The sequence below is a fragment of the Stenotrophomonas sp. LARHCG68 genome (assembly GCF_052871705.1).
This window is the reverse complement of record NZ_JBIXJV010000004.1, coordinates 125115-181079: the sequence shown is the minus strand read 5'-3', so window position 1 is coordinate 181079 and position 55965 is coordinate 125115. Positions and strand designations below refer to the sequence as shown.

Genomic DNA, 55965 nt, shown 5'->3' with positions numbered 1-55965 from the left:
TGCGCCGATCAGGCCCACCACCGGTGCCAGGATCGTGGCCGGCATGGCGCTGTAGTTGTGCATCCAGCCACCGGCGGCGGTCAGTTCGGCGGTCTTCAACAGCGGGTTGCTGGCCCCATCGCTGATCACCTGCGAGGTGATTGCATAGCCCGGCAGGCCCAGTGCGACCCAGGCACCGCCGGCGGCGAACAGCACGAAGCTGACGATGGCGGCGATGCTGCCGAAGCGGGCCGAACGATCGGCCACCGGGCCGTCGGTCTTGAGCACCAGCATGGCGGCACCGTGCGAGACCAGCATGGCGACGCTGAGCAGGCCGGCCAGCAGGGCGAACGGGGTCAGCAGGCCGAAGAACGTGCCCGTGTACCAGACGCGCTGGCTGTCATCGAAGTGGTAGGGGACGCCCAGCAGCACGTTGCCCACGGCCACGCCCATGATCAGCGCCGGGACGAAGCCACCGATGAACAGTGCCCAGTCCCAGTTGTTGCGCCAGCGCTGGCTGGGCATCTTGCCGCGGTACTTGAAGCCGACCGGGCGCAGGATCAGGGCGAACAGGATGACGAACATCGCCAGGTAGAAGCCGGAGAAGCTCACCGCGTACAGCGGCGGCCAGGCGGCGAAGATCGCGCCGCCACCGAGCACCAGCCACACCTGGTTGCCTTCCCATACCGGGCCGATGGTGTTGATCACCAGGCGGCGTTCCTCGTCGGTCCTGGCCACGAACGGCAGCAGCGCGCCGACGCCCAGGTCAAAACCATCCATCACCGCGAAGCCGATCAGCAGCACGCCCAGCAGCAGCCACCAGATCACGCGTAGCGTCGTGTAGTCCAGAAGAATGAAATCCATGAGTGTTCTCCTGCCTTATGCCTGGCGCGTGGCCGGCGAGGCGGCGTTGTTGGAAGCAGCCGAGGGCTGCAGCGAGGGCAGGATGTCGTCCGGGCCCTTGCGGATGGCCTTCAGCATCAGCTTGATCTCGATGATCATCAGCACCGTGTACAGCGCGGTGAAGCCGGCCAGGGTCATGACGATCTGGTGCAGGGCCAGGCCCGAGGCGGCGTAGAAGGTCGGCAGCACGCCATCCACTGCCCACGGCTGGCGGCCGTACTCGGCGATGAACCAACCGCATTCGATGGCGATCCACGGGGCCGGCAGCGTCCACAGCGCGATCTTCAGGAAGGTGCGCTTGTCCTGGAAGTTGTGGCGGCAGGAGTAGTAGAAGGCCACCGCGAAGAAGGCGATCAGGTAGAAACCCAGGCCGGCCATGATGCGGAAGGTCCAGAACAGCGGGGCCACCGTCGGCACCGTGTCCATCGCGGCCTGCGAGATCTCCTGCGGCGTGGCGTTGAGGATGTCCTCGCGGTAACGCTTGAGCAGCAGGCCGTGGCCCAGGTCCTGCCAATGGCGGTCGAACATCTCACGGGCTTCGACGTCGTTCTTGTTGGCGCGGATGCGTTCCAGTGCACCGTAGGCCAGCTGGCCGCCGCGGATGCGGTGCTCGGCGCGCTCGACCAGTTCCAGGATGCCCGGGATCGGCTTGTCCAGCGAACGGGTGGCGATCAGGCCCATCAGGTACGGGATCTTGACCGCGTAGTCGTTCTGGTGGGTCTGCTGGTTCGGGATGCCGAAGGCGGTGAAGTCGGCCGGGGCACGCTCGGTCTCCCACATGGCTTCGATCGCGGCCAGCTTCATCTTCTGGTGCTCGTTGGCGGCGTAGCCGCTTTCGTCACCCAGCACCACCACCGACAGCGAGGACAGCAGGCCGAAGGCCGCCGCCACCGCGAACGAGCGGCGGGCGACGTCATGGTGCTTGTTGCGCAGCAGGAAGAAGGCGCTGATCGACATCACGAACACCGCGCCGGTCACGTAGCCGGCCGACACGGTGTGCACGAACTTGGCCTGTGCCACCGGGTTGAAAAGCACGGCCATGAAGTCCACGACTTCCATGCGCATCGTTTCCGGGTTGAACACGGCACCTACCGGGTGCTGCATCCAGCCGTTGGCGATCAGGATCCACAGTGCCGACAGGTTGGTACCCAGCGCCATCAGCCAGGTCACGGTCAGGTGCTGCACCTTGGACAGCCGGCCCCAGCCGAAGAAGAACAGGCCGATGAAGGTGGCTTCCAGGAAGAACGCCATCAGGCCTTCGATGGCCAGCGGCGCGCCGAAGATGTCGCCGACGTAATGGCTGTAGTAGGACCAGTTCATGCCGAACTGGAACTCCATGACGATGCCGGTACCCACGCCCATGGCGAAGTTGATACCGAACAGCACGCCCCAGAACAGGGTCATGCGGCGCCAGACGTCCTTGCCGGTCATGACATAGACGCTCTCCATGATCGCGATCATGAAGGACAGGCCCAGGGTGAGCGGGACGAAAAGGAAGTGGTACATCGCGGTCAGCGCGAACTGCAACCGCGACAGTTCTACGACTGTTGGATCAATCATGGCCTATCTACCTCGTGGGTGGGCGTCATGGGGCTGGAGGGGGTTCTATGGACAGAATGCTCCGGGTTCATGCATTGCCGTGCCTTGATCTGGATCAATGTGACGGTCGTGCGCAACCGCGAAGGTGCGGTTGCCGGCGGACGGGGTGCTGCTTGCTTACAATCAGGCAGATTTCCTTCACCAGAGTTGCCAATCTTGAGCGAAGTTCCACATCCGGGCGAAGCGTTGCGCCAGCAGCGTCGCCAGCATCAGCAATGGCTGGCCTCCCTCGCCGCCGGGGCCCGCCCACGGCAGCGGCTGGCGGCCCTGTCCGTGTGTGCTTCGGGTGCGTTGCTGATCGTGCAGGCCGGGGCCATTGCCTGGTTGATCCAGAGCATAGTAGTGGAGCGCTTGCCCATCGTGCAGGCAGTTCACGTTTTCGGCCTGCTGGCCGCGGTGCTGGTGGCGCGCAGCCTGCTGGGCGGCCTGACCCAGTCCGCCGCCGGAGACGTGGCCGACAGTGCGCGGCTGGCGCTGCGCGAGCAGGTCTACCGGCGGCTGATGGCACGCGGCCCGCTGTGGCAGCGACGCCAGCGCAGCGGCGAGCTGGGCGAGCTGCTGCTGGCCCACGGTGACGCCATCGAGGGCTACTACGCCGGTTTCCAGCCGGTACGGGTGGAAGTGGTGGTGGTGCCGCTGCTGATCGCCGTCGCAGTGGCCTGGGTGGACTGGGTGGTGGCGGTGATCTTCCTGTTCACCGCACCGCTGGTGCCGTTCTTCATGATGCTGGTGGGCTGGGGTGCCGAGGCCGCCGGCCGGGCCCAGCTCGGCGAGCTGGCGCGCATGAGCGGGCATTTCGCCGATCGCATCAAGGGGCTGGGCCTGCTGCGCCTGTACGGGCGCGGGGATGCCGAGTTGCAGGGCATCGCGCAGGCCGCCGACGGGGTGCGCGTGCGGACCATGAAGGTACTGCGGATCGCCTTCCTGTCCTCCACCGTGCTGGAGTTCTTCGCCTCGGTCAGCGTGGCGATGGTGGCCCTGTACCTGGGCCTGAGCTACCTGGGGATGATGTCGCTGCATGCCAGCGTGCCGACCCTGGGTACCGGCATGTTCTGCCTGCTGCTGGCGCCGGAGTTCTACGCACCGTTGCGGCGGCTGGCCGCGCATTACCACGACCGGGCCAACGCGCTGGCGGCGGCGGCGGAAGTGGAGCGGCTGCTGGCCGAGGACACCCGCCTTGCCCCGGGGCCGGCCGACACCGCGTCCACCGGGCAGGAACCGGCCCAGCGGCATGCGCCCTTGTTGCGGGTGCAGGGCGCGACATTGCGCCCGCAGGGCAGTGCGCAGGATGTGCTGCGTGGTTTCTCTCTCTCCCTCACCGATGGCCAGCGCGTGGCGCTGGTCGGGCCCAGCGGCAGCGGCAAAAGCACCGTGCTGGAAGCGCTGGCGGGATGGTTGCCGCCCCGCCAGGGCCGGATCGTGCTGCGCGAGGGGGTCAGGGTCGGTTATGCCGGGCAGCGCCCGTACCTGTTCCACGGTTCGATCGCCGACAACCTGCGGCTGGCCGACCCGTCGGTCAGTGACGCGCGGCTGCAGGCCGTGGCGGAGGTGGCGCAGGTGATGCGGTTTGCCCGGGACCTGCCGCAGGGCCTGGACACGGTGATCGGCGAGCGCGGCTTTGGCCTGTCCGGCGGCGAGGCGCGTCGCATCGGCCTGGCCCGGCTGCTGTTGCGAGAGCCGGACCTGCTCCTGCTCGACGAGCCCACCGCGTTCCTTGATCCGCAGACCGAGGCCGACCTGCTGCAGGCCCTGGCCGCACATACGCGGGGGCGCACGGTGTTGATGGCGACCCACAGCGAGGCGGCGATGCGCTGGGCCGACGCGATCATCGACCTGCAGCAGCCGGAGGTGCGCGCATGAGCGGCGATGACATGCGAAGCGTGTTCGGCCGACAGCGCGGGTGGTTGTTGCTGTCGATCGTGCTGCTGTTCACCACGATGCTGGCCGGGGTGAGCCTGTTGGGGCTGTCCGGCGGCTTCCTGACCGGGGCGGCGCTGGCCGGTGCGCTGGGCATGGGCGCGACCTTCAACTTCTTCTCGCCATCGGCGGGGATCCGCGGGCTGACGATGGCGCGGATCGTGTCGCGCTACTTCGAGAAGCTGGTCGGGCACGAGGCCACCCTGCGCATTGCCCGGGACCTGCGCGTGTGGTTCTTCCGGCGCGCCTTGCCGCTGGCGCCGGCACGCTTGGGCAGCAGCCGTACCGGCGAACTGCTGGCGCGGCTGATGTCCGATATCGGCGAGATGGACGGTTGGGTGGTGCGCGCGCTGGGGCCGCTGCTGGCGCTGGCCGGCATGTGCGTGGCCGCGATCATCGCCGCCGCGTTGATCTACTGGCCGGCGGCATTGTTGTTGCTGGTGCTGGCGGTGCTGGTGGGCGTGGGCGTGCCGCTGCTGGCGGTGCGACGCGGGGATGCCGGCGAGGCGCAACGTGCGCAGAGCCGTGCGACCCTGCGCACGCTCGCCTATGAAGGGTTGGAAGGTGTTGCCGACCTCACCGCGCTGCACGCGCGCGATGCCTGGATCGCACGTGTCGATGCGGCCGCACGCGAAGTGGCCGGTCGTGACCGGCGGCGCCGTCGCCGCCTGATCGGCGGCAACGTCCTGCATGCCGTCTTGTCGGGGCTGGGCCTGCTGGCGATGTTGTGGTTGGCGCTGTCCGCCTTCGAGGCCGGGCGGATAGAAGCACCCTATGCGGCGGCGTTGGTGTTCATGACGGTGGCGTTGCTGGAGGTGGCTGCAGGCAGCGGCATCGCCTGGCAGGCGTGGCAGTCCGCACGCGTGGCCGGAGGACGCCTGCAGCAGATCATCGAGCAGCCACCGTCGGTGCCCGAGGCCGCGACGCCGGCGTCGGTGCCGGCCGGTGATGCATCGGTCGTGTTCGAGCAGGTGGTGTTCACTTGGCCTGGCGAGCGCCGGCGCCTGCTGGACGGCGTGGACCTGCACCTTGCAGCGGGAGACCGCGTGGCGATTCGGGGCGACAGCGGCAGCGGCAAGACCACGTTGTCGGCGCTGCTGCTGCGGCTGTGGGACCCGGGGCAGGGCAGTGTGCGCTACGGCGGCGTGGACCTGCGCCGGTTCGCACAGGACGATTGGCATCGCCAGATCGCGTGGTTGCCGCAGGGCGCGCCGGTGTTCGCCGGCAGCATTGCCGAGAACCTGCGCCTTGGCCGTCCGGATGCCAGCGACGATGCACTGTGGCAGGTGCTGGAACAGGTCCGCCTGGGCGAATGGGCGCGCCAGCAGGGCGGGTTGCTGGCATGGGTCGGCGAGAACGGCGCGACGATGTCGGCCGGGCAGGCGCGACGCCTGGCGCTGGCCCGCGCGTTGTTGCGCGATGCGCCGCTGATGGTGCTCGATGAACCCACCGAAGGCCTGGACGTGGACACCGCGCACGCGCTGTTGACGGACCTGGCCGCGGCCCTGGGTTCGCGCAGCCTGCTGATGATCACGCACGACCGCCTGCCGCCAGGCGTCGTGCACCGGGAGTACCGCCTGCAGCAGGGGCAGCTGCTGCAGTTGGACCCCGCCGCGCCGTAGGAACGGCTTCAGCGGCGAAGCTGGCGCTGTGGCAGATCGTTGGAAGGGCGACCCCTCCCCAACCCTCCCCTTGGCTGCGCCAAAGGGAGGGGGCGGTTGCTGCAGTCGTCCGGATTACGGGTAGGAGCGGCTTCAACCGCGAAGCTGGCGCTGCGGCAGATCGTCGAAAGGGCCGCCCCTCCCCAACCCTCCCCATGGCTGCGCCAACGGAAGGGGGCGGTTGCTGCAGTCGTCCGGATTGCGGGTAGGAGCGGCTTCAGCCGCGAAGCTGGCGGTGCGGCAGGTCCTTGGAAGGGCGACGCCTGCTGGGTTACCGGTTACCGTCCACGTAAGGGCGCGACTGCAGGATCAGGATGTCGTTGCCGACCACCGCCCACTCGATGTCCTGCTCGGCGCCGCCCAGGGCTTGCCGGGTTCTGCGGCCAACGGCGGCAAGCCGCGCGACCAATGCGTCGTTCAGTACCTGGCGCGAAGCGGGCAGGGCGACCTCGCGTACGCCGCCGTTGCGATCGGCGACCAGCTGGGTGTCTTCGGCCGAACGGCTGAGCACCTGCGCCGCCCGCGAGCGGCTGGAATACATCACCTGTTCGGCCTGGCGCTTGCCTTCCACCACGCGGATGCCCAGCCCGCGCTTGGCCGAGATGTAGGTGATGTTGCGACGGCCAGCATCGAACGGATCGCGGGTGATCATCACGCCCGAGCTGTCCGAAGGCACGGCCTGCTGCACCAGTACCGCCATGACCACCGCATCCTGCCCCAGCCCTGCCACGCGCCGGGCTTCGTAGGCTTCGAAGTTGTAGACCGACGCCCACACCGTCTGCACCGCTTTGACCAACGCATCGGCGCGCACGACGTTGGGAACGGTCGTGTACAGGCCGGCACCGCTGAAGCCGGGCAGGTCCTCGGAGTTGGACGAGCTGCGCACGAACACGCCGGCGCTCCGCAACTGGCCTTGCCATTGGCTCTGCACGAGCTGGACCAGCGCAGGGTCCGCAGGCGCATTGGCGATGGCCTGGCGCAGCTCGGTCAACGCCTGGCGACGGCGTGAGGCGTCGCTGGCGAAGCCCGGGCTTTGCTCCAACGCGGCCAGTCGTTCGGGAATGCGCAGGCGCTGCATGAAGGCCTGGTAGCGCGAGAACGGAATGCAGAAGCCGTCCGGCACACGCGCATCGGGCGGCAGCGCGGCGCGGAGCGTGCCGAGATTGGCGGCCTTCACGCCGCAATGGCGGCTGTCGCCCCGGCGCAGTTCGGCCAATGGCTTGAGCGCACTGACCGACAGGTCCGGTCGCGGCAGGCTGGCGGTTGGACGCTGCGCGGTGCTGGCGGGTACGCGTGCCGGACGCGTGGCCGGGCGCACGCTGTAGTTGGTGTTGCTGACCTCAAGCTCCACCCATTGGCCGTCATGGCGGCGCAGCTCGGCCTGTGCGTCGCGGACATACGCATTGGGAATCCGCCACCCCTTGGCCAGCAGGTTGACGTGCGAGAGCAGGGTGGAAGGACGTTGGGTGATCAGCCCGGCTACCGGTGGCAGCGAGATGGGGACCTCATCCAGTACCACGATGTCCTGCGGCGACAGCTCGCCGGCCTGCTCCACCGAACGCACGATGCGCAGGCGGCCCTGCGCGCGACCGGTGTTCAACGGCAGGAAGACCTGCTCACGCAGCAGCGCTTCCTGGGTGATGAACGCGACGCCTGCGGCACGGGCGGCCTGTTCCTGCTGGGTGGAGTTGCTCTTGAACCGGATCGCGTCCTGGAACGTGGCACGGACACGGGCGTCGGCCAGCCGCAGCAGTTCCGGCGTGAGCTGGTCGCCTTCCCAGAATTCATGTACGTAGCCGGGCAGGGCGCGTTGCCAGCTGAGGGTGCCGAACAGGAACCGCCGCTGTGGATCGCGGTACTGCGCCGCCAGCGTTGCCTTGTCCAGCTGGGGCATGAGCTTCTCGCGGCGTACGAAGGTCTCGTGCAGCGGGAAACGCGGCGTGTTGATGTAGTACATGCGATCGCCCTGCTGCCGATCAATCGCGAAGATCAGGTGCGGGATCTCGAGTGGCGTGCCGACGTTGTAGACACGGGCCAGGCGCATGAAGTCCTCGCGGCCATCAATGCGTGACAGGAAGTCCGGTGCCTGCCGTGAGGCGGCGCTGGGAGCCTGCGGGGCATGTTCGTAGGACGACGGCTTGCGTGCCGTCTGCGCGGACGCCGGTGCAATGCACAGCACGGTGAGCGTGGCCAGGCCAAACAGACCGGCACGCAGGCGGGGAAGAAGGGGGCGGAAGGCTCTGTCCATGAGTCCGGTGGAACGCGGCAAACGGCGGCCATGATACGACGGCACCGTGAAGAGGTCCCGTTCCGATGGCATGGCGCCGAGGAGCCGGCTCAGTGGACGCGCGTGAAGCGGCCGGACGCCAGCAGGTAGAGCACCGCGCAATGGATGAGCACGGTCAGCCAGAACGCGACCTGGAAGGACCGCTTGCGGTGCTTGTGGTGGAACAACCCCTGCGCCATCAGCGCACCGGGCCAGCCACCCAGCAGCGACACCAGGTGCAGGGTGTTCTCAGGGGTGCGACGGTTACCCTGCTGCGCGGCGGCCTTGTCCAGCGCGTACAGCAGCAGGGCGACCAGGCTGAGGCTGACGATGACCAGCGCGGACCATGCCGGTATCCATTCCAGCCACCCGCACGCTGCGAGCGACAGCAGGGCCGAAAGACCCAGCGCGATACGTGGCAGGTGGCGTGCGTGGCGGCCGGGCGTGGTGGATCTTCCCCTGGATGCGGGCGTATTGCGGCCGCGGGCGCCCGCCGTGTCGGCCAGGCGCACGGCGGTGGCATTGAGGCGGTTGCGTTCATCCTTGCGCACCGCGTAGCTGATCAGCGCGCCGTTGGAGGGGCGCTGCCCGCGTTGGTCGAACGCCTTGATGTGGACGAAGGCGCGTTCGCCGCCACCGTTGGGGGTGACGAAGCCGAAGCCCTTGTCGTCGTTCCAGTCCTGCAGTCGTCCCTGGTAGCGCATCGTCGGCGTGGTGGTTCGGAGGGGTGTATTGGAGCCCAATCACGCGGCCGGCGATAGTGACCGGTGGGGCAGGGGCGCGTCCAGCCTGGAACCGGCATCGCCTGTTCCAGGCCGGGGTGTCACTGGTTGGCATGCCGTACCCGCAGGAAGCGGGGGAAGCGCGGCAGGCCGTTGGGTGTCAGCCCGTTGTAGCGGTAAGTGACCTGGCTGCCGACCGGTGGCGGCGTGCGGCGCAACGCGTCACTCAATCCGCTGCCCAGGCGGAAGTGCAGCCCCTGCGGCATCTCCATCAACAGTGCGCCAACCATGCCGGTGTACTTGCCCTTGCCGGGAACGTAGCCGATCACGCGTGCTTCGGCATCCTCGAACAACTTGAGCTTGAACAGCCCATTGCTGCGACCATCGCGGTAGGGATTGTCCTCATGGTGGAGCATCAATCCCTCGCCACCGCCTGCCGCCACGCTGCGCAGGTGACGGTGCAGGCTGTCCGTGTCGGCCAGGCGACGTTGCTCGACCAGGGCCAGGTGCGGGTTGCCGCTTTGTTCGACAACATCCTGCAATGCAGCCAGGCGCTGGCTGAACGTGCCTGGCTGCACCGGAAGGTCGAAAGCCATGAAACGCAGTTGTCGCCATGCGTCGTCGCGGGCGGGATTGCTGCGGACGATGGCGCTGGTGGCATCGAAGCGTTCGCGCGCGATCCAGAGTTCGCCGTCCATCACCTGCGCCGGCCAACCGCGGGTGAACCAGACGGGCGCGGGTATCACGCTGCCGGTGCGGGTGCGGAGTTGCCGGCCATCCCAGCGGGCGCGGACACCGTCGAGTTTCTCGCTGACCCAGAAGCGGGTGACGTCGGGACCGTCCTGCCAGGTGCTGGCGGACATCAAGGGGGATGAGGCGGCATGCAGGGGGCCGCAGGTCAACAGCAGGAGGCACAGCAACAGGCGCGACACCATGGTGGCGACTCTCGTTCGGGGAAGAGTCGCCAGCGTGTTCGGGGCAGTGCGATCAGGCCATCGGCCGCGCCCGGGGCGTGGCGTAGGCCCGGGGATCAGGCGGTTGTCGGCAGGGACTGCAGGAAGTCGCGTACCGCAGGGCCGAAGCGGTCGTAGTCGACCAGGAAGGCATCGTGGCCCTGGGGCGAGTCCATGCCGATGAAGCGGGCGTCGGCGCCGCCGGCACGCAGTCCGTCGGCAACCTGCTGCTGCTGTTCGACCGGGAACAGAATGTCGGTGTTGGCACCGATGGCCAGCGCCCGCTCGACGTGGATCTTCGCCAGCCCGGCCAGCACGTCGCCGCCGGCGTACTCGGCCAGGTCGAACCAATCCATCGAGCGGCCCAGGTAGAGGTAGCAGTTGGGGTCGAAGCGGCGTACGAAGCGGCGCGCATGGCCTTCCAGGTAGCTTTCGACCTGGAATTCCATGCCGAACGGGTCCTCGTCGGCCAGCTCCGAATCCAGTCGCACGCGACCAAAGCGGCCATCCCATTCCAAGGCCGAGCGGTAGGTGATCACGCCCAGCTTGCGGGCCATGCGCATGCCCGACTCGGGGTAGTGCTCCTCGTCGTAGTCGCCGTTGTTCCAGGCCGGGTCCAGGCGGATGGCCTCACGCTGCAGCGAGCGAATGGCGATGGAGAACGGCAGGGCCTGCGCGCTGCCGGAAATGTTGATGTGGCTGCGGGCGATGCCCGGGTGCTGGTATAGCAGCGCCAGCGCGGTCATGCCGCCCATGGAGTTGCCGATCAGGCAGGCCAGCTGCGTGATGCCCAGGGCCCTGACCACGTCGGCGGCGGCATTGGCCACATCCTCGATGGACAGCTCCGGGAAGCTCAGCCGGTACGGCTGTCCGGTCGCCGGGTCCGGCGATGCGGGGCCGGTGGAGCCCTTGCAGCTGCCCAGCGAATTGACGCAGACCACGAACCAGCGGTTGGTATCGATCGGCTTGCCGGGGCCAAGCATGGGTTCCCACCAGCCCGGCGCCGGGTTGCCGGCATGGCTGGCGGCATGGGCATCGGGTGACAGCCCGGTGACGATCAGGATGGCATTGCTGGCCTGGGCATCGAGCGTGCCCCAGGTTTCGTAAGCGACGCGGGCACCATGCAACACGCCGCCGCGCTTCATCGGGAAAGGCGAGGCGAGGGCGTGAAAGCGGCTGCCTTCGGGGATGAATTCAGTCATCGGCCAATTTTAACGGGGCAGGGGAAATGGGCGATGCCCATCCAGATAACCGGCGGCTATTTGAATATGTTGCGCTCAGGGTTGGCCGAGCGTGATCTGCACGACCTTGTCGGTGGGCAGATCGAGCGTGATCGGCGCCGATTCCACGTCGCCATCCTGGCGCATGGCGGTGCCGCTGGCCGACAGGCGCGCGAAAACCTCCACCCGCGTGAGTTCGGACAGCTTCTGGGTAGGCATGGGGCTATCCGCGTCACTGAGGGTGACGGTCAACGGGTTGGCCTGGACCGGATGGCGCTGCACGGCGACCGGCATCGGTGGGCCACCGGGCACGCGCGCGATGACGAATACCGTGTCCTGGCCTGCCGCGGCGCGTGCGGCCAGTGCCGGGGCAAGGGTGACGGTGACGCTGAGGCCCGGTGACGGTGAGGTGCTGGCGGTCGGGGTGGCCGGTGCCTGCGCAGGGGTCGGTGTCTTGCCGCGGGCGATGTCGATCTGCTCCTGCAGCGCGGCGGCGGCGGCCGGCTCCAGGCGGCTGAGCAGGCTCTCCCAGGTGGCCGCGGCGGCTTCGTCCTGGCCGCGCTGGCGCTGCACGATGCCGGTCAGCCAGATCGCGCGTTCGTTGTCCGGTGCGACTTGCCGCGCATGCTGCAGCCATTGCACGGCGGTGTCGTCGAACAGGGACTGTGGGTTGGCCCGTGCCCGCGCTTGCGCGGCCTCGACCAGCAAGGGGGCTTCGTCCGGTGCCAGCTGCACCGCGCGTTCGTAGGCGGCCGCGGCCTCGGTGGTGCGACCCAGCTCCAGTTGCGAGCGCGCCAGCAGGAGCCAGCCGTCGGCGCGTGCGGGGTTTTTCTCCAGGGCTGCCTGCAGCTGGGTGATGCCTTCCTCCAGGGTGCGCGGGGCGTCGGCGCTCTGGCCATCGGGCAGCTGCAGGGCGGCCGGCGTGCCGAGCCATTGGTGCAAGCCCAGGGTGGCGACGATGGCGGCGGCGACCAGCGTGCCCCAGATCCGCCGCTTGCCATCCCGCCACAGCGGCCACAGCACGATGCCGGTGGCGATGGCCGCCAGCAGCCCGGCGCCGATCAGGAACGTGGTGCTCACCATTGGCGATCATCCTGGCTGGTGTCACGGCCGGCGTCCGGCGCGAGAGGGACGGCACGCGCGCGACGGCGCACGTACAGCACCAGCACCACCGCCCCGACCAGCAGCAACAGGCCCGGGCCGAACCACAGCAGCAGGGTGCTGCCTTCCAGCTGCGGGCGGTACAGCACGAACGGGCCATAGCGATCGACCAGGAACTGCTTGATCTCCGCGTCGCTGCGGCCCTGTTGCATCAGGGTGAGCACCTCGCGGCGCAGGTCATGGGCGATCTGCGCGTTGGAGTCGGCCAACGACTGGTTCTGGCACTGCACGCAGCGCAGTTCGGCGGTGAGGGCGTGGAAACGGGTTTCCTCGACGCGGTCGCGGTACTGCAGCGGCGTCGGGTCGCCGGCCGGTTGCGCCTGGGCGGCAATGGCCAGGCACAGCCACACCAGCAGGCCGGCCACTGCCTTCATCGGCTGACCCCGAAGTCCGGCGCGACATGGCGGCCGCCGCTTTCGGCCTCGACCTTTTCCAGCGCCGGTATCAGTTGCTGGTCCAGCACGTCCTGGCTGATCGCACCGCTGTACTTCCAGCGCACGATGCCGCTGCCGTCGACCAGGAAGGTTTCCGGTGCGGCGGCGATGCCCCAGTCCAGCGCGGTGCGGCCTTCCTCATCGGCCAGCACGACCATGTAGGGGTTGCCCAGCTGTTCGAGCCAGCGCAGGGCGTCGTCGCGGTTGTCCTTCCAGTTGTAGCCGATCATGCGCACGCGCTTGGTCTCGGCGAAGCGGGTCAGGATCGGGTGCTCGTCGCGGCAGGTCGGGCACCAGCTGCCCCAGACGTTGAGGATGTACGGTGCGCCGCGCAGCTGTTCGTCGGTGACGTGCACGTTGGGGTCGTGCAGGACCGGCAGCGAGAACGCCGGCGCGGGCTTGCCGATCAGCGCCGAAGGCAGGCTGTCGCGGTCCGGTGCACCGGAACGGCTGACGCCGTACAGCATCAGGCCGAGCAGGCCGAGGAAGAACAGCGCGCCCAGCGCGATGGCGACGGGCGGCAGGCGGTGCGGCTTGTTGGATTCGGGGGCGGGGGTGTTCATCGGGATTTCTCCGGGAGCCTGCGGAACCGGCGGTCGACGGCGGTGATGAAACCGCCCAGCGCCATCAGCGCCGCGCCCAACCAGATCCAGCGGACAAAGGGTTTGATCTGCACCCGGACGGCCCAGGCGCCATTACCCAGTGATTCTCCCAGTGCGACGTACACATCGCCACCCAGCGCCGGATGGATGCCGGCTTCGGTCATGGCCTGGCCGCCGCTGGCATACATGCGTTTTTCCGGGTGCAACAGGGCGACCTGGCGGTCATCGCGCAGCACCTTCAGGTGACCGCGGTCGGAGTGGTAGTTGGGGCCGTCGGTGGCATCCACGCCCTCGAACACCAGCTGGTAGCGGCCGGCCTGGACCGATTGCCCGGGGGCCAGGGCGACCTCGTGCTGCACGTTCAGCGCTTCCACCAGCAGCGCGCCGACCAGGAACACGGCGATGCCAAGGTGGGCGACCAGCATGCCCAGCGTCTCCGCATTGAGGCGTCCGCTGTTGCGCAGGCGCGTCCACAGGTAATACAGCGTGCCCAGGCCCACCCAGGCGGCGGCGGCGAGACCGGCGGCGGTCTTGAGCTTGCCCTGCGGTGCCATGTACCAGCCGATCACGCCCAGCAGCAGCGCCAGCCCGGCCCACGGTGCCAGCAGCGCCAGCGGGCGCAGGCCCTGCTCACGTTGCCAGCGGGTCAGCGGCCCGACCGGCACCAGCAGCACCAGCGGCGCCATCAGCAGCAGGAACAGGGTGCCGAAGTAGGGCGGGCCGACCGAAACCTTGCCCAGGTCCAGCGCGTCGGCCAGCAGCGGGTACAGCGTGCCCAGCAGCACCATCGCGCAGGCGCAGGCGAGCAGCAGGTTGTTGGCCAGCAGCAGGCCCTCGCGCGAGTTCAGCGCGAAGGCACGGCTGGGATCGCGGCTGTTGCCGCCGACGGTGGGCGCGCGCAGCGCGTACAACAGCAGCGAGCCGCCGACCACCAGCGCCAGGAACACCAGGATGAACAGGCCGCGTGCCGGGTCGGCGGCAAACGAATGCACGCTGGTCAGCACGCCGGAGCGGACCAGGAACGTGCCCAGCAGCGACAACGCGAAGGCGGCGATGGCCAGCAGCAGGGTCCAGCCGATGAACACGCCGCGCTTCTCGGTGGCGGCCTGGGAATGGATCAACGCCGCGCCGACCAGCCACGGCATGAAGCTGGCGTTCTCGACCGGGTCCCAGAACCACCAGCCGCCCCAGCCCAATTCGTAGTACGCCCACCAGCTGCCCAGCGCGATGCCGATGGTCAGGAAGGCCCAGGCCACGTTGGTCCACGGCCGGGTCCAGCGCAGCCAGCGCACGTCGATGCGGCCGTCGAGCAGGGCGGCGATGGCGAAGGCGAACGGCACCACGAAGCCGACATAGCCCAGGTAGAGCATCGGCGGGTGGATGATCAGGCCCGGGTCCTGCAGCAACGGGTTGAGGTCGTGGCCTTCGGCCGGGGCCGGCAGCAACCGCGCGAACGGGTTGGAGGTGAACAGCAGGAAGGCGATGAAGCCCACGCTGATGATGCCCATCACCGCCAGCACGCGTGCCACCACGTCGGCCGGCAGCTTGCGCGAGAACTCGGCCACGGCCGCCGTCCACAGTGCCAGCACCAGCGCCCACAGCAGCAGCGAGCCTTCGTGCGCGCCCCACACCGCCGAATAGCGGTAGATCATCGGCAGCAGCGAGTTGGAGTTCTCGGCCACGTAGCGCAGCGAGAAGTCCTGGCGCACGAAGGCGATGGTCAGCACCACGAACGCACCCAGCAGCATGGTCAGCTGCAGCATCGCGGCCGGGCGGGCGGTGGCGATCAAGGCCGGCGCCTGGCGCTGCGCGCCGATCAGTGGCAGCACGCTCTGCAGCAATGCAGCCAGCAGGGCGAGGATCAGCAGGACCTGTCCAATCTCGGCAAGCACTCAGGGCGTTCCCGTGGCAGGCGGGGTAGCGGGGACCTGGTGCTTGGTGTGGGCCTGGCCCATCTTGTCGGCCAGTTCCTTGGGCATGTAGGTCTCGTCGTGCTTGGCCAGCACGTCCTCGGCGACGAACACGCCGTTGGCCATGCGCCCGGTGGCGACCACCGCCTGCCCTTCGCGGAACAGGTCCGGCAGGATGCGGTCGTAGGTGACCGGCAGGACCGCATCGCCGTCGGTGACGTCGAAGCGGGCCAGCAACGCGCCGGGTTCGCGCTTGAACGAGCCCTTGGCGACCATGCCGCCGAGCCGGAAGCGGGCATCGGCGGGAACCTGGCCGGACTGCACTTCGGCAGGCGTGTACAGGTAGGCGATGTTGCGCTGCAGTGCGGCGGTGACCAGCGCGACGGCGACGCCGGCAACGGCCAGCACCAGCACCACCAGCAGCAGGCGACGGCGTTGGGTGGGCGTCATCGGCTCAACTCCTCGTCCACCGGTACCTGCGTGGCCTGGCGCGCGCGCGCGACCCGGCTGCGCGCCTGGCGCAGCTGCCGGCGGATCTGCAGCCGCGGCACGATGAAGTCCCATGCCAGCACGATGAAGAACACCGCGTAGGCCATGGCCACGTACTTGAAATAGGTCATGCCGATTTCTCCACGCGCTCGCGCAGCCACGCCTTGCCGGCCTCGCGGCGCAGGTTGTCGGCGCGTGCCCGCGACAGCAGCGAACCGGCGAACCAGAACTTGGTGGCCAGCACCATCAGCCACAGCGGCAGGATCATGCTGCCGTCCATGCTCGATTCGCCGAACACGCGGATGGTCTGGCCCTGGTGCAGCGAGTTCCACCACACCACCGAGTAACGGATCACCGGCAGCAGCACCACCCCGACGATGGACAGCAGGCCGGCGGCGCGTGCGGCGGCGCGGCGGTCATCGATGGCGCCATACAGGCCCATCACGCCCAGGTACAGGAACAACAGGATCAGCTCGGTGGTCAGGCGCGGGTCCCAGTCCCACCAGGTGCCCCACATCGGCTTGCCCCAGATGCTGCCGGTGAGCAGGGTGATCAGGGTGAAGGCGGCGCCGATGGGCGCGCAGGCCATGGCCAGGATCTCGCACAGCTTGATGCGCCAGATCAGCGCGATGGCGCTGTAGAAGGCCATCAGGCCGAACACGAACAGGCTCATCCAGGCCGACGGCACGTGGATGTAGAGGATGCGGAAGCTGTCGCCCTGCTGGTAGTCGGCCGGGACCACCGCCAGCGCCTGCCACAGGCCCCAGGCGAACAACGGCAGCGAAGCGATGTAGCACCACGGCGACCAGCGGGCGGCAAAGGTATCGAAGTACGCCGGGGAACCCAGCTTGTGGAACCAACCGATCAAACCCTTGAACATCCGCGCGCTCGCTGAGGAAGACGATGGCCGGGTCACGCTGCGGCGCCCGGCCGGCTGGGCACCGTAGCGATCACGATGCCGTTGCTGAAGTCATGCCAGCGCAAGATACCCGAATTCGGGCGATCTGGCCGAGGCCCGGCACCTCACCTGAGGGTGACCGTGCCCTTCATCATCGCCGAGTGGCCGGGGAAGCTGCAGAAGAACGACAGCGGCGCACCGGCGGCGACCAGGCGTGCGACCGGGATCGATACCGTAGTGGACTCCCCGCCGCCGACCACCTTGCTGTGGCCGATGATGCGGCTGTCGCCGGCCTTGAGGTAATCGGCGGCCAGGCCGGCGCGCATGCCGTCGGTGTCGATGCCCGCCATGTCCGAGGTTTTGGCCACCACCACGTTGTGGCCCATGATGTTCTTGGCCATCTTGCCGGTGTGGCTGAGGTTGATGGTGAAGTTGGCACAGCTCCTGGGCACGTCGATGTTGGCGAGGTTGTACTTCATCGCATCGTTGCCCTCCAGGTTCACGGAACAGGTGTCGGCGGCATGGGCGGAGAACGCGCCGCCCACGGCCAGCAGGGCAAGGAAAATACGGGACTTCATCTGCAACTCCTCGGACAGGGGTGGAGCGCCGGAACCCGGCGCGTGGGGTGGGTGTTACTCCTTGAGCGATGACAGCCAGGTGGAAACCGCCTTGATGCTGTCGGCATCCAGCTGGCGCCCGATGCCATGCATGACCCGGCTGTTGGTCGAGGCATCGATGGCGTCGTCATGGAACTGCTGCAGGCGGGCCTGCAGGTAGTCGTTCTGCTGTCCGCGCAGGCGCGGGTAGGCCGCATACGGTGCGCGGCCGCTGCGGTCGCGCTGGTCGGCCAACGGATTGCCGCGTGCATCGCTGCCGTGACAGCCCTGGCAGGGTGGGATGCCCTTGGCCGGCTCGCCGTTCATGTAGATGGCCTGTCCGGATGCGGCCAAGGCCGGGTCGATCTCAAGCGGCGGCGCGTCGGCAGGCGGGGGCGGCACGGGCAGGTGCGCGTAGTAGGCCGACAGGTCGCGGATGTCCTGTTCCTCCAGCGATGCCGCCATCGCGGTCATCGGTGACTCGGGCATGCGTCCGCTCTTGTAGGCGTGCAGGCTCCAGTACAGGTAGTCGGCGCGCTGTCCGGCCAGGTTGGGGAACATCGGTGCGATGGCGATGCCTTCGGCGCCATGGCAGGCCGCGCAGACCTCGGCCTTGGCCTTGCCGGCCTGCGCGTCGCCGGCCGGCGCATGGGCGCCGCGCAGGTCGTAGCGGGTCGGCGGCTGCACCGGCGTGCCGGGTTCGGCGACCGGTGCCGGTGGAGGTGTCCCCGCGTCCTGCGGGGCGGCCATGAGCACGGCCTGGGTGCCGGCAACGGCCAGTGCGGTGAGCAGCCAGAGCGCCTTCATAGGGCCACCTCGAACAACATGCCGACCTGGTTGACCTTGTAACTGGAGGGGCCGCCATCGGTATAGACGCGGTGGTCATACACCAGCGTGTCCTCGAAGCCGAAGTAGTGCCAGTCGGAGAGATTGCCGCGCTCCCAGGTATCGAAGAAGCGCAGGCGCATGCGTTCGTTCAACGGGACCGACAGGCCGGCGGTCAGCGAATTGACCCGGTAGACCATCAACGGATAGCCGCCGCTGGCCTGGGCGGCATTGGCCGGCACGGTCAGCGCGTCGGGGGAGGCCATGCGGTAGCGCGTGCGGCCCTTGGAGTAGGTCCAGTTCCAGGCCAGGTCGAGCGTGGCGCGGCCGATGCGGCGGGTGAGGTTCAGCCCGGCGTAGTGGTTGCGCTGGGTGTCGCTCATCCACCAGCGGTTGGCGTCGGGGTAGGTGACGCCGCCCAGGGCCGGATCGGTGCCGGTGGCGTCGTTGACGTTGGCCACGTCCAGCGTGGAGCGGTCGTGCCCGATCCATGCGCTGGTGGTCGTGGCCGGATTGGGCTGCCACTCCCACTGCAGGCTGCTGGCATAGGTGTCCAAGCGCTGGCGGCCGATCTGCGCGTCGTAGTGGTTGCGGTCACCGCGGAACGAGGCATAGACGGTCATGTCGCGTGGCAGGATGAAGGTGGCCATCAGGTCCAGCTTCTGCTGGGTACGCGAGGCGATGTCGTACTTGCGCAAGGCCGAAACGGTGTGCGGGCTCAATGCGTCCTCGCCGGTGAAGCCGGGCAGGGACGAGGAGAAGGTGAACGCGTAGGGGTCGTAGTAGTACCGGCTGCCGCTGCGGTCCAGGTAGGTGTAGTTGGCGCGCAGGGTCAGCCAGTCCAGCGTGCGGTTGTTCCAGCCCAGCTTGATCATGCTGTCGCGGGTGGTGGCGACCTCGCGGTGCGCGCGCTCGATGCGGGTGAAGGTGTAGGTGGCCGAGAGCGTGTTCCTGTTGTCCAGCCGGTAGTCCACGCCGCTGGAGAGCTCGTGGGTTTCCTTGTCCAGGGGCAGGTTGCGGATGCGGGTGAGCACCGAGGAGTTCGCGCCGGCGTCCCAGACCCCCATCTCGCCGGGGACCACGCTGCCCTGCGCGCCGTTCTCGGCGATGTAGCCGTACTGCCCGGTCAGCGGGTTGTAGGCCCAGTAGGTGCCGGCATAGTCCTCGCGCAGGTAGCGGCCGGTGCTGCGCCAGGTCAGCTTGTCGCTGGGCAGCAGCACCAGGCGCGCGTCCAGCTTCTGGTTGTTGATCGCCAGGTCGGCGCGCTTGCGCGACAGCGCGTCGGTGGTGTTCCAGTTGGCGCAGTCAAAGATGAAGGGCGGCGCCAGGTTCTGGCCGAACTGGCCCTGGCAGTCCATGGGCGCCTGCAGCCGGTCGTTCTGGCGCATGGTGGTCAGCGCCATCGCCAGCGAGAAGTCGCCGTTCCATGCCGGCAGCTTGCGGCTGACGGTGACGCCGAGGCGGTGGTAGTCGTTCTCCGGCTCGTAGGCGAAGGAGCCGGAGTACAGCGCCGGGGTGGACGCGCCGGCCACCGAGTACAGGCCGTATGGCACCTGGTAGTCGTAGGCGCCGTGCGCATTGCGGAAGAACGAGCCGGTGTAGTTGAAGTCGCTGCGCCAGACGTTGCCGACGAAGCGGAAGCCGCCCATCACGTTCATCGTGCTGTCGTCGATCGGGCGTGGGATCTCGTAGATGCCGCCATTGGCCGGGAACGGGTAGTTGAAGAAGAACGGGCCGCCGAACGGCCGCGCGCCCTTGCGTTCCTCGTGGGTCAGGCTGGCATAGCCGGTCCAGCGCGGGTTGAGCAGGTAGTTGATGCTCACGCCTTGCTTGTCGCGCACCACGCTGAGGGTGGTGAAGGGCTGTGCCGCCGACAGGGCTGCGACCTGCGCGGGCGTACTGCCGGCGGCGGTCAAGCCGGGTTTCAAGGTCAGGTGGGCACTGCCAACACCGTCCCAGATCGAACGCGCATTGCCACTGAGCACGTTGGGGGTGCTGCGCACGAAGGCCTGCACCTTGTAGCGGCCGGCCTGGCCGAACACCGCGCGGTAGTACTGGTTGTCGCGCTCCAGCCGGCTCAGCCGGACGTCGGCATAGCTGCCGTCGGCCGCGCGCTTGAGGCTGAAGTTGGCCTGCAGGATCAGGCCGTCGTCCGGGTCGCGGAAGCGCCGCCAGTGGGTATTGGCCTCGTCACCGCTGACGTGCAGGTAGCCCAGCCCGACGTTGCCGCTGTAGGTCCAGCCATTGTCGCCGAGCGGTTTTTCGGTGGGCATGTGCGGGGCACAGCCGTACAGGAACCCGGTCGGGGTGCGCTTGGGCTCGGCGCTCAGCCAACTGGCGCCATCCGGATCGCAGCCGTCCCAGCCGATGCGGCCGCTGGGGTCCAGCCAGTTGCCGAACTGCAGGTCGATGCCGGCGCCACTGTCCTGGGCCTGCGCCAGGCCACCGAGCAACGCCAGCGACAGCAAGGACCAGCGGCAGGTGCGCGAACGTTTCCGTGTGCACATGTCCTTCTCCCGTTACTTGTGCAGACGTGGGCCGGAGGGGTGGTTGGAGCCGTGTACCTGGGCGTGGCAGGTGATGCAGCCGCGTCCCATCAGGCGCTCGTCCGGCGTCATCGCGCCGCCGAGCGAGATTTCGGTCTGCAGGTCGTTGGGGTGACGGGTGTGCGAATGGCATTGCTGGCACAGCATCGGGATCGGCGCGACCAGCAGGGCATGCTGGTTGGAGCCGTGGACCTGATGGCAGTTCAGGCAGCTTTCGCGCACCGGCGCGTGTTCGAACAGGAAGGGGCCGCGCTTCTCGGCGTGGCACTGGTAGCAGGTCTCGTTGACGGTGTCGGTCTTGAGCAGGGTGGCGTTGAGCGTGCCGTGCGGGTTGTGGCAGTCCACGCAGCTGATCGCGCCTTCCGGCAGCGGCATGTGCGAGCGGCGGTTGAACTGCTGGCGGATGTCCTTGTGGCAGGTGGCGCAGGTTTCGCTGACCGATTGCTTGGCGGTCAGCCCTTCGGCCGAGAACTTCTGCATCGGGTTGTGGCAATCGCTGCACGACAGGTCGTTGCGCTGGTGGATCGAGCCCAGCCAGGCGTCACGCGGGCCACCGGCATGGCACCCCAGGCAGCTTTCGGTCTGGTTGGCCACCGGTGTGCCGCCCTCGTGGCTGAAGGCGATGATCGCCCCCTTCTGGGTGGGGTTGGCGGCATGCACCGAGCCCGGGCCATGGCAGGCCTCGCAGGTGGCGGTGGCCGGATTGGCGGCCAGGGCGACCTGCATGCCGGCCGCATGCGCGGTGTGGGCGAAGTTGCCGCTCTCCTGGCTGTGGCAGGCAGTGCAGACCTGCTGACCGACCGCCTTGGCATCGGGATGGGCCAGGTTGCGCGCGGGTACCGCGTCGGCAAAACCGGGCGGGGCACTGAAACCGTGGCCGGACTGGGTGGAGGCGAAATGGGTTTCAGGCAGCTTGACCGCCTGCCCGGATGCGTCCGCCTTGACCGGCGCGAGCCATGCAACCGATACCAACACCGCGGTAGCGACGAGCATCAACAATGCCAGATAGACCCGCACGTTCCCCTCCTTGTGTTGCCCCTGCCGACGGGTGGGTGGCAACGCTGGTGAGTGCAGCGTAATTACGGTTACGCCCTAATTTCGTGACGGGGTTCGCTGCGGTCAAGCTGCAACGCAGCAAGCTGGGGTTCAGCTTCGGGGCAGGGCGCCTGCGACGAACAGGCGGACGGCCAGGCGGGCCTGCTGTTTGGCGCGCGGGATGTCGTCCGGGCTCATGCGGCCGTTGGTGGAGCGCAGGATCACCCCACCGATGACCATCATGTAGAACAGGTGCGCCGAACGCTCCGGGTCTTCCAGGTACAAGCGGCCGGCGTCGGTCTCGCGCCGGAAGTAGCGGCTCAAGCGCGCCTCCATGGGCTCGATGCCATGGGCCTGGAACCAGTCGCGCAGTTCCGGCAGGCGCATGCCTTCGGAGATCACCACGCGGTGGCAGGCGATCCGCGAAGGGGTGAGGATCTCCTCGACCATCAGGTACGCGGCTTCTTCCAGTGCCTGCTCGGGCGGCAACGTGGATTGCGCCAACTCGTCCAGGCCACGGCCGAAGTTGTCGATGCTGCGCTCCATCAGCGCATGCACCAGCCCGACCTTGTCGCCGAAGGCGCGGTACAGGGTGGCCATCGAGCCGCCGGCGCGCTTGACGATGTCCGACAACCGCGCGGCCTGGTAGCCCTTCTCGTTGAACACCTCGGTGGCGGCGTCCAGGAATTTCTCCACCCGCAGTTCACCGCGACGCTGCAGCTCGACCGCAGGGCGCGGAGGCAGGCTGGGTTTGGCGGTGGGGGAAGACTCTGGAGACAGCCGGTCGGTCATGTGATCGCTGCTATTCAGTGAGAACGAGCGAAAGGATAGCGCCGTTTGCGGTTACGAGTTCGCGATCCGGATCGCAGCCGCGGCGGTCAGCGGGGCCAGGAACGCGGCGACGACCAGCCCGGCGCCGAGCATCAGCAGCGCGCCGCCCGGGTCCAGTCCCTGGGCCGCGGCCGATACCGCGCCGGCCCCGAATACCAGCACCGGCACGTACAGCGGCAGGACCAGCAGGGCCAGCAGGATGCCGGCCCGGCGCATGCCCACGGTCAGTGCCGCGACCACCGCACCGAGCAGGCTCAGCAGTGGGGTGCCCAGTGCCAGGGAGGTCACGAGCACTGGCAATTGGGCAGCGGGCAAGTGCATCAATTCGGCCAGCAGCGGGCTGACCAGCACCAGCGGGAAGGCAGTGGTCAGCCAGTGCGAGAACACCCGCACGGCCACCAGCCAGGCCAGCGGCACCGGTGCAAGCAGCCATTGCTCCAGCGAGCCGTCCTCGGCGTCGCTGCGGAACAGGGTATCCAGCGACAGCAGGCCGGCCAGCAGGATCGCCAGCCACAGCACCGCGGAGGCCACGCCCTGCAACTGCCTTTCCTCCCCGCCCATGGCCAGCGCGAACAAGGCCACCACCAGCAGGGCGAACAGCACCGGTTGCGCGGCATCGCCGCGGCGCCGCCACAGCAACCGCAGGTCGCGCGCCAGCAAGGCGCGGGCGGCGGTGAACAGGGTGGGCTGGGGGCCGGGCAGGCTCATGCGGCGTCCTCGTTCCCGGGCGCGCGGCCCAGCACCAGGGTGCGGTTGCGCACCGGCGGGGCGGCGTAGGCGCCGTGGGTGGTGACCAGGGCGGCGCCGCCGCTGCGCAGGTGGGCGGAAATCATGCGGTTGACCAGGTTGATGCCATCCAGGTCGAGGTTGGCGTAGGGCTCGTCGAGCAGCCACAGCGGTGCCGGCGACAGCCAGATGCGGGCCAGTGCCAGCCGCTTCTTCTGGCCGGCGGAGAGCTGGCGTACCAGGGTGTCCTCGTAACCGGCCAGGCCGACGATGGCCAGCGCGTTGCCGGGCATCTGGCGGGCGCGGCGGCCCTGCAGCCCGCACAGGAAATGCAGGTTCTCCAGCGTGCCCAGGTCCTGCTTGAGCGCGGTGAGGTGGCTCAGGTAGGCGATGTAGCGCGAGCGGTCCTGGGCCTTGGCCGGGCGGCCATCGATGTCGATCTGGCCGGCGTCCGGGTGCAGCAGGCCCGCCAGCACCCGCAGCAAGGTGGTCTTGCCGGCGCCGTTGCTGCCCTGCACGAGCAGGGCTTCGCCGGCATCCACGTGCAGATCCAGGGGGCCGAACACCGGGTCGTCATTGCGGGTGAAACGCAGGCCACGTGCGGCGAGCAGTGGCGGTGTGTTCGGCGAGTCGGTCATTGGATCGGGCGCTTCCGTCCTTGGGTGGGAGCGCAGGCAGGCTGGCGCATCGGGGCCGGGCATTATAGACCCGGCCCCTCATGCGGTTGGGTCATGGCCGGAACGGCACCGTTGCCATCGGCATTGCGTAAACTCGCGGTTTTCCCCTGGTGTGTACGTACTGATGCAACCGCAGACCAAGCTGCCCAAGGTGGGCACCACCATCTTCACCGTGATGTCGCAGATGGCCGCCGAGCACGGCGCCGTCAACCTGGGCCAGGGCTTTCCCGATTTCCCGGCACCGCAGCGCCTGATCGACGAGACCGCCAAGGCCATGCGCGAGGGGTTCAACCAGTACGCGCCGATGACCGGCATGGCGCCGCTGCGCCAGGCCATCGCGCAGAAGGCACTGGACTGCTATGGCGCGCAGGTCGACCCGGACAGCGAGATCACCGTCACCTCCGGCGGCACCGAGGCCATCTTCAATGCCATCCATGCGGTGGTGCGGGCCGGCGAGGAAGTGATCGTGCTCGACCCGGCCTACGACTGCTACGAGCCGGCCATCGACCTGGCCGGCGCGCGGGCCGTGCACGTCGCGCTGGATCCGCAGACCTTCGCGGTGGACTGGGACAAGGTGCGCGCGGCGATCACGCCCAGGACCCGCATGCTGATGGTCAACACCCCGCACAACCCGTCCGGCGCGATGCTGTCGGCGCAGGACATGCAGGCGTTGATCGAGGTGCTGCGCGGCACCGACATCTACCTGGTCTCCGACGAGGTCTACGAGCACATCATCTATGACGGTGCCCGCCACGAATCGGCGCTGCGCTACCCGGAGCTGCGCGAACGCGCCTTCGTCATTTCCAGCTTCGGCAAGACCTACCACTGCACCGGCTGGAAGATCGGCTATGCGATCGCACCGCCGGCGTTGACCGCCGAGTTCCGCAAGGTGCACCAGTACAACACCTTCACCACCTACAGCCCGGCGCAGTACGGCTTTGCCGCGATGATCCGCGACGAGCCCGAGCACCACCTGGAGCTGGGCGCGTTCTACCAGGCCAAGCGCGACCGCTTCCGCGCGCAGTTGCTGACCACGCGCCTGAAGCCGCTGCCGGTGCCGGGAGGCTACTTCCAGCTGGTCGACTACTCGGCCATCAGCGACCTGCCGGACCATGAGTTCGTGAAGTGGCTGACCATCGAGAAGGGCGTCACCGCGATCCCGCTGTCGCCGTTCTACGAAACCCCGCCGGCCGGGCAGCGCCTGGTGCGGCTGTGCTTCGCCAAGAACGACGCTACCCTGGACGCGGCCATCGCGCGCCTGCAGGCGCTCTGAGGCGGCCGGCGTGGGTGTGGGCCAGTGGCTGTTCTGCGTGCTGTTCGGCGGCTTCCTGGCCGCCGTGGCCCTGCGCGGCTGGCTGTTCTTCTCGGTCGTACAGGACGGGCTGCGCGCGCGCGGGGTGGCGGTGGATGATGGCTGGTTGGCCGTGCGCGGCAGCTTCAGTCGCTACACCCGAACCTACCTGGCGCTGCTTGATGCCCAGGAGCGGCGCCAGCCGCGCAATCGATGGGTCGCCCGGCTGCAGTGGCTGGTGCCGCTGCTGGGCGCCGGCATGGCGCTTGGCGCGATCCTCGCTTCTTCGCTTACAGGACAATGACGATCATGCAGGACCTCCGTATCTCGCTCGTGCAGGGCGACACCCGCTGGCACGACCCGGCCGGCAACCGCGCGCACTACGCCGCGTTGCTGGCGCCGTTGGCCGGCAGCACCGACCTGGTGATCCTGCCGGAAACCTTCACCAGCGGCTTCTCCAACGACGCCATCGACAAGGCCGAGGGCATGGACGGGCCGACGGTGGCGTGGATCGTGGAGCAGGCGCGCGCGCTGGGCGCGGCGGTCACCGGCAGCGTGCAGCTGCGTGAGGGTGGCGCCGTCCATAACCGCCTGCTGTGGGCCACGCCCGATGGCCAGCTGCAGTACTACGACAAGCGCCACCTGTTCCGCTACGCCGGCGAGCACAAGCGCTATGCGGCGGGCAACGAACGCCTGAGTGTCGAATTGAAGGGATGGCGGATCAATCCGCAGATCTGCTACGACCTGCGCTTCCCGGTGTTCTGCCGCAACCGCTACGACGTGGAGCGCGCCGGGCAGATGGACTTCGACCTGCAGATCTTCGTCGCCAACTGGCCCTCGGCACGCGCCTATGCGTGGCAGACGCTGGCGCGCGCGCGGGCGATCGAGAACCTGTGCTACGTGGCCGTGGTCAACCGTGTCGGCGTGGACGGCAATGGCCTGCACTATTCGGGTGACAGCGCGGTGATCGACTTCCTCGGCCAGCCGCAGCTGGAAATCCGCGAGCGCGAGCAGGTGGTGACCACGACGATCTCGGCGCAGGCCCTGGCGGCCCATCGCGAACGCTTCCCGGCGATGCTGGACGCGGACGACTTCACCCTGGCCGGGCCGGTCGTGGCTCGCTGAACGCACGCACGGCCACGATCGCGGCCACCATGCGCACGCCTCGGGCCGGCTGCTAGGCTCGGCCCGGGTTCACGCAACCGAAGGAGCAACCATGAAGAAGATGACCGCTGCGCTGTTGCTGTTGGCTGCCGTCGGGCTGGCCCCGGCCGCGCAGGCCGCCGGCAACATCGATTGCGAGCTGCACTACAACCTCACGGGGTGGTCGGCGTTCTACAAGACCTCGCAGGGCACCGGCACCATCACCTGCGACAACGGTGCCAGCATCCCGGTGAAGATCTCCGCCAAGGGCGGCGGCCTGACCGTGGGACGCACCACCATCACCGACGGGCGCGGCAGGTTCACCGGCGCCTATGCATTGAATGACCTGCTTGGCACCTACGCAGCGGCCGAAGTGCATGCCAGTGCGTCGCGTGCCAGCGATGCGCAGGTGATGACCAAGGGGGACATCTCGCTGGCGCTGGCCGGTACCGGTCGTGGCTGGAGTCTGGGTATCGGTTTCGGCAAGTTCGTGATCGAGCGCCGCTGAGTCCTGGAGCCACGATGCCCGGCCCTGCGGCCGGGCATCGAGATCATTCGTCGACGGCGACCGGGAATGCCTTCAACGCTGCCCATACGATGGGCTTGGCCCATTCGGGTACCTGCGCGAACTCCTCCTGCGTGGCGGGGCAGAGGATCTGGCCGCGTTCCACTTCCAGCACCAGCAACGGCTCGACCTGGCCATCGGCATCGGCGGGACTGCTGTTGTCGTAGACGTGCAGTGCGGCCAGGTGCGGGAGCAGCTCGACCAGGTTCAAGCGTGAGCTGTCGAAGCGCTGGCGGATCTTGCCTTCGGGGATGTCGTGGCCACCATTGGCCACGCGCTCGGCCACGCGCTGCAGGTGCAGCTCGACGTTCTCCAGTCCGCAGAACCAGATGCTGACTTCATGCCGCGCGCTGGCTTCACGCAGCAGGGCAGGGATGGTGTTCGCGCCCAGCGTGGTTTCGAAGGCGTAGTCGACGTCATCGGCCATGGCCGCGCGCAGGCGGCGGGTGCCCTCCTGCCAGGCGGTGGCATTGGCTTCATCCAATGGCCATCCGCGTTCGACCAGTTGCCGGGTGAACGCATCGGGGTTGAACCAGGTGGCGCCGTCCTCGGCCAGCATCATGCCCAGCAGCGAACTCTTGCCGGCGCCATTGACGCCGGCCAGGACAAGGATCCGTGCCATCGGTCAGAGCGACTTGCCCAGCCGGATCCTGCGGCCACGACGGGCCGGTCGCGCCAATGCCCTGGCCAGGCCGCCGTCCTGCAGGGAGGACAGGTGCGCATCGAACTCGGCCTGCAGCGCCTGCAGTGACTGCGCGCGCTGGGCGCCGGCGGAATGGCCGTTGGCCTGGTCCACCAGACGCCGGTACTCCTCGGCCGAGACCACCACCGCCTGCGGATGATTGTGGTTGGTGATCACCACCGCGCCGCTGCGGAGCACCTTGCGCATCAGGTCCGGCCAACCCTTGGCCTTGACGTCGCTGGCGGGCGTCTTTTCCAGATCCAGCAGATTCAGGGAGAGGTCCATGGCGGCATCCAGCAGGGGAGTAAGGGGAAAATATCCCAAAATTACCATTTTGGGTACTTTCCCGACGCCAGTGTTCAGGCGGGCGAGGGGTGGCTGAACGCAGAACGCCCGGCGCGGGGCCGGGCGTTCGGGTCATGCCAGGGGGAGACTCCTTGCGGAATCAGCCGCCACGCGGGCCGCGGCCACCGCCACCGGGACGGCCGCCACCCGGGCGACCGGCGCCGCCGGGGCGATTACCACCCGGACGCGGGCCGCCGGCCGGACGGCCTGCGCCGCCGGGGCGGTTGCCACCCGGGCGCGGACCGCCGGCAGGGCGGTTGCCGGCCGGACGTGCGCCATACGGGTTGAAGCCCGGGTTGGCGTGGTCGGACGGGAAGCTCGGGGCGTTGCCCGGGTGGCCATAGGGGTGCTTGCGCTGGCCCTGGCCGGCACCCTGGCCGGCACCACCGCCCTGCGGGCGGCCCTGGCCACCGGCGGCACCACGGCCGGCGCCACCGGCGCCCGGACGCGGCTTGTTGCCGTACGGCCGTGCCTGGCCATCCGCGCCACCGCGGCCCGGACCCCGGTTGCCACCGGGACCGGCATTGCGGTGGCCGGTCGGGCCGGTGCTCACGCCATCGGGCACGTACCAGGTGCGGAACGCGGCCGGGTTGCCTTCCGGCAGGCCACGGTCGCCCTTGGGGGCCTTGCGCTGCTTGAACGGCTTCTGCGACTGCTTGGCCGCCGCTTCGCCGCTGACGGTCAGGCCGCCCTTGAAGCCGCCGCCCTTGCCACCACGGCCACGGCCGCGGTCTTCGCGCAGGGTGTCGAAGCGGCGCAGTTCGCGGCCTTCGTCGGCGGTGTTGTGGCCGTTGACGTAGGCATTGCCGCGGCCGCCGTCGCGCGCGACGCGCACGGTGGTCTTGGCGGCCTTGCGCTGGCCGATCACCGGCTGCAGCGTCAGCGCCGACGGGGTGCCTTCCTCCAGCTTCAACTGGCTGCGCAGGGCTTCAACCTGCGGGCTGGGCAGTTCCACCGACTGGCCGCGCAGCAGTTCGCGCGGCAGTTCGATCTTGCCGTAGCGGGTGCGCTTGAGGCGGCTGACCTGGCAGCCCTGCGATTCCCACAGGCGGCGCACTTCGCGGTTGCGGCCTTCCTTGACCACCACGCGGAACCAGTCGTGCGAATCGGTGCCGCCGATGCGTTCGATCTCGTCGAACTTGGCCGGGCCGTCTTCCAGCGCCACGCCGCGGGCGAGGCGGTCGACGATGTTGTCGGGCACTTTCTCCTCGCCTTCCGGGGCACGCACGCGCACCACGTACTCGCGCTCGACCTCGAAGGAGGGATGCATCATGGCGTTGGCCAGCTCGCCGTCGGTGGTGAGCAGCAGCAGGCCGGTGGTGTTGATGTCCAGGCGGCCGATGGCGATCCAGCGCGCGCCCTTGAGCGGCGGCAGCGACTCGAACACGGTCGGGCGGCCTTCGGGGTCTTCGCGGGTGGTCACTTCGCCTTCGGGCTTGTTGTAGACCAGTACGCGCGACGGGTCGGTCAGCGCGCTGGCCACGAAGCTGCGGCCGTCCAGGTCGATCTTGTCGCCGCTCTTGACCGACATGCCGGTCTGGGCGGTTTCACCGTTGACCTTGACCAGGCCATCGGCGATGCGCTGTTCCAGCGCACGGCGCGAGCCCAGTCCGGCCTGGGCCAGGACCTTGTGCAGGCGCTCTTCGAGCTTGGGCTGTTCGGTGCTGGCTTCGCGCTTGAGCGAGAGCTTGTTCAACGACAGCTTGCGAGGGGTGTCACTCATCAGTTTTGCTCCGGCCGGCGTTTTCCACGTCGGCCTCTGGGTCGGAATCGGCTACGTCAACAGCCACGGTCGTCGTCGCGACGGCGTTGTCTTCGGTTTGTTCCACTTCCGCCGCGCGCTCTCCCGGCGCGGCGTCGGGTTCGCCCGTGAGGGCGGTGGTGTCTGCCGTGGCGCCGGCATCCGGGGATGCCTGCGCCGCAGCGGTATCAGGGGTGTTGCGTTCGCCGGCCTGGGCGCCATCCGGGGTGGCGGCGCCTGCGGTCAGCGGTGCCGCTGGCTGGCCGTCGCCATCCAGCGGGAGTTGCGGTTCCAGCTCGCCGATGTCACGCAGTTCGGACAGCGGCGGCAGTTCGTCCAGGCGCTTGAGCCCGAAGTAATCCAGGAAGCCCTTGGTGGTGCCGAACAGGGCTGGCTTGCCCGGGACATCACGGTGGCCGACCACGCGGATCCATTCGCGTTCTTCCAGCGCCTGGATGATGTTGCTGCTGACCGCCACGCCACGCACCTGCTCGATCTCGCCGCGGGTGATGGGCTGGCGGTAGGCGATCAGCGCCAGGGTTTCCAGGGTGGCGCGGGTATAGCGGGTCTTGCGCTCGGTCCATAGCCGGGACACCCAGCCGTGCACCTCGTTGGTGATCTGGAAGCGGAAGCCGGAGGCCACCTCGACCAGTTCGACGCCACGGCCGGCGCAGCCTTCGCGCAGCAGTTCCAGCGCGCGCTCGACGCTGCCCGGCGGGGCCGGCTCGTCCTCCGGAAACAGGCCCTGCAACTGTGCCAGGGTCAGCGGCTGGCTGGAGGCCAGCAGCGCACCTTCGACGATACGGTTGATCAGCGGTTGATCCATGCGTTGGCTTGTAGGCTCAGGCGGGGTCGTTGTCGGCGTCATCGAACTCGCTGGAGAACGCCAGCGGTGCGTTGGTGTTGCCGGCGGCCAGGGACTTGACGTAGATCGGGGCGAGCGGTGCTTCCTGCACGATGTCCAGCAGCTGCTCCTTGGCCAGTTCCAGCATCGCCAGGAAGGTGACCAGTACGCCGAGCTTGCCTTCCTCGGCGGTGAACAGCGTTTCGAAACGGTAGAACCGGCCGTCCTCCAGGCGCGCGAGCATGTCGCCCATGCGCTGGCGTACGCTCAGTGCCTCGCGCTTGATGGCGTGGCCGCTGAACAGCTCGGCGCGCTTGAGGACCTCGTGCAGCGCCAGCAGCATCTCCTTCAGTTCCACCGGCGGCGGCAGCTTGACGGCGGCGCGCTCCGGCACGAAGGCATGGGCCAGGCTGGTGTCGCGGTCCTGGCGGGGCAGGGCATCGATGTCCTCGGCGGCCTGCTTGAAGCGCTCGTACTCCTGCAGGCGGCGGACCAGCTCGGCGCGCGGGTCGGCTTCCTCGCCTTCCACGCTGGGCGGGCGCGGCAGCAGCATGCGCGATTTCACCTCGGCCAGGATCGCGGCCATCACCAGGTACTCGGCGGCCAGCTCGAAGCGCAGTTCCTGCATCACGTTGATGTAATCAACGTATTGCCGGGTGATCTCGGCCACCGGGATGTCCAGGATGTCCAGGTTCTGGCGGCGGATCAGGTACAGCAGCAGGTCGAGCGGGCCTTCGAAGGCGTCCAGGATGACTTCCAGCGCGTCCGGCGGGATGTACAGGTCCTGCGGGATCTGCAATACCGGCTGGCCATGCACCATCGCCAGCGGCATTTCCTGCTGCTGCGGGGCGTGAGGCGGCGCTGGCGGGTTCGCGTCGTGCGCGAGTTCGGAAGTCATCAGGTCGACATCGGGGTATAGCGAGCCGTACGCATGCCGGGTTCGCGCCCGGCTAGGTTCCTGCCCTGGTATTGCGAGCCATGCGCGCTTGCCTAGCGCGATTCCACACATCAACAACAAGGCGCGCCGCAGAAGGTGCGGCAACGTCATTACGAGGAGGTCGTCTACGCGGTCCGGGAGTGATGTGCTTCGGTCAACGAGCGGGGCCGGGAGCCTTCCGCTGCACCGAGCCGCTACAGGCCGTCTGCGTGCAATGGACTAAAGAGTAATCGCCGGGACCGGCCGATGTCCAGCGTTCTGGCGCTAGACTTGTGGTCGATCCATTCAGCGGACAAGGAGTGATGGCCCGGTGTGGTACGTAATCGAAGGGTATGACGGCGAGCAGGTGCTGGCCCAGCGGATGGCGGCACGCGGTGCCCATCTGGAGCGGCTCAAGGCCTTGCTTGACCAGGGGAGACTGCTTTTGGCCGGTCCTTGTCCTGCCATTGACGCCGAGGACCCCGGCCCGGCCGGCTTCAGCGGCAGCGTGGTGATCGCCAGTTTCGAGGACCAGGCCGCGGCGCGGGCCTGGGCCGACGCCGACCCGTACGTGGCGGCAGGCGTGTATACCCGGGTGGACGTCCGTCCGTTCCGCAAGGTGCTGCCATGAACCGGGTCGAGCAGATCCGCTCGGCCCTGCAGGCCGCCTTCCACCCGGACCTGCTGGAGGTGGAGGATGACAGCCATCGCCATGCCGGCCACGCCGGCGCCCGTGACGGGCGGGGCCATTTCAACGTGACCGTGGTCAGTGCCGCCTTTGCCGGCAAGGGCCCGTTGGCCCGTCACCGCGCGGTCTACGCGGCCGTGGGCGAGATGATGCAGACCGATATCCATGCGCTGTCGATCAAGGCGCTGACGCCGGCCGAGGCCGCGGGCAGCTGAACGTCGCGGTCGGTACCTGGCCGGGACAGCCGATGTCCCGGTTCATTCCGGGCGGCATTACAAAAGGTTTACAAACGCCAGTGAAAACGTTTACATTCCGCGCAACCCCGGTGCGGAGGGCGTGACGGTGGCGAAGTCGGCAATCACCATCAAGGATGTTGCCCGAGAGGCGGACGTCTCCGTCGCCACGGTGTCGCGTGCGCTCAATGGCCATGACAACGTCGCCGAGCCGGTCCGCCAGCTGGTGCTGGAAGTGGCCCGTCGCCTGCGCTACACGCCGCATGCCGCCGCCCGCAGCCTGAGCAGCCGCAGCACCCAGACCGTCGGCGTGGTGCTGCCGGACCTGTACGGCGAATTCTTCTCCGAGCTGATGCGTGGCATCGACGGCATTGCCAGCGCGCATCGCCGGCACCTGCTGGTGTCCAGTTTCCACGGTGAGCCGCAGCAGCAGGGTTCGGTGCTGCAGGCCATGCGTGGCCGCGTGGATGGCCTGCTGGTGCTGTCGCCCTATGCGGGGGATGCCTCGGCACTGCTGGACCAGCTGCCGGCGGACATCCCGACGGTGCTGATCAATACCCCGATCACCGACGGCAGCCATCCGGTCTTCAGCATCGACGACCATGCCGGCGCGCTGGCCATGACCGGACACCTGCTGGCGCAGGGCTACCGCAGCATCGCCTTCATCGGTGGCCCCGAGCGCAACCACGATGCGCGCGAACGCCTGCGCGGGTTCCGCGATGCGCTGGCGGCCGCCCCCCAGGCGATTGAATCCATCGAGCTGCCCGGGGCCTTCGACGAAGCCTCCGGCTACGAGGCCGGGCGTGCCCTGCTGGCGCGGCCGCGCCTGCCTGAAGCGGTGTTCGCCGCCAACGACATGATGGCGCTGGGCTGCCTGTATGCCTTCCAGCAGGCCGGCGTGCGCGTGCCCGAGCAGGTGGCGCTTGCCGGCTATGACGACATTCCCCTGGCGCGCTTTGTTCACCCGTCCTTGACGACGATGCAGGTGAGCATCGCCGGGCTTGGAGAGCAGGCGATGTCCCACCTGCTGCAGCGGATTCGGGAACCGGGGTCGCAACAGACGCCCGGCCTGATGTTGGTTCCAAGCCTTGTCGTGCGCGACTCCACGGCACGCACGGCGCCACTTGACCCGGCAAGAGACCGGGGTTGAGCCACTCATAACACTTACCGCGGGTCATGCCGCTACCTTGGGAGAGGTAAAACATGTACAGGATTGCTCGGAAGTCCACCCCCACACGCAAGCTGCTGAGCTGTGCGCTGGCCAGTTGCCTGTTGCTCGGCGCTGCCCCGGCCTTCGCCCAGAGCACCGCGGCCACCATCCGTGGCCAGGTGATGGCTGATTCCAGCCCGGCTGCACAGGCGCAGGTCACGGCCACCAACATCGCCACCGGCCTGAGCCGCAGCGTGCAGAGCACGGCGAGCGGCAGCTACTCGCTGGCCGGCCTGCCGCCGGGTACTTACCGCGTGGAGGTCAATGCCGGCGGCAAGACCAGCACGCAGAACATCACCGTGCAGGTTGGCCAGACCGCCACGGTGAACCTGGGCGTCGGCGGCGTCGGTGAAACCACGGCCGGCGGCGCAGCGACCACGCTGGACGCGGTGCAGGTGGTCGCGCAGGCGCCGATCGAAACCAAGACCTCGGAGATCGCCACCTACATCACGCCGCGCCAGATCGAGGCGCTGCCGCAGGGCACCCGCAACTTCCTGGCCTTCGCCGACACCGTGCCGGGCATGGCGTTCGAACAGAACCCGGCCAATGGCTCGACCAAGCTGCGCGGTGGCGTGCAGAACGCTAACAACGTCAATGTGTACATCGACGGCATCGGCCAGAAGAACTACGTCACCCAGGGTGGCATCACCGGGCAGGACGCCAGCCGCGGCAACCCGTTCCCGCAGCTGGCTATCGGCGAGTACAAGGTCATCACCTCCAACTACAAGGCCGAGTACGACCAGATCAGCTCGGCGGCGGTGACGGCGGTGACCAAGTCGGGCACCAATGAGTTCAAGGGCTCGTTCTTCTGGGACTACACCAACCAGGATTGGCGCGAGCCGCGCGAGAGCGAGAAGGACGCCGGCAAGACCCGCTCGGGCGAGAAGCAGTACGGCGCCGCCTTCGGTGGCCCGATCGTCAAGGACAAGGCGCACTTCTTCGTGACCTACGAGGCCAAGGAGTACAACGCGCCGCAGGACCTGAGCCCGGGCGAGGGGCGCATTGCCGGTGACCTGCCACAGGCCTGGCGCGACCAGCTCGGTGCAACCTCGACGCCGTTCAAGGAAGACCTGTACTTCGGCAAGCTGGACTGGTCGATCAACGAGGAGAACCTCGTCGAGCTGACCTACAAGCGCCGCGAGGAGAGCGAGATCGGCAACGTCGGCGGGCAGAGCGCGCGCAGCTACGGCACCGATACCGGCGTCAACGAGGACCGCTACGACCTGCGTTGGCAGTTCTCCAACGCCAACTGGCTCAACGACGCCCACCTGACCTACGAGAAGGCGTTCTGGACCAAGGCGCCGGTCAACATGGCCAACGGCATGGTGCTGACCGATGGCTCCGGCGATGACGGCAAGCAGATCTACCGCATCGGCGGCGGCGAAGGTGGCCTGCAGGACAAGGGCCAGAAGGGCTGGTCGTTCCAGAACGACACCACGTTCTTCGGCTGGGAAGGCCACACCGTCAAGTTCGGCGTGAAGTACAAGCAGGTCGACCTGGACACCATCGAGCAGCAGCCCTACAACCCGCAGTTCTACTACGACATCCACCAGGGCGGCGCAGTGCCGTACTTCGTGCGCTTCGGCAGTGCCGCGATGGGCACCGACGGTGGCTCGGTGACCTCCAAGAACAAGCAGTTCGGCCTGTACATCCAGGATGACTGGGATGTCACCGAGCGGCTGACCCTGAACCTGGGCCTGCGCTGGGACTACGAGAAGACCCCGTCCTACCTGGACTACGTGACCAGCGGCGACGTGCTGGCCTCGCTGGCGAGTGCGGACCCCAACGCACCGGGCCAGACCTACGCGCAATCCCTGGCGCTGGGCGGCATCGACGTCAACCGTTACATCAGCACCGGCAACAACCGCAAGCCGTTCAAGGATGCGATCCAGCCGCGCCTGGGCTTCTCCTATGACCTGACCGGCGACGAACGCCATGTGATCTTCGGCGGCATCGGTCGTTCCTACGACCGCAACCTGTTCGACTATCTGCAGCTGGAGCGCAGCAAGGCGACCTTCCCGACCCGGCGCTTCAAGATCAACTCGCCCGGCCACGCCTGCGACCTGAGTGCCTCGGACTGCCTGGACTGGAGCCCGCAGCTGCTGGATCGCGACTACCTGATGTCGCTGGTCAATTCCACCGACGCCGGTCGCGAAGTGTGGATGTTCGACAACGACCTGAAGACGCCGTACTCCGACCAGATCAGCCTGGGCATCCGCGACAGCTTCAACCTGGGCGGGTTGGACTGGAACAGCTCGGCCACCGTGCAGCACACCCGCTACAAGGACGGCCTGCTGATCATGCGCGGCAACCGCTACCCCGACGGTGGCGTGTTCGCGCCGAACGGCAGCCCGTGGTCCGCGCCCGGCCTGCCGGGCATGGGCAGCCTGATCGTGGCCACCAACGGCTTCGAGTCCAAGAGCACCGCGCTGCTGCTGAGCCTGGACAAGCCGTACACGTCCGAGAGCCCGTGGAACGTCAACGTGGCCTACACGCTGACCGATGCCAAGCAGAACATCCACGAGAAGGACCCGGTCTATGGCTGGTACTTCACCCAGGGTGGCTGGTACGACGGTGCCTGGACGCCGCGCCATCGCCTGGTGATCAGCGGCTTCACCGACCTGCCGTGGGGCATGAGCGTGTCCGGCAAGCTGACCCTGGCCAGCAAGATCAAGCGCTGGGACATCGACAGTACGGCGGCCTACGGCGGCTACGAGCGTCCGCACAGCTGGGAGCCGGACGGCACGCTGGGCTTCAAGCAGTTCGACCTGTCGCTGACCAAGACCTGGGACACCGGCACCGACCTGAAGCTGAAGATGCGCGCCGACCTGCTCAATGCCTTCAACTGGACCAACTGGGGCGGTTACGGCATCAACTGGGATACCGGCGTGATCAACAGCTGGGACCAGTACCAGACCCGGACCTTCAAGCTGTCCTTCGGCCTGGACTGGTAAGTCGCATCCCCGGCCGCCCGCGTGGCGGCCGGGGCCTCCACACGCGCCACATTGCCCATCAAGGGCGGGTGGCGACCTGATTCCTCTACAACGGATGTCGTCTTGAGCATGTCACGTAGCCCCCGGTTGTTCGCTGGCCTGGCCACTGGTTTCGCGCTGGCGGTGCTGGCGGGGTGTGGCAAGGCGCCGGAGCCGCCGATGCCGAAGGTGTTGCCGCAGGTGATACTGGTCGAGGCGGACCTGCCGCCACGGCCGATGAAGCCGGAACTGCCGCCGTTGTTCGATGACATCGAGCGGCGCACGTTCCAGTTCTTCTGGGATACGACCAACGAGCAGAACGGGCTGACCCCGGACCGTTATCCGTCGCGGCCGTTCGCCAGCGTGGCGTCGGTGGGCTTTGCGCTGACCGCCTATCCGGTGGGCATCAAGAACGGTTGGGTCAGCCGCAACCAGGCAGTCGACCGCACCCTGCTGACGCTGAAGTTCTTCCGTGACCTGCCTTCCGGGCCGCAGCGTACCGGCAAGGCCGGGTACAAGGGGTTCTTCTACCACTTCCTGGACATGCAGGAAGGTCGCCGCTACGACAGCTGGGTCGAGCTTTCCAGCGTGGATACCGCGCTGCTGATGATGGGCGTGCTGTTCGCGCAGTCCTACTACGACGGCGAGGACCCGCGCGAGAAGGAGATCCGCCAGATCGCCGACACGCTGTACAAGCGCGTGGACTGGCAGTGGCTGCAACGCAACAAGCCGCTGGTCTCGATGGGCTGGTTCCCGGAGAGCGGCTTCATCCAGCATGACTGGATGGGCTACAACGAGGCGATGATGCTGTACGTGCTGGCGCTGGGCTCGCCCACCCATCCGGTCGAGCCGGACGCCTGGACCGTGTGGACCCGTACCTACGACAACGACTGGGGCGTCTACCAGGGCCAGGAATACCTGTCCTTCGGGCCGCTGTTCGGCCACCAGTACAGCCACGTCTGGATCGACTTCCGCGACATCCAGGACGCATACATGCGCGAGCGCGGCATCGACTATTTCCTCAACACCCGGCGCGCGACGCTGGCCCAGCGCGAGTACGCCATCGAAAACCCGATGCAGTGGAAGGACTACGGCGACAACGTCTGGGGCCTGACCGCCGGCGACGGGCCGCAGAACACCACCCAGGAGTACAAGGGCGAGCAGCGCCAGTTCCGCCATTACTCCTCGCGCGGCGCGGGCCTGCGCGAGAACTTCGATGACGGCACCATCGTGCCGTCGGCGGCGATCTCCTCGTTGCCGTATGCGCCGGAGGTGGTGATCCCGGCCACCGTGGAGATGCACAAGCGCTACGGCGACTACCTGTACTCCAGCTACGGGTTCCTGGATTCGTTCAACCCGAGCTTCAACTACGACATCCCGCTCAAGACCGGGCGCACCATCCCCGAGCGTGGCTGGGTGGCCAGCGATTACATCGCCATCGACCAGGGGCCGATCCTGCTGGGCATCGCCAACTACCGCGACGAGTTCGTGTGGGACGTGATGAAGAAGAACCCGTATGTCCGCAAGGGATTGGAGCGGGCGGGCTTCACCGGTGGCTGGCTGGCGCCGGAGGACAACTTCCAGCCCCTGCAGAAGGACGACCGCGCGGCGTCGGCCCGCGCTACCGGTATCGCCGAGTCGCGCGCTGCCGCCGCGGCCGAACAGAAGGCCGCCGCGGGCAACCCGCCGGCCTCCAAGCCGCAGCAGTGACATGCCGTCGATGATCCGCGCGCTGCTGGTGCTGTGCCTGTCCGGCGTGCTGGCCGGCTGCGGCGGCACGCCGCAGGACGGCACCACGCTGCGCTTCTGGGCGATGGGCCGCGAAGCGGAGGTGGTGGGCGAGCTGCTGCGCGAGTTCGAGGCGGAGAACCCGGGCATCCACGTCGAGGTGCAGAACATCCCGTGGACGGCGGCGCATGAAAAGCTGTTGACCGCCTATGCCGCCGAAGGGCTGCCCGATGTCTGCCAGCTCGGCAACACCTGGATCGCCGAGTTCGCCACGCTGCAGGCGCTGGAACCGCTGCAGGCCCGGGCGGACGCCTCGGCCGTGGTGGACCAGGCCGATTACTTCCCCGGTATCTGGGACACCAATGTGGTCGACGGGCAACTGGTCGGCATCCCGTGGTACGTGGACACGCGCCTGCTGTTCTACCGCAAGGACCTGCTGCGCCAGGCCGGCTACGACCACCCGCCGCGCACCTGGGCCGAGTGGGAGCAGGTCAACGCCGCGCTGAAGAAGCTGATGGGCGACAAGGGTTATCCGGTGCTGATGCCGCTCAACGAGTTCGAGCCGCAGCTGTCCTTCGCCCTGCAGCAGGACGATGGGCTGCTGCGCGAGCACGACACGCGCGGCAATTTCCGCAGCCCTGGCTTCCGGCGCACGCTGGCCTTCTACGACAACATGTTCGAGCAGGGCTGGGCGCCGAAGATGTCCGAGACACAGATCTCCAACGTCTGGGACGAGTTCTTCCGTGGCTTCACCGCGTTCTACCTGTCCGGGCCCTGGAACATCCGCGAGTTCCGCCAGCGCCAGCCCCCTGGGCTGGACGGGGAGTGGGGAGCCACCCCGTTGCCCGGCCCGGACGGCCCCGGTGCCGGTATCGCCGGCGGCACCAGCCTGGTGGTGTTCCGCGCCTCGCAGAAAAAGGAGGCGGCGTGGAAGCTGATCGAGTTCCTGTCGCGTCCGGACATCCAGCAGCGCTTCTACACCGTCATCGGTGACCTGCCGCCACGGCGCAGTGCGTGGCAGTCGCCGGAGCTGACCGACGATCCACTCACCGCGGCATTCGCCGACCAGTTGGAGCGGGTCAAACCGACGCCGAAGGTGCTGGAGTGGGAACGCATCGCGCAGCAGATGCGGGTGGTCACCGAGCAGGTGGTGCGCGGTGGCCTGCCGCAGGACAAGGCGGTGGAACAGCTGGACCAGCAGGTCGACGAGATCCTGGCCAAGCGCCGCTGGATCGTTGAACAGCAGGCCGGCGCCACAGCGGCGGGGGCAGGGCAATGAAGCAGCGTTCGCTCGTTGGCTGGGTATTCGCCGCGCCGGCGCTGATCGTGATCGGCGTGTTCTTCGGGCTGCCGGTGCTGTCGGCACTGGCGCTGAGCCTGACCGACTTCGACCTGTACGCACTGGCCGACCCGCACAACCTGCGTTTCAACGGGCTGGGCAACTACATCGACCTGCTGCAGACGCCGATGTTCTGGAAATCGCTGGGCAACACCGCGTACTTCGTGGTGTTGGGCGTGCCGCTCTCCATCGCGGTGTCGCTGGGTGCGGCGATGCTGCTCAATGCGCCGGCCAGCCGTTTCAAGGCGTTGTTCCGCACCGCCCTGTTCGCCCCGGTGGTGACCACGCTGGTGGCGGTGGCGGTGATCTGGCGGTACCTGTTCCACACCCGCTACGGGCTGGTGAACTGGGGCCTGGGCCAGGTCGGCATCAATCCGGTGGATTGGCTGGGTGACCCGCGCTGGGCGATGCCGACCATCATCCTGTTCGCGGTCTGGAAGAACTTCGGCTACAACATGGTGATCTTCCTGGCCGGCCTGCAGGCGATCCCCAGGGACCTGTACGAGGCCGCGCGCATCGACGGGGCCACGCGCTGGCAGCAGTTCCTGCACATCACCGTGCCGATGCTGGGGCCGGTGCTGCTGGTGGTGGGCGTGATCACCGTGTCCGGCTATTTCCAGCTGTTCGCCGAGCCCTACGTGATGACCCGCGGCGACCCGCTGCAGAGCACGGTCAGCGTGCTGTATTTCATGTTCGAGGAAGGCTTCAAGTGGTGGAACCTGGGACGCGCTTCGGCCGTGGCGTTCCTGCTGTTCCTGATCATCCTGGCGGTGACCACGCTGATGCTGCGCTTCGGCAAGCGCAAGGAGCTGGTATGAGCCGGGAGATCGGGCAATCGCGTTGGCATGCGTGGTGGATCAACGGTGCGCTGGCGGTACTGGCGGTGATCAGCCTGGCGCCGCTGGCCTGGATGCTGTCGGTGTCGTTCATGCCCAGCGGGCAGGCCTCGCAGTTCCCGCCACCGTTGCTGCCCGCGCACGCCACGCTGGCCAACTACCACGCGCTGGCCAGCCGCACCGGCATGGGCGGCAACTTCCTCAACAGCCTGGTCGTGTCGCTGGGCATCACGCTGGGGTCGCTGCTGTTCAACACCCTGGCCGGTTACGCCTTCGCCAAGATGCGCTTTGCCGGGCGCGAACGGGTGTTCCAGATGCTGCTGGCGGCGCTGGTGATCCCGGCGCAGGTGGCGATGCTGCCGCTGTTCCTGCTGATGAAGCAGATGGGGTTGGTCAATACGTTCGGCGGCGTGGTGATCCCGGCGCTGGCCAGCGTGTTCGGCATCTTCCTGGTGCGCCAGTACGCGCGCTCGATCCCCGATGAACTGCTGGAGGCGGCGCGCATCGATGGGGCCAGCGAGGCACGGATCTTCTTCCAGATCGTGTTGCCGATGCTCAAGCCGGTGCTGGTGACGTTGGCCATCTTCACCTTCATGGGCGCATGGAACGACTTCATGTGGCCGTTGATCGTGCTCACCGACCAGGAGCACTACACGCTGCCGGTGGCGCTGGCCAGCCTGTCGCGCGAGCACATCCAGGACGTGGAGATGATGATGGCCGGCGCGGTGGTCACGGTGCTGCCGGTGTTGCTGCTGTTCCTGGTGTTGCAGCGGTACTACATCCAGGGCTTGTTGCTGGGCAGCGTCAAGGGCTGAGCGCCGGCGGTGGTACTTCCGTCTGCAATCAGCTCTGCAATCAGCGTCGTGCGGGACAGGGAACTTTGCGAAAATCCGACGCCTGCCGTCGATCGTGATTCGGGATTCTGGTGATGAACAAGCGTTATGCCGTGGGCCTGTTGGCCACCTTGCTGCTGGGGGCTGCCTCACCCGGCAGCACGACGGTGCTGGCCAGCTTCGATGACATCGGGGCGTGGCAGCTGATCACCTCGCCGCAGGTGAGTGGTTCGTTGCGGCCGGTGGCCGGTGGCAACGGGCGCGCCCTGTGCCTGGACTACGACTTCCACGAGGTGTCCGGTTATGCCGGCATCCGCCGCAAGCTCGATGTCAGTTGGCCGGAGAATTACCAGGTCTCGTTCGACCTGCGCGGCGATTCGCCGGCCAACGACCTGCAGTTCAAGCTCATCGACGCCAGCGGCGACAACGTCTGGTGGGTGAACAGGACCGGCTATGCGTTCCCGAAGAACTGGACGCGCGTGGACTACCGCAAGCGTCACATCGACAAGGCCTGGGGCCCGGACCCGGACCGCACGCTGCGACGCAGCGCCGCGGTGGAGTTCACCATCTACAGCAAGGTCGGTGGACGCGGCACGGTCTGCTTCGACCGCCTGACGCTGCAACCGCTGCCCAAGGAGGACACCTCGCCGCTGCAACCGGTGGTGCTGGCCGACACCGCGACCGCGTTGCAGCAGCGCATCGCCGACGGCAAGCCGGACACGATGTGGATCAGCGGCGGCGTCAAGCAGCAGACCATCAGCCTGGACCTGGGCAAGGTGCGCGAGTTCGGCGGCGCGGTGGTGCAATGGGTGCCCGGCCTGCAGGCCTCGCGTTACGTGGTGCAGGCCTCGCGCGATGGCCGCGACTGGCATCCGGTGCGCGAGGTGACCACCGGTGGAGGCGGCCGCGACTGGCTGGCCCTGCCGGACACCGAGGCGCGCTACCTGCGCTTCGACCTGCAGGATGGCCCGAACTGGCGGTATGGCATCCGTGACATCTCGCTCAAGCCGCTGGCTTTCGCGGGGACCCCGAATGATTTCATCCGCTCGGTGGCGGCCGACCTGCCGCGCGGTTTCCTGCCGCGCGGCTTCACCGGCGAGCAGCCTTACTGGACGCTGCTGGGGCTGGACGGTGGCCGCGAGCAGGCGTTGATGGGCGAGGACGGCGCGGTGGAGGCGGTGAAGTCCGGCTTCAGCGTCGAGCCCTTCGTGCTGAGCGGCGGCAAGGTGGTCAGCTGGGCGGACGTGACGGGCAGCCAGAGCCTGCAGGATGGCTATCTGCCGATGCCAACGGTGCAGTGGCAGCATGCGGACTTCGGGCTGCAGGTCAGCAGTTTCGTACAGGGACGGCCGGAGCAGGCGCAGCTGGTCACGCGCTATCGGCTGCACAACCCGGGCAAGACGGGTCGCGATTACACCCTGGCGTTGGCGGTGCGTCCGTTCCAGGTCAATCCGCCCACGCAGTTCCTCAACACGGTGGGCGGGGTGAGCCGGATCGAGCGCCTGGCGGTCAAGGGCAACCAGGTCGAGGTCAACGGCGTGCCGCGCGTGTTCGCGATGACCGCCCCGGACAAGGCCTTCGCCAGTACCTTCGACGGCAAGCTGGACGTCACGCATCTGGCCGACAAGGCCCTGCCCGCCGATACCGAGGTGCGCGATGCCACCGGGCTGGCCTCCGGCGCGTTGCTCTACACCTTCAAACTGGAGCCCGGCGAGAGCCGCGAGGTGGCGCTGGTGTTGCCGCAGGTCGGCGACTGGCGGCCGCCGGCCGGGTTCGACGTGGACAAGGCGCAGCAGCAGGTGGCTGCACAGTGGCGGCAGAAGCTGGACCAGGTGCGGTTGCAGGTGCCGGCGGCGGGCCAGCCGCTGGCCGACACCGTGCGCACCGCCCTGGCGCACATGCTGATCTCGCGGGTCGGGCCGAGCCTGCAGCCCGGCACGCGTTCCTATGCACGCAGCTGGATCCGCGATGGCGCGATGATTTCCGAAGGCCTGCTGCGCATGGGCCGCGACGACGCGGTGCGACAGTACGTGGACTGGTACGCGCCGTACCAGTTCGAGAGCGGCATGGTGCCGTGCTGCGTGGATGCGCGTGGCAGTGACCCGGTGCCGGAGAACGACAGTCACGGCGAACTGATCTACACCATCGCCGAGTACTGGCGGCATACCGGCGACCTGCAGTTCCTGCAGCGGATGTGGCCGCACGTGCAGGGCGCCTGGAAGTACATGGAGCAGCTGCGCCTGAGCGAGCGCACCGAGGACAACCGGGCCCGCAATCCGGGCTTCTACGGGATGATGCCGGCCTCGATCAGCCACGAAGGCTATTCGGCCAAGCCGGTGCACTCGTACTGGGACGACTTCTGGGCGCTGCGCGGCTACAAGGATGCGGCGGACATCGCCGTTGCGCTGGGGCTGGAAGAGGACGCGGCGATGATGGCGGCCTCCCGCGACGCGTTCCGCCAGGACCTGGACCAGTCGTTGCGGGCCAGCATGCAGGCACATGGCATCGACTTCCTGCCCGGGTCGGTGGAGCTGGGGGACTTCGATGCCACCTCGACCACCATCGCGCTGGCACCGGGCGGCGAGCAGGGCCGCCTTCCGCAGCCCGCGCTGGACAACACCTTCGAACGCTACTGGAGCGAGTTCGAGGCGCGTCGTGACGGCAAGCGGCAGTGGAAGGACTACACGCCCTACGAGTGGCGCAATGTCGCGGCCTTCGTGCGCCTGGGCTGGCGTACCCGCGCCTGGGCGGCGACTGAGTTCTTCTTCAAGGACCGCGCGCCGCAGGGCTGGAACCAATGGGCCGAAGTGGTGTCCTCGACGCCCCGCAAGCCGTTCTTCGTTGGCGACCTGCCGCACGCCTGGGTGGCCTCGGATTTCGTGCGCTCGGCATTGGACATGTTCGCCTACAACCGCGAGGTGGACGATGCGATCGTGCTGGCGGCCGGCGTGCCTGCGGACTGGCTGGCGGGGAAGGGCATCGCCATCGACGGTCTGCGGACCTCGCATGGGACGGTGAAGTACGCCCTCGCACGCAGTGACCGCAAGCTGACCCTGCAGGTGCCGGAGGGGCTGCGCTTGCCGGCCGGCGGCCTGGTGCTGCCGTGGCCGTATGAGGGTGCGCCGGGCGAGGCCAGCATCAATGGGGAGCCGGTCGCCTGGGAAGGGCGCGAACTGCGCATCACCCAATTGCCGGCCAAGGTGGAGATCGACGTGCCCGCCGACCAGCGTCGCGGCGAGCGTGCGCGCCGCTGAAACCACGGGCAGGGATTGCCCTGATCCGCGCACAGCCCTGCACAAAGAAAAACTGCGCCCCGAACACCGGGACGCAGTGAAGTAGACGGAGGGAGAGGGAGATCTGCCGTCGTACTTGGAAAACTCAGCCTGCGCGTGCCTGCCTGACGATCGCCGCGGCAGCGGCGGCGGACCGCTTCACTTCGTCCCACTGGCCAGCGCGGATCCAGCTGTCGGCCACCATCCACGAGCCGCCGATGCACACCACGTTCTTCTGCGCGAGGTAATCGGCGGCGGTGGCTTCGGTGATGCCGCCGGTCGGGCACAGCTTCAGCTCGGGGATCGGGCCGGCCACGCCCTTGATCATCGCCAGCCCGCCCACGGCGGTGGCCGGGAACAGCTTGCAGATGCGGAAACCACGGGCAAGCAGGGCCAACAGCTCGGTCGGCGACGCCGCGCCCGGCACCACCGGCAGCGGTGCGGTGGCCAGCGCATCGGCCATGTGCGCCGGGGTGCCCGGGGTGACCAGGAAGTCGGCGCCGACGTCGATGGCCTGGCGCATCTGCTCGACCGTCAGCACGGTGCCGGCACCCACCACCACGTCGGGCAGCTCGCGCTTGAGCATGGCCAGCGCGTCCATCGCCACCGGGGTGCGCAGGGTCAGTTCGATGGCCGGCAGGCCACCTTCCAGCAGCGCGGTGCTGACCGCGCGGGCCTGGTCCAGGGTATGGACGGTAACCACCGGCAGGATGCCGGCGGCGCTCAGCAGCTGCTCGGCGCGATCCTGGTACTGGGCAATGCTCATCGTGTTCCTCTCAATGCAGCGGAAGCGTGCCGCGGGCGGCACACGGAATCAGGCGTCCTTGGCTTCGTGCGGCGCAGCGGCGGCCGCGGCGTCATGGCCAAGCTCGTATTCGGCGTCGTAGTCCCACGCGGTGCCGTCGGGATGGGCCGGGCCGCAGGAAATCGACACCGCGCCCTGGTCGGCCGGGCCGACGATGCGGCGGTTCATCGCGAACAGATTGCGTCCCATGTCATTGCCGGCCGGCGCGGTGTTGGCGGCGATGCCGCGCGCGGCCCATTCGGCGGCGTCCACCAGCACTTCCAGCGTGCCGGCCTCGCCGTCCAGGCGGATGATGTCGCCCTCGCGCACGCGGGCGATCGGGCCACCGCGCGCGGCTTCCGGGGTGACATGGATCGCGGCGGGGATCTTGCCCGAGGCACCGGACAGGCGGCCATCGGTGACCAGCGCAACGCGGCGTCCCTGGTTCTGCAGCAGGCCCAGCAGCGGTGCCAGCGAATGCAGTTCCGGCATGCCGTTGGCGCGCGGGCCCTGGAAGCGGACCACGGCGACGAAGTCGTGCGGCAGCGCACCGGCGGCGTGCAGCTTGTTCAATGTCTGCGGTGCATCGACGACCACGGCCGGGGCCTCGATCGTGCGGTACTGCGGCTTCACCGCCGACAGCTTGATCAGCGACTTGCCGAGATTGCCCTTGAGCAGGCGCAGGCCGCCCTGTGCTTCGAACGGATCGGCCGCCGGGCGTACCACTTCCAGATCCGCGCTCTCGGTTACGGTCGGCGCGTAGACGACCTGGCCATCGATCAGGCGCGGTTCCTGCGCGAAGGCGCGCATGCCGCCAGCGGCGACCGTGGCCAGGTCATCGTGCATCAGGCCCGCGTCCATCAGCTCACGGAACACGAACGCCGGGCCGCCGGCCGCGGCGAAACGGTTCACGTCGGCGTCACCGTTGGGGTACACGCGGGCCAGCAGCGGCACGATCTGCGAGAGCTGGTCCATGTCGTCCCAGCTCAGCACGATGCCGGCGGCACGGGCCACCGCGATCCAGTGGATGGTGTGGTTGGTCGAGCCGCCGGTGGCCATCAGCGCGACGACGGCGTTGACGATGGCGCGCTCGTCGATCAGGTGGCCGAGCGGACGGAAGTCCTGGCCCAGCGCGCTGATCTCCAGCGCGCGCGCGGTGGCTTCGCGGGTCAGCGCATCGCGCAGCGGCAGTTCCGGGTTGACGAACGAGGCGCCCGGCAGCTGCACGCCCATCGCTTCCAGCAATACCTGGTTGGAGTTGGCGGTGCCATAGAAGGTGCAGGTGCCCGGGGCATGGTAGGAGTCCGATTCGGCTTCCAGCAGTTCCTCGCGGGTGGCTTCGCCGGCGGCGTAGCGCTCGCGGACCTCGGCCTTCTTCTTGTTCGGGATGCCCGGGGTCATCGGGCCGGCCGGCACGAACACCGCCGGCAGGTGGCCGAAGGCCAGCGCGCCGATCAGCAGGCCGGGCACGATCTTGTCGCACACGCCCAGGTAGATCGTGCTGTCGAACATGTCATGGCTCAGCCCGATGGCGGTGGACTGGGCGATCACGTCGCGCGAGAACAGCGACAGCTCCATGCCGCCGCGGCCCTGGGTGACGCCGTCGCACATCGCCGGCACGCCGCCGGCCACCTGCGCGGTCGCGCCGAGTTCACGGGCGGCGCTGCGGATCAGCTCGGGGTAGTGCTCGAACGGCTGGTGTGCCGAGAGCATGTCGTTGTAGGCAGTGATGATGCCCAGGTTCGGGGTGACGTCGCCGCGCAGCCGGCCCTTGTCGGTCGGGCCACAGGCGGCGAAGGCGTGGGCCAGGTTGCCGCAGCTCAGGCGCGAACGGAACGGGCCTTCGCGCAGGGCGGCGTCGATGCCGGCCAGGTAGGCCGCGCGCGACGGGGCGCTGCGCTGGCGGATGCGTTCGGTGATGGCGTGGATGGTCGGGTGCAGGCTCATTGGCTACCGGCTATGAGTTGAGGTCGGACGGTGTGCCGGCCTTGAAGGAAGGGGGACGGATGCCGGCAAGGCCGGCGCCCGCGATTACGGTGCCCAGTGGACGCGCAGTTTGTTTCCCGGCGCGTTGATCGCGGCCAGGATCGGGTAGGTGTGCACGTCGCCCGAGGCCAGCGCGGCTTCCAGCACCTCCAGCTTCTGCTTGCCGCGCAGCAGCAGCAGGCGATGGCGGATGGGGGCCAGGCCCTGCGGGGTGAGGGTGATGCGCAGGTGCCAGTCCTTGGCCACCGGGCAGCCGGTGGCGTCCAGCGCGGCATAGGCCTGGCGGCTCTGCAGCGCGCGGTCCAGGTCCTTCGAGCCGGGGAACAGCGAAGCGGTATGCCCATCGTTGCCCATGCCCAGCACCACCAGCGTGGCCGGCAGCGCATGCTCGGCCAGCAGGTTGGCGGTGTGCACGCACTCGGCGATCGGCCGGCCGACCCGCACCAGCGGGTCGAAATGCGCGCCCTCGGCGAGCTTGAGGAAGCTGTTGCGCACCAGCCATGCATTGCTGTCATGGTCCTGCGGCGAGAGCCAGCGCTCGTCGGCCAGGCCCACCTCCACGCGCGCCCATTCCAGCGGCTGCTCGGACAGCATCTCGTACACCGGTGCCGGCGTGGTACCGCCGGACAGGAGCATGCGGGCGCGGCCGTGCTGCTTGATGTCCTGTTGCAGGAAGCCCGCCATTTCCTTGGCTACGCTTTCGGTCCAGTCCTCGTCGTTGCCGTGGCGGACAAGCGTGATGCGGTCGGAAACAGCGGCGTTCATGCGGGGGTTCCTCGTGTAGCGTGCTGCAGGTCCAGCGCATAGGCGGTGGCGCCGAGCAGGCCGGGGCAGGGGTGGACGATGGCCATCGACGGAATCTGCGACATCGTCGCAGTGAAGCGGCCCTTGCTTTCGAAACGGGGGCGGAAGCCGGACAGCTGCAGTTGCTGCAGCAAGCGCGGCACCAGCCCGCCGGTCAGGAACACGCCATCCCAGGCGCCCTGCACCAGCACGGCATCGCCAGCCACGGCACCGAAGATCTCCAGGAACACTTCCACCGCACGGGTCGCGATCGCGTCGCCTGCGGCGGCGCGGGCGGTCACGTCCGACGGTGCCAGCTGGCCGGGGTCGGTGCCGGTGATCTCGCTCAGGGCGCGGTGGATGTTGACCAGGCCCGGGCCACAGACCAGCCGTTCATTGGAAACCCGGCCGAACTGCGCCGAGAGGAGCTCCAGGATGCGGATCTGCTCCGGGTTGGCCGGTGCGAAGCTGGTATGGCCGCCTTCGGTGGCGAGCGGGTAGTTGCGCCCGTCGCGCACCACCAGGCCGCCCACGCCCAGCCCGGTGCCCGGGCCGATCACGCAGTAGTTGCGGGGTTCGCCGGCCGGTGCCGGCTCCCAGCTGGCGCCGCCGATCTGCACCACGTCGGCCGGCCCCAGCAGCGCGATCGACATGGCCTGGGCGACGAAGTCGTTGATCAGGTGCAGCTGCTCGAAACCCAGCTGGGCGGCGGTACGCGAGCGCGAGATCACCCACGGATGGTTGGTGATGCGTGCTTCGTCGCCATCCACGCGCCCGGCCACGGCGAACACGCCGCTGCTGGCAGTGGCGCCCTGCTCTTGCAGGTAATGGGCGGCGGCATCGGCGAGCGAGCCGAACTGTGCGACCGGGTACTCGACGATGCTGCCCTGGTTCAACGGAGCGGCGAGGGAGAGGTCGGCCAGCGCGAAGCGGGCGTTGGTGCCGCCGATGTCGGCGACCAGGACCGTCGTCGACGCGCTCACGGCGCGTCCCCGTCTTCGGCCCTGGCCTCGGCGACGATGTCGCCCGGCAGGAAGTGGGCCGCGTCACGCGGGCCCCAACTGCCGGCGGCGTACGGTTCCATCGCCTGTTCGGAAGCCTTCCAGGCATCGCTGATGCTGTCGATCCAGGCCCAGGCCGCGCGCACTTCGTCGTCGCGCACGAACAGGGCGTGGTTGCCGTTGAAGGCGTCCAGGAACAGGCGCTCGTAGGCGATGCGACGGTGCAGGCCGGTCGGGACCGACAGTTCCAGTTCCAGCGGTTGCAGTTCCAGCGCGCCCCATTCCGGGCCGGCCAGCGAGCTCATCAGGCCGAGCTGGATGTTTTCCTGGGGCTGCAGCTGGAAGGTCAGGCGGTTGGCGCTGGCGTGGTGGCGGGTCGGGCGCTCGAACAGCCAATGCGTGACCGGCTTGAGGTTGACCTCGATGCGGGTGGTGCGCTCGGGCAGTCGCTTGCCGGTGACCATGTGGAACGGCACGCCGGCCCAGCGCCAGTTGTCGATGTGCGCGGTGACGCCGACGAAGGTTTCCGCTTCGCTGCCTTCCGGCGGCTGGTAGGCCTGCACCGGCTGGTCGTTGATGGTGCCGGCGGTATAGCGGCCACGCACCGAATCCTTGGCCGCATGGCGGGCGTCGAACGGGCGCAGGGCACGCAGCACCTTCACCTTCTCGTCGCGGATGCGGTCGGCTTCCAGCGAGGCCGGCGGCTCCATCGCCACCAGGCACAGCAGCTGCAGGATGTGGCTCTGGACCATGTCGCGCAGCGCGCCGGAGCGCGAGTAATAGGAGTCACGGCCATCCACGCCGTCGCTCTCGGCGACCATGATGTGCACGGACTCGATGTAGTTGCGGTTCCACACCGCCTCCAGCAGCGTGTTGCCGAAGCGCAGGGCCATCAGGTTCTGCACCGCGGCCTTGCCCAGGTAGTGGTCCAGGCGGAACACGCGGTCTTCGTCGATCCACTTGCCGATGGTCTGCAGGATCTCCTCGGCGCTGGCGCTGTCCGAGCCGATCGGCTTTTCCAGCATCAGCCGGTGCGGTGCGGCCAGCGCGCCCCCCAGGGCCAGCCCTTCGCAGGTGGAGATGTACAGGCCCGGCGGGATCGCCAGGTAGCTCACGCACCTGCGGTCGACCAGGTCCTTGACGGCCTCGGCCACCGACTCGGCGTTGCGCAGGTCCACCGAACGGTAGTCGATGCGGCGCAGCAGGTCGTTGATGTCTTCCTGGCGGGCCTGCGGCATGGCCTGCTCCAGGCGCGGGCGCAGGATGTCGTGGAACTTGGCGGTGTCGTGCGGTGACAGCGCCAGGGCACGAACCTTGAAGTCTTCCGGCAGCAGGCCATCGCCAAGCAGGCGCAACAGGGAGGGGAACAGGTAGCGCTGGGCCAGATCGCCTGTGGCACCGAACAGGAAGAGGGTATCGTGCATTTCTCGAGTTTCGTGTGCGGATGACATCGTTGTCAATTGTTTGTATTCAAGGAACTGGAGCCTTGGGCTGCTTGCGTCTGCCGGGGCCGGGGGAGGGGGCATTGCAGTCAATGCCAGTGCCGCGAACGCCGCGGTCCGCAGGGCGGAACCGCTTGTTCATCTGGGCTGGCAAATGGAAAAACGGAACCGGGATGTTGCCATATGAATATGCTTACTGTGCACACGGTTTCGGATGTATACGATTGCACTGTGTCAATGCAGGCATTGGCATGAAGTGATTTGCCCGTTTGCGGGCACAGTGCCGGAAGTGGCGATGTCAACGAGGTGGTGATGGCCAAGGTGAGCTTCGAGGGTGTGCGCAAGGTCTACGACAACGGCCAGGTGGCCGTGCACGGGGCCAGTTTCGAGATCGCCGACGGCGAGTTGATGGTGCTGGTCGGGCCATCGGGTTGTGGCAAGTCCACACTGTTGCGGATGGTGGCCGGGCTGGAGGACATCAGCGCCGGCACGCTGCGTATCGGGGATCGTGTCGTCAACGACGTGGCTCCGAAGGATCGGGACATCGCCATGGTGTTCCAGAACTACGCGCTGTACCCGCACATGACCGTCGCCGAGAACCTGGCCTTCGGCCTGAAGCTGCGCGGCCATGACAAGGCCGAGGTGCAGCGCCGCGTGCAGGGCGCCGCCGACGCGCTGGGCCTGACGACGATGCTGGACAAGCTACCGCGCGCGATGTCCGGCGGCCAGCGCCAGCGCGTGGCGCTGGGGCGTGCGCTGGTGCGCGAGCCGGAGGTGTTCCTGCTCGACGAGCCGCTGTCCAATCTGGATGCCAAGCTGCGCCATACCGTGCGCACCGAGATCGCCCAGCTGCATCGCAAGCTGGGCAGCACGATGATCTACGTCACCCACGACCAGGTCGAAGCGATGACGCTCGGCCAGCGGATCGTGGTGTTGAACGAAGGCGTGATCCAGCAGATCGACACGCCGATGGCGCTCTACGACCGCCCGGCCAACCTGTTCGTGGCCGGCTTCCTCGGCAGTCCGGCGATGAACGTGCTGCGCGGCGTGCTGCACCGGGACGCGCAGGGAGCGGCCTGGTTGCGGCTGGGCGACGGCACCGAGGTGCCGTTGGGAGCGGCGGTGATAGCGCCGGAATGGGTGGGCCGCGAACTGGCGGTGGGCGTGCGGCCGGAGCACCTGCAGCCTGCCACCGGGGAGGGGGCGTTCGCCGCGCGGATCGAGGGTATCGAGCCGGTGGGCAACGAGATGTTCGTGAATCTGCGCCTCGGCGCGCAGGCGCTGGTCATCCGGGTGGCGCCGCAGGCCCTGCCGCAGGTCGGGCAGGAACTGCAGGTGGCGGTGAGGCCGTCGGCGCTGCACTTCTTCGATGCCGCCAGCGGCAATCGCGCCGAGGCGCCCGGGGCTGGTTGAGCCCCGGCACCCGGCTCAGCGCGCCAGGCCGTCCAGCAGCGGCATGATGTGGGCGTCCGCGTCGAGGACCTGCAGCGGACCCTCGGCCATCTCCAGTGGCAGGACGGCCAGCGCCAGCACGCCAGCGCTACTGGCCACACTGCCGATGGTGGCGCCGTTCTGGCTGACCGCGGTACCGGCTTCGGGCGTGGCCACGGTGTGCAGCAGGGCCAGCGAGCGCTTGGCCTTGCCCAGGAAATGGGTGCGGGCCACGATTTCCTGGCCGGGATAGCAGCCCTTCTTCACGCTGTAGGCGGCCAGCCGGTCCAGCCCCAGTTGCTGGGGCGTCCATTGCTCGCGCTGGGCATCCACCAATCGCGGCAGCCCGAAGCGCAGGTCGCTCTGCCGCCAGGCCAGCTCCTCGCCGGGGGTGGCGGCCGCGGTTGCCGGCCCGAGCAGCAGGGTGCGGGGCAGGGCCAGGTTGCCGACATCCAGCTCGACCACGTCACCGTCGCGCCGCGCGATCCGCGCACCATCGGCCTCGGTCGGGGCCTGCAGCGCCGCATTCACGCTCAGTGTGTCGGCATGGCTGACCACCACCTTGCGACGGAACACGAAGCGGCGCAGTTGCTCGGCGATGGCCGCCGCGCCGCCGTCGTGGCAGACCAGCAGCAGCTCCTGCGCATCCAGTCGCAGCAGCTGGAAGATGGCGATCACGCGGCCCTTGGCGGTCAGCCAGGCGCTCCATTGCCAATGGCCATCGGCCAGCGAAGGGATGTCGTTGGCGAACTGGGCCTGGGCGAAAGCGACCGCATCCGGGCCGGAAAGGCGCACGATCTGCGCCATGGCCAATGTGCGGAAACCGTTGAAAGCGGGGGCGAGGTTGTCAGACACGTGACTGGGGACTAAAATTTGTGCGTTGCGAGACCGACCATGATAGGCCAAACAACCCCCACTCCCGAGACCGAAGCTGAAGCCCCGTCGACCCCCGAGAAGCAGCCGCTTCCCGAGGCCACGCCGGTGCCGCAGGAAATCGGTGGTCGCGGCGGACTTGATCCGGTGCGATATGGCGATTGGGAAAAAAACGGGCGCTGCATCGATTTCTGAGCAGCGTTGAGCCAACGCGGCATTGTGCCGCCCAGCCGAGATAACGAGTCAGCGAATGGCGAACAGACCCCGCCCCCTTTCTCCGCACCTGCAGGTGTATCGCTGGCAGATCCAGATGGCCACCTCGATCCTGCATCGAGCCACCGGCATCATTCTGGCTGTCGGCGCCCTGATCATCGCAGGCGGTTTGCTCGCCCTGATGATGGGCCCTGAGTCCTGGAGCTGCTTCACCACCCACGCCAGCGCCTGGTACGGCAAGGTGATCCTGTTTGGCTGGAGCTGGTGCTTCGCCTACCACCTGTGCAATGGCATCCGCCACATCGTGCAGGACTTCGCCATCGGCTACGCCAAGCCCACCTTCATCCGCAGCAGCTGGATCTCGGTGATCGCCTCGCTGGTCATCACCGCCGCGATCTGGGCCTACGTCTGCATGGGAGCCGCCGCATGAGCAAGTTCCGTACCCCGCTCAAGAACGCACGCGGCCTGGGCAGCTCCAAGTCCGGCACCGAGCACTTCATCCACCAGCGCCTGACCGCCACCGCGCTGGTCGCGCTGACCATCTGGTTCCTGTGCCTGGTGCTGAGCCTGCTCGGCGCCGACTACGTCACCGCCGTGGAAACTGTTTCCAAGCCGTGGAATGCAATCCTGCTGGTCGGCTTCCTGGTCGCCATGTTCTGGCACGCCCAGCTTGGCCTGCAGGTGGTGCTCGAGGATTACATCCACAACTCGCTGATGGCCCTGGCCCTGCAGACCACGGTCAAGTTCGTCGCCGTGCTCGGCGCGATCGTCAGCATCTTCGCGGTCGCCCGCATCGCGCTTGGGAACTGATACATGTCCGCTTACAACATCACTGAACACAAGGTCGACATGGTGGTCGTCGGCGCCGGTGGCGCTGGCCTGCGTGCGACCTTCGGCCTGGCCCAGAAGGGCCTGCAGACCGTCTGCATCACCAAGGTCTTCCCGACCCGCTCGCACACCGTTGCAGCACAGGGTGGCATCTCCGCCGCGCTGGCCAACATGGGCGAGGACGACTGGCGCTACCACTTCTACGACACCATCAAGGGCTCGGATTGGCTGGGTGACCAGGACGCCATCGAGTACATGTGCCGCGAGGCCATCCCGGCCATCATCGAGCTGGAACACTACGGCGTTCCGTTCTCGCGCACCGAAGAAGGCAAGATCTACCAGCGTCCGTTCGGTGGCATGACCACCAAGTACGGTGAAGGCCCGTCCGCGCAGCGTACCTGCGCCGCCGCCGACCGTACCGGCCACGCCATTCTGCACACCCTGTACCAGCAGTCGCTGGCGCACAACGCGCAGTTCATGATCGAGTACTTCGCACTCGACCTTATCTTCGACGACGAAGGCGTCTGCCGCGGCGTGCTCGCCCTGGACATGGCCGAAGGCACCCTGCACCTGTTCCGTTCGCAGGGCGTGGTGCTGGCCACCGGCGGCTATGGCCGTGCCTACTTCAGCGCTACCTCGGCGCACACCTGTACCGGTGACGGCGGTGGCCTGGTGGCCCGTGCCGGCCTGCCGCTGCAGGACATGGAATTCGTGCAGTTCCACCCGACCGGCATCTACGGTGCCGGCTGCCTGATCACCGAAGGCGTGCGAGGCGAGGGTGGCATCCTGCGCAACAGCAGCGGCGAGCGTTTCATGGAACGCTACGCACCGCATTACAAGGACCTGGCATCGCGTGACGTGGTGTCGCGTTCGATGACCATCGAAATCCGCGAAGGCCGCGGCGTCGGCGAGCACAAGGACCACATCCTGCTCGACCTGACCCACCTGGGCCCGGGCGTGATCGACAAGAAGCTGCCGGGCATCGCCGAGAGCGCCCGCATCTTCGCCGGCGTCGACGTGCACAAGCAGCCGATCCCGGTGATCCCGACCGTCCACTACAACATGGGTGGCATCCCGACCAACTACCACGGCGAAGTGGTGCGCAAGGTCGGCGACAACCCGGATGCCGTGGTGCCGGGCCTGTACGCCATCGGCGAAGCGGCCTGCGTGTCGGTGCACGGCGCCAACCGCCTGGGCTCGAACTCGCTGCTCGACCTGGTGGTGTTCGGTCGCGCCGTGGCCAACCGCTGCGCCGAGACGATCAAGCCGGGTGCCTCGCACAAGACCCTGCCGTCCGACGCCTGCGACAAGGCGCTGGGCCTGCTGGACAAGCTGCGCCACGCCAATGGCGATACGCCGACCGCCGTCATCCGCGACAACATGCAGCGCACGATGCAGAACGATGCTGCCGTGTTCCGTACCAGCAAGACGCTGGAGGAAGGCTGCAAGAAGATGGCCGAGGTGTTCGACTCGTTCCAGGACGTCAAGGTCTCCGACCGTTCGCTGGTCTGGAACTCGGACCTGATCGAGACCTACGAACTGAACAACCTGCTGCTCAACGCCGTTGCGACCATCAACTCGGCCGAACAGCGCAAGGAAAGCCGCGGCGCCCACGCGCACGAGGACTTCCCGGACCGCGACGACGTCAACTGGCAGAAGCACACGCTGGTCACCGTCGACGACAAGGGCAAGTGCAGCTTCGACTACCGTCCGGTGCACATGTACACGCTCAGCGATGACGTGTCCGTCGTGCCGCCGAAGCCGCGTGTCTACTGATCCGGGGAACCTACGAACATGGCTGAATTTGCACTTCCGAAGAACTCCCGGATCACCAGGGGCAAGCACTTCCCCGCCAAGGGCGGCGCGAAGAACACGCGCACCTTCAAGATCTACCGCTGGAGTCCCGACGACGACCAGAATCCGCGTACCGACACCTACGAGATCGATCTCGATGCGTGCGGCCCGATGGTCCTGGACGCGCTGATCAAGATCAAGAACGAGATCGACCCGACCCTGACCTTCCGTCGCTCCTGCCG

The 55965-nt window shown here is 68.0% G+C and carries 52 protein-coding genes (2 of these 52 running past the window's edge); 21 read left to right on the top strand and 31 right to left on the bottom strand.

Translation table 11 applies throughout. The annotated features are described in order from the left end of the window. Both cydB and ACIPR8_RS14980 read right to left on the bottom strand, forming a co-directional pair. Positions 1 to 843: the 5' portion of a cytochrome d ubiquinol oxidase subunit II gene (gene cydB, locus ACIPR8_RS14985; protein ID WP_446541507.1), read on the bottom strand. 309 nt of this gene lie to the left of the window's left edge; the window shows 843 of its 1152 coding nt (coding positions 1-843); its start codon is at positions 841 to 843; its stop codon lies beyond the left edge, outside the window. A gap of 15 nt (positions 844 to 858) precedes the next feature. Then, positions 859 to 2442, bottom strand: coding sequence for a cytochrome ubiquinol oxidase subunit I (locus tag ACIPR8_RS14980; RefSeq protein ID WP_132863013.1), 1584 nt, complete (start codon positions 2440 to 2442; stop codon positions 859 to 861). Between the two features lie 195 nt (positions 2443 to 2637). On the opposite strand from ACIPR8_RS14980, the gene cydD reads away from it, so the two are divergent. Both cydD and cydC read left to right on the top strand, forming a co-directional pair. Then, complete coding sequence (gene cydD, locus ACIPR8_RS14975; RefSeq protein WP_225591561.1) at positions 2638 to 4341, top strand: thiol reductant ABC exporter subunit CydD; 1704 nt, start codon at positions 2638 to 2640, stop codon at positions 4339 to 4341. Further along, entirely contained in the window at positions 4338 to 6020 is a 1683-nt protein-coding gene (cydC, locus tag ACIPR8_RS14970; protein WP_446541506.1) for a thiol reductant ABC exporter subunit CydC, read from the top strand. The genes cydD and cydC overlap by 4 nt, the downstream gene beginning before the upstream one ends. A gap of 310 nt (positions 6021 to 6330) precedes the next feature. Here cydC and ACIPR8_RS14965 read toward each other — a convergent pair whose 3' ends face one another. From ACIPR8_RS14965 to ccmA, 18 genes are all read right to left on the bottom strand, one after another. Beyond that, the gene (locus ACIPR8_RS14965) at positions 6331 to 8307 is read right to left on the bottom strand and encodes a PEP/pyruvate-binding domain-containing protein (RefSeq protein ID WP_446541505.1); all 1977 of its coding nucleotides are present in this window, start codon (positions 8305 to 8307) and stop codon (positions 6331 to 6333) included. Between the two features lie 89 nt (positions 8308 to 8396). Beyond that, the gene (locus ACIPR8_RS14960) at positions 8397 to 9029 is read right to left on the bottom strand and encodes a DUF1294 domain-containing protein (protein WP_446541504.1); all 633 of its coding nucleotides are present in this window, start codon (positions 9027 to 9029) and stop codon (positions 8397 to 8399) included. Positions 9030 to 9148: 119 nt separating this feature from the next. Beyond that, entirely contained in the window at positions 9149 to 9982 is an 834-nt protein-coding gene (locus tag ACIPR8_RS14955; protein WP_446541503.1) for a DNA ligase, read from the bottom strand. A gap of 95 nt (positions 9983 to 10077) precedes the next feature. Next, positions 10078 to 11202 (bottom strand): homoserine O-acetyltransferase MetX, encoded by a 1125-nt coding sequence (metX, locus tag ACIPR8_RS14950; protein ID WP_446541502.1) that lies wholly within the window; start codon positions 11200 to 11202, stop codon positions 10078 to 10080. 75 nt (positions 11203 to 11277) lie between these two features. Then, a complete protein-coding gene (locus ACIPR8_RS14945) occupies positions 11278 to 12303 on the bottom strand; it encodes a tetratricopeptide repeat protein (protein ID WP_446541501.1) in 1026 nt (341 codons plus the stop codon). Next, positions 12297 to 12755: a cytochrome c-type biogenesis protein gene (locus tag ACIPR8_RS14940; protein ID WP_446541500.1), complete on the bottom strand. Its 459-nt coding sequence runs from the start codon at positions 12753 to 12755 to the stop codon at positions 12297 to 12299. Before ACIPR8_RS14940 ends, ACIPR8_RS14945 begins: the two co-directional genes overlap by 7 nt. After that, entirely contained in the window at positions 12752 to 13378 is a 627-nt protein-coding gene (locus ACIPR8_RS14935; RefSeq protein WP_132863021.1) for a DsbE family thiol:disulfide interchange protein, read from the bottom strand. The genes ACIPR8_RS14940 and ACIPR8_RS14935 overlap by 4 nt, the downstream gene beginning before the upstream one ends. After that, positions 13375 to 15309, bottom strand: a complete 1935-nt coding sequence (locus ACIPR8_RS14930; protein ID WP_313254539.1) for a heme lyase CcmF/NrfE family subunit — start codon at positions 15307 to 15309, stop codon at positions 13375 to 13377. Before ACIPR8_RS14930 ends, ACIPR8_RS14935 begins: the two co-directional genes overlap by 4 nt. Next, positions 15310 to 15777 carry a cytochrome c maturation protein CcmE gene (ccmE, locus tag ACIPR8_RS14925; RefSeq protein WP_313254537.1) on the bottom strand — a complete coding sequence of 156 codons (468 nt, stop codon included), beginning with the start codon at positions 15775 to 15777 and terminating at the stop codon, positions 15310 to 15312. Then, entirely contained in the window at positions 15774 to 15947 is a 174-nt protein-coding gene (locus tag ACIPR8_RS14920; RefSeq protein ID WP_132863024.1) for a heme exporter protein CcmD, read from the bottom strand. The genes ccmE and ACIPR8_RS14920 overlap by 4 nt, the downstream gene beginning before the upstream one ends. Further along, entirely contained in the window at positions 15944 to 16696 is a 753-nt protein-coding gene (gene ccmC, locus ACIPR8_RS14915; RefSeq protein WP_192286050.1) for a heme ABC transporter permease CcmC, read from the bottom strand. The genes ACIPR8_RS14920 and ccmC overlap by 4 nt, the downstream gene beginning before the upstream one ends. A gap of 143 nt (positions 16697 to 16839) precedes the next feature. Further along, positions 16840 to 17292, bottom strand: a complete 453-nt coding sequence (azu, locus tag ACIPR8_RS14910) for an azurin (RefSeq protein WP_192286049.1) — start codon at positions 17290 to 17292, stop codon at positions 16840 to 16842. Between the two features lie 54 nt (positions 17293 to 17346). Continuing rightward, the gene (locus tag ACIPR8_RS14905) at positions 17347 to 18117 is read right to left on the bottom strand and encodes a c-type cytochrome (protein ID WP_446541499.1); all 771 of its coding nucleotides are present in this window, start codon (positions 18115 to 18117) and stop codon (positions 17347 to 17349) included. Continuing rightward, positions 18114 to 20642 carry an MtrB/PioB family outer membrane beta-barrel protein gene (locus tag ACIPR8_RS14900; protein ID WP_446541498.1) on the bottom strand — a complete coding sequence of 843 codons (2529 nt, stop codon included), beginning with the start codon at positions 20640 to 20642 and terminating at the stop codon, positions 18114 to 18116. Before ACIPR8_RS14900 ends, ACIPR8_RS14905 begins: the two co-directional genes overlap by 4 nt. A 12-nt stretch (positions 20643 to 20654) precedes the next feature. Continuing rightward, positions 20655 to 21698, bottom strand: a complete 1044-nt coding sequence (locus ACIPR8_RS14895) for a DmsE family decaheme c-type cytochrome (RefSeq protein WP_313254529.1) — start codon at positions 21696 to 21698, stop codon at positions 20655 to 20657. 129 nt (positions 21699 to 21827) lie between these two features. After that, on the bottom strand, positions 21828 to 22508 hold the full coding sequence (locus ACIPR8_RS14890; protein WP_446541497.1) for a TetR/AcrR family transcriptional regulator: 681 nt from the start codon (positions 22506 to 22508) through the stop codon (positions 21828 to 21830). A gap of 51 nt (positions 22509 to 22559) precedes the next feature. Continuing rightward, positions 22560 to 23255 carry a heme exporter protein CcmB gene (ccmB, locus tag ACIPR8_RS14885; protein ID WP_313254526.1) on the bottom strand — a complete coding sequence of 232 codons (696 nt, stop codon included), beginning with the start codon at positions 23253 to 23255 and terminating at the stop codon, positions 22560 to 22562. Continuing rightward, positions 23252 to 23911: a heme ABC exporter ATP-binding protein CcmA gene (gene ccmA / locus ACIPR8_RS14880; protein WP_313254523.1), complete on the bottom strand. Its 660-nt coding sequence runs from the start codon at positions 23909 to 23911 to the stop codon at positions 23252 to 23254. The genes ccmB and ccmA overlap by 4 nt, the downstream gene beginning before the upstream one ends. A 163-nt stretch (positions 23912 to 24074) precedes the next feature. On the opposite strand from ccmA, the gene ACIPR8_RS14875 reads away from it, so the two are divergent. The 4 genes from ACIPR8_RS14875 to ACIPR8_RS14860 all read left to right on the top strand — a co-directional run bounded on the left by ACIPR8_RS14875 (position 24075) and on the right by ACIPR8_RS14860 (position 26892). Beyond that, positions 24075 to 25223, top strand: a complete 1149-nt coding sequence (locus ACIPR8_RS14875) for a pyridoxal phosphate-dependent aminotransferase (RefSeq protein ID WP_446541496.1) — start codon at positions 24075 to 24077, stop codon at positions 25221 to 25223. Positions 25224 to 25233: 10 nt separating this feature from the next. Next, entirely contained in the window at positions 25234 to 25545 is a 312-nt protein-coding gene (locus tag ACIPR8_RS14870) for a hypothetical protein (protein WP_323437973.1), read from the top strand. A gap of 5 nt (positions 25546 to 25550) precedes the next feature. Next, positions 25551 to 26366 carry an amidohydrolase gene (locus ACIPR8_RS14865; RefSeq protein ID WP_446541495.1) on the top strand — a complete coding sequence of 272 codons (816 nt, stop codon included), beginning with the start codon at positions 25551 to 25553 and terminating at the stop codon, positions 26364 to 26366. 91 nt (positions 26367 to 26457) lie between these two features. Beyond that, positions 26458 to 26892, top strand: coding sequence for a hypothetical protein (locus tag ACIPR8_RS14860; protein WP_132863035.1), 435 nt, complete (start codon positions 26458 to 26460; stop codon positions 26890 to 26892). 43 nt (positions 26893 to 26935) lie between these two features. On the opposite strand, the gene ACIPR8_RS14855 is transcribed toward ACIPR8_RS14860, so the two are convergent. The 5 genes from ACIPR8_RS14855 to ACIPR8_RS14835 form a co-directional block, all read right to left on the bottom strand. Next, positions 26936 to 27571 carry a hypothetical protein gene (locus ACIPR8_RS14855; protein ID WP_446541494.1) on the bottom strand — a complete coding sequence of 212 codons (636 nt, stop codon included), beginning with the start codon at positions 27569 to 27571 and terminating at the stop codon, positions 26936 to 26938. 3 nt (positions 27572 to 27574) lie between these two features. Next, a complete protein-coding gene (locus tag ACIPR8_RS14850; RefSeq protein WP_446541493.1) occupies positions 27575 to 27916 on the bottom strand; it encodes a type II toxin-antitoxin system prevent-host-death family antitoxin in 342 nt (113 codons plus the stop codon). A 160-nt stretch (positions 27917 to 28076) separates the two neighbouring features. Continuing rightward, a complete protein-coding gene (locus tag ACIPR8_RS14845; RefSeq protein ID WP_313254511.1) occupies positions 28077 to 29699 on the bottom strand; it encodes a pseudouridine synthase in 1623 nt (540 codons plus the stop codon). After that, on the bottom strand, positions 29692 to 30543 hold the full coding sequence (gene scpB, locus ACIPR8_RS14840; protein ID WP_446541492.1) for an SMC-Scp complex subunit ScpB: 852 nt from the start codon (positions 30541 to 30543) through the stop codon (positions 29692 to 29694). Before scpB ends, ACIPR8_RS14845 begins: the two co-directional genes overlap by 8 nt. A gap of 16 nt (positions 30544 to 30559) precedes the next feature. Then, on the bottom strand, positions 30560 to 31459 hold the full coding sequence (locus ACIPR8_RS14835) for a segregation and condensation protein A (protein WP_132863040.1): 900 nt from the start codon (positions 31457 to 31459) through the stop codon (positions 30560 to 30562). A gap of 349 nt (positions 31460 to 31808) precedes the next feature. Between ACIPR8_RS14835 and ACIPR8_RS14830 the strand changes: the two genes are divergently transcribed. The 9 genes from ACIPR8_RS14830 (at position 31809) to ACIPR8_RS14790 (ending at position 44570) form a co-directional block, all read left to right on the top strand. Then, positions 31809 to 32108: a YciI family protein gene (locus ACIPR8_RS14830; protein WP_132863041.1), complete on the top strand. Its 300-nt coding sequence runs from the start codon at positions 31809 to 31811 to the stop codon at positions 32106 to 32108. Continuing rightward, positions 32105 to 32380, top strand: a complete 276-nt coding sequence (locus ACIPR8_RS14825; protein ID WP_192286036.1) for a BolA family protein — start codon at positions 32105 to 32107, stop codon at positions 32378 to 32380. Before ACIPR8_RS14830 ends, ACIPR8_RS14825 begins: the two co-directional genes overlap by 4 nt. A 127-nt stretch (positions 32381 to 32507) precedes the next feature. Beyond that, positions 32508 to 33548: a LacI family DNA-binding transcriptional regulator gene (locus ACIPR8_RS14820; protein ID WP_446541491.1), complete on the top strand. Its 1041-nt coding sequence runs from the start codon at positions 32508 to 32510 to the stop codon at positions 33546 to 33548. 53 nt (positions 33549 to 33601) lie between these two features. Beyond that, positions 33602 to 36562, top strand: a complete 2961-nt coding sequence (locus ACIPR8_RS14815; protein ID WP_446541490.1) for a TonB-dependent receptor — start codon at positions 33602 to 33604, stop codon at positions 36560 to 36562. Between the two features lie 108 nt (positions 36563 to 36670). Then, the gene (locus ACIPR8_RS14810; protein ID WP_446541571.1) at positions 36671 to 38290 is read left to right on the top strand and encodes a glucoamylase family protein; all 1620 of its coding nucleotides are present in this window, start codon (positions 36671 to 36673) and stop codon (positions 38288 to 38290) included. 1 nt (position 38291) lies between these two features. Beyond that, positions 38292 to 39587, top strand: coding sequence for a sugar ABC transporter substrate-binding protein (locus tag ACIPR8_RS14805; RefSeq protein WP_446541489.1), 1296 nt, complete (start codon positions 38292 to 38294; stop codon positions 39585 to 39587). Continuing rightward, positions 39584 to 40465: a carbohydrate ABC transporter permease gene (locus tag ACIPR8_RS14800; RefSeq protein WP_446541488.1), complete on the top strand. Its 882-nt coding sequence runs from the start codon at positions 39584 to 39586 to the stop codon at positions 40463 to 40465. Before ACIPR8_RS14805 ends, ACIPR8_RS14800 begins: the two co-directional genes overlap by 4 nt. Beyond that, positions 40462 to 41298 carry a carbohydrate ABC transporter permease gene (locus ACIPR8_RS14795; RefSeq protein WP_446541487.1) on the top strand — a complete coding sequence of 279 codons (837 nt, stop codon included), beginning with the start codon at positions 40462 to 40464 and terminating at the stop codon, positions 41296 to 41298. The genes ACIPR8_RS14800 and ACIPR8_RS14795 overlap by 4 nt, the downstream gene beginning before the upstream one ends. Before the next feature lie 113 nt (positions 41299 to 41411). Beyond that, positions 41412 to 44570, top strand: coding sequence for a discoidin domain-containing protein (locus ACIPR8_RS14790; protein ID WP_446541486.1), 3159 nt, complete (start codon positions 41412 to 41414; stop codon positions 44568 to 44570). 124 nt (positions 44571 to 44694) lie between these two features. Here the strand turns inward: ACIPR8_RS14790 and eda are convergent, their stop codons facing one another. From eda to zwf, 5 genes are all read right to left on the bottom strand, one after another. After that, the gene (gene eda, locus ACIPR8_RS14785) at positions 44695 to 45354 is read right to left on the bottom strand and encodes a bifunctional 4-hydroxy-2-oxoglutarate aldolase/2-dehydro-3-deoxy-phosphogluconate aldolase (protein WP_132863048.1); all 660 of its coding nucleotides are present in this window, start codon (positions 45352 to 45354) and stop codon (positions 44695 to 44697) included. 48 nt (positions 45355 to 45402) lie between these two features. Further along, positions 45403 to 47319, bottom strand: coding sequence for a phosphogluconate dehydratase (gene edd / locus ACIPR8_RS14780; RefSeq protein ID WP_446541485.1), 1917 nt, complete (start codon positions 47317 to 47319; stop codon positions 45403 to 45405). Between the two features lie 84 nt (positions 47320 to 47403). Then, the gene (pgl, locus tag ACIPR8_RS14775) at positions 47404 to 48123 is read right to left on the bottom strand and encodes a 6-phosphogluconolactonase (protein WP_446541484.1); all 720 of its coding nucleotides are present in this window, start codon (positions 48121 to 48123) and stop codon (positions 47404 to 47406) included. After that, a complete protein-coding gene (glk, locus tag ACIPR8_RS14770) occupies positions 48120 to 49124 on the bottom strand; it encodes a glucokinase (protein ID WP_192286029.1) in 1005 nt (334 codons plus the stop codon). Before glk ends, pgl begins: the two co-directional genes overlap by 4 nt. Next, positions 49121 to 50566: a glucose-6-phosphate dehydrogenase gene (gene zwf / locus ACIPR8_RS14765; RefSeq protein ID WP_192286028.1), complete on the bottom strand. Its 1446-nt coding sequence runs from the start codon at positions 50564 to 50566 to the stop codon at positions 49121 to 49123. Before zwf ends, glk begins: the two co-directional genes overlap by 4 nt. A 330-nt stretch (positions 50567 to 50896) precedes the next feature. On the opposite strand from zwf, the gene ACIPR8_RS14760 reads away from it, so the two are divergent. Further along, complete coding sequence (locus tag ACIPR8_RS14760) at positions 50897 to 51997, top strand: ABC transporter ATP-binding protein (RefSeq protein WP_446541483.1); 1101 nt, start codon at positions 50897 to 50899, stop codon at positions 51995 to 51997. A 15-nt stretch (positions 51998 to 52012) separates the two neighbouring features. On the opposite strand, the gene ygfZ is transcribed toward ACIPR8_RS14760, so the two are convergent. Beyond that, on the bottom strand, positions 52013 to 52870 hold the full coding sequence (ygfZ, locus tag ACIPR8_RS14755) for a CAF17-like 4Fe-4S cluster assembly/insertion protein YgfZ (RefSeq protein WP_192286026.1): 858 nt from the start codon (positions 52868 to 52870) through the stop codon (positions 52013 to 52015). 39 nt (positions 52871 to 52909) lie between these two features. Between ygfZ and ACIPR8_RS14750 the strand changes: the two genes are divergently transcribed. The 5 genes in view from ACIPR8_RS14750 to ACIPR8_RS14730 are tightly spaced (at most 55 nt apart) and all read left to right on the top strand, a layout consistent with a single transcriptional unit that may run on beyond the window. Continuing rightward, on the top strand, positions 52910 to 53083 hold the full coding sequence (locus ACIPR8_RS14750) for a DUF1674 domain-containing protein (protein WP_132863055.1): 174 nt from the start codon (positions 52910 to 52912) through the stop codon (positions 53081 to 53083). Between the two features lie 55 nt (positions 53084 to 53138). Beyond that, the gene (gene sdhC, locus ACIPR8_RS14745) at positions 53139 to 53531 is read left to right on the top strand and encodes a succinate dehydrogenase, cytochrome b556 subunit (RefSeq protein ID WP_132863056.1); all 393 of its coding nucleotides are present in this window, start codon (positions 53139 to 53141) and stop codon (positions 53529 to 53531) included. Continuing rightward, positions 53528 to 53911 carry a succinate dehydrogenase, hydrophobic membrane anchor protein gene (gene sdhD / locus ACIPR8_RS14740; RefSeq protein WP_132863057.1) on the top strand — a complete coding sequence of 128 codons (384 nt, stop codon included), beginning with the start codon at positions 53528 to 53530 and terminating at the stop codon, positions 53909 to 53911. Before sdhC ends, sdhD begins: the two co-directional genes overlap by 4 nt. Before the next feature lie 3 nt (positions 53912 to 53914). Continuing rightward, entirely contained in the window at positions 53915 to 55705 is a 1791-nt protein-coding gene (gene sdhA / locus ACIPR8_RS14735; RefSeq protein ID WP_192286025.1) for a succinate dehydrogenase flavoprotein subunit, read from the top strand. Between the two features lie 18 nt (positions 55706 to 55723). Next, positions 55724 to 55965, top strand: partial view of a succinate dehydrogenase iron-sulfur subunit gene (locus ACIPR8_RS14730; protein ID WP_446541482.1) — the 5' end (the start) only. Its footprint extends 544 nt past the window's final position; 242 of the gene's 786 nt are visible here — the first part of the coding sequence; the start codon lies at positions 55724 to 55726; its stop codon lies beyond the right edge, outside the window.

What these genes read in the sequence shown, in the direction of transcription:
- ACIPR8_RS14980 (WP_132863013.1), bottom strand. Translation starts at nt 2,442, where the DNA reads ATGATTGATCCAACAGTCGTAGAACTGTCGCGGTTGCAGTTCGCGCTG.
- cydC (WP_446541506.1), top strand. Translation starts at nt 4,338, where the DNA reads ATGAGCGGCGATGACATGCGAAGCGTGTTCGGCCGACAGCGCGGGTGG.
- ACIPR8_RS14965 (WP_446541505.1), bottom strand. Translation starts at nt 8,307, where the DNA reads ATGGACAGAGCCTTCCGCCCCCTTCTTCCCCGCCTGCGTGCCGGTCTG.
- ACIPR8_RS14960 (WP_446541504.1), bottom strand. Translation starts at nt 9,029, where the DNA reads ATGCGCTACCAGGGACGACTGCAGGACTGGAACGACGACAAGGGCTTC.
- ACIPR8_RS14955 (WP_446541503.1), bottom strand. Translation starts at nt 9,982, where the DNA reads ATGGTGTCGCGCCTGTTGCTGTGCCTCCTGCTGTTGACCTGCGGCCCC.
- metX (WP_446541502.1), bottom strand. Translation starts at nt 11,202, where the DNA reads ATGACTGAATTCATCCCCGAAGGCAGCCGCTTTCACGCCCTCGCCTCG.
- ACIPR8_RS14945 (WP_446541501.1), bottom strand. Translation starts at nt 12,303, where the DNA reads ATGGTGAGCACCACGTTCCTGATCGGCGCCGGGCTGCTGGCGGCCATC.
- ACIPR8_RS14940 (WP_446541500.1), bottom strand. Translation starts at nt 12,755, where the DNA reads ATGAAGGCAGTGGCCGGCCTGCTGGTGTGGCTGTGCCTGGCCATTGCC.
- ACIPR8_RS14935 (WP_132863021.1), bottom strand. Translation starts at nt 13,378, where the DNA reads ATGAACACCCCCGCCCCCGAATCCAACAAGCCGCACCGCCTGCCGCCC.
- ccmE (WP_313254537.1), bottom strand. Translation starts at nt 15,777, where the DNA reads ATGACGCCCACCCAACGCCGTCGCCTGCTGCTGGTGGTGCTGGTGCTG.
- ACIPR8_RS14920 (WP_132863024.1), bottom strand. Translation starts at nt 15,947, where the DNA reads ATGACCTATTTCAAGTACGTGGCCATGGCCTACGCGGTGTTCTTCATC.
- ccmC (WP_192286050.1), bottom strand. Translation starts at nt 16,696, where the DNA reads ATGTTCAAGGGTTTGATCGGTTGGTTCCACAAGCTGGGTTCCCCGGCG.
- azu (WP_192286049.1), bottom strand. Translation starts at nt 17,292, where the DNA reads ATGAAGTCCCGTATTTTCCTTGCCCTGCTGGCCGTGGGCGGCGCGTTC.
- ACIPR8_RS14905 (WP_446541499.1), bottom strand. Translation starts at nt 18,117, where the DNA reads ATGAAGGCGCTCTGGCTGCTCACCGCACTGGCCGTTGCCGGCACCCAG.
- ACIPR8_RS14900 (WP_446541498.1), bottom strand. Translation starts at nt 20,642, where the DNA reads ATGTGCACACGGAAACGTTCGCGCACCTGCCGCTGGTCCTTGCTGTCG.
- ACIPR8_RS14890 (WP_446541497.1), bottom strand. Translation starts at nt 22,508, where the DNA reads ATGACCGACCGGCTGTCTCCAGAGTCTTCCCCCACCGCCAAACCCAGC.
- ccmB (WP_313254526.1), bottom strand. Translation starts at nt 23,255, where the DNA reads ATGAGCCTGCCCGGCCCCCAGCCCACCCTGTTCACCGCCGCCCGCGCC.
- ccmA (WP_313254523.1), bottom strand. Translation starts at nt 23,911, where the DNA reads ATGACCGACTCGCCGAACACACCGCCACTGCTCGCCGCACGTGGCCTG.
- ACIPR8_RS14875 (WP_446541496.1), top strand. Translation starts at nt 24,075, where the DNA reads ATGCAACCGCAGACCAAGCTGCCCAAGGTGGGCACCACCATCTTCACC.
- ACIPR8_RS14865 (WP_446541495.1), top strand. Translation starts at nt 25,551, where the DNA reads ATGCAGGACCTCCGTATCTCGCTCGTGCAGGGCGACACCCGCTGGCAC.
- ACIPR8_RS14860 (WP_132863035.1), top strand. Translation starts at nt 26,458, where the DNA reads ATGAAGAAGATGACCGCTGCGCTGTTGCTGTTGGCTGCCGTCGGGCTG.
- ACIPR8_RS14855 (WP_446541494.1), bottom strand. Translation starts at nt 27,571, where the DNA reads ATGGCACGGATCCTTGTCCTGGCCGGCGTCAATGGCGCCGGCAAGAGT.
- ACIPR8_RS14850 (WP_446541493.1), bottom strand. Translation starts at nt 27,916, where the DNA reads ATGGACCTCTCCCTGAATCTGCTGGATCTGGAAAAGACGCCCGCCAGC.
- ACIPR8_RS14845 (WP_313254511.1), bottom strand. Translation starts at nt 29,699, where the DNA reads ATGAGTGACACCCCTCGCAAGCTGTCGTTGAACAAGCTCTCGCTCAAG.
- scpB (WP_446541492.1), bottom strand. Translation starts at nt 30,543, where the DNA reads ATGGATCAACCGCTGATCAACCGTATCGTCGAAGGTGCGCTGCTGGCC.
- ACIPR8_RS14835 (WP_132863040.1), bottom strand. Translation starts at nt 31,459, where the DNA reads ATGACTTCCGAACTCGCGCACGACGCGAACCCGCCAGCGCCGCCTCAC.
- ACIPR8_RS14825 (WP_192286036.1), top strand. Translation starts at nt 32,105, where the DNA reads ATGAACCGGGTCGAGCAGATCCGCTCGGCCCTGCAGGCCGCCTTCCAC.
- ACIPR8_RS14815 (WP_446541490.1), top strand. Translation starts at nt 33,602, where the DNA reads ATGTACAGGATTGCTCGGAAGTCCACCCCCACACGCAAGCTGCTGAGC.
- ACIPR8_RS14810 (WP_446541571.1), top strand. Translation starts at nt 36,671, where the DNA reads ATGTCACGTAGCCCCCGGTTGTTCGCTGGCCTGGCCACTGGTTTCGCG.
- ACIPR8_RS14805 (WP_446541489.1), top strand. Translation starts at nt 38,292, where the DNA reads ATGCCGTCGATGATCCGCGCGCTGCTGGTGCTGTGCCTGTCCGGCGTG.
- ACIPR8_RS14800 (WP_446541488.1), top strand. Translation starts at nt 39,584, where the DNA reads ATGAAGCAGCGTTCGCTCGTTGGCTGGGTATTCGCCGCGCCGGCGCTG.
- ACIPR8_RS14795 (WP_446541487.1), top strand. Translation starts at nt 40,462, where the DNA reads ATGAGCCGGGAGATCGGGCAATCGCGTTGGCATGCGTGGTGGATCAAC.
- ACIPR8_RS14790 (WP_446541486.1), top strand. Translation starts at nt 41,412, where the DNA reads ATGAACAAGCGTTATGCCGTGGGCCTGTTGGCCACCTTGCTGCTGGGG.
- eda (WP_132863048.1), bottom strand. Translation starts at nt 45,354, where the DNA reads ATGAGCATTGCCCAGTACCAGGATCGCGCCGAGCAGCTGCTGAGCGCC.
- edd (WP_446541485.1), bottom strand. Translation starts at nt 47,319, where the DNA reads ATGAGCCTGCACCCGACCATCCACGCCATCACCGAACGCATCCGCCAG.
- pgl (WP_446541484.1), bottom strand. Translation starts at nt 48,123, where the DNA reads ATGAACGCCGCTGTTTCCGACCGCATCACGCTTGTCCGCCACGGCAAC.
- zwf (WP_192286028.1), bottom strand. Translation starts at nt 50,566, where the DNA reads ATGCACGATACCCTCTTCCTGTTCGGTGCCACAGGCGATCTGGCCCAG.
- ACIPR8_RS14760 (WP_446541483.1), top strand. Translation starts at nt 50,897, where the DNA reads ATGGCCAAGGTGAGCTTCGAGGGTGTGCGCAAGGTCTACGACAACGGC.
- ACIPR8_RS14750 (WP_132863055.1), top strand. Translation starts at nt 52,910, where the DNA reads ATGATAGGCCAAACAACCCCCACTCCCGAGACCGAAGCTGAAGCCCCG.
- sdhC (WP_132863056.1), top strand. Translation starts at nt 53,139, where the DNA reads ATGGCGAACAGACCCCGCCCCCTTTCTCCGCACCTGCAGGTGTATCGC.
- sdhD (WP_132863057.1), top strand. Translation starts at nt 53,528, where the DNA reads ATGAGCAAGTTCCGTACCCCGCTCAAGAACGCACGCGGCCTGGGCAGC.
- sdhA (WP_192286025.1), top strand. Translation starts at nt 53,915, where the DNA reads ATGTCCGCTTACAACATCACTGAACACAAGGTCGACATGGTGGTCGTC.